General features: G+C 74.2%; 54 protein-coding genes (1 of these 54 running past the window's edge). 21 read left to right on the plus strand and 33 right to left on the minus strand.

What is annotated here, in order from left to right; translation table 11 throughout:
- From GA0070606_RS16715 to GA0070606_RS16725, 3 genes are all read right to left on the minus strand, one after another.
- On the minus strand, positions 1-441 hold the 5' end (the start) of the coding sequence (locus GA0070606_RS16715; RefSeq protein ID WP_091100811.1) for a solute symporter family protein. Its footprint begins 1,233 nt before the window's first position; 441 of the gene's 1,674 nt are visible here — the first part of the coding sequence; its start codon is at positions 439-441; its stop codon lies beyond the left edge, outside the window.
- Positions 419-790, minus strand: a complete 372-nt coding sequence (locus GA0070606_RS16720; protein WP_091100814.1) for a DUF485 domain-containing protein — start codon at positions 788-790, stop codon at positions 419-421. Before GA0070606_RS16720 ends, GA0070606_RS16715 begins: the two co-directional genes overlap by 23 nt.
- A 302-nt stretch (positions 791-1,092) precedes the next feature.
- Positions 1,093-1,917, minus strand: a complete 825-nt coding sequence (locus GA0070606_RS16725; protein ID WP_091100817.1) for a flavin reductase family protein — start codon at positions 1,915-1,917, stop codon at positions 1,093-1,095.
- A 481-nt stretch (positions 1,918-2,398) separates the two neighbouring features.
- On the opposite strand from GA0070606_RS16725, the gene GA0070606_RS16730 reads away from it, so the two are divergent.
- Both GA0070606_RS16730 and GA0070606_RS16735 read left to right on the plus strand, forming a co-directional pair.
- Positions 2,399-3,184, plus strand: coding sequence for a helix-turn-helix domain-containing protein (locus GA0070606_RS16730; protein WP_091100821.1), 786 nt, complete (start codon positions 2,399-2,401; stop codon positions 3,182-3,184).
- Positions 3,181-3,378 carry a DUF397 domain-containing protein gene (locus GA0070606_RS16735; protein ID WP_091100825.1) on the plus strand — a complete coding sequence of 66 codons (198 nt, stop codon included), beginning with the start codon at positions 3,181-3,183 and terminating at the stop codon, positions 3,376-3,378. Before GA0070606_RS16730 ends, GA0070606_RS16735 begins: the two co-directional genes overlap by 4 nt.
- A 214-nt stretch (positions 3,379-3,592) precedes the next feature.
- Here GA0070606_RS16735 and GA0070606_RS16740 read toward each other — a convergent pair whose 3' ends face one another.
- From GA0070606_RS16740 to GA0070606_RS16770, 7 genes are all read right to left on the minus strand, one after another.
- Positions 3,593-4,090, minus strand: a complete 498-nt coding sequence (locus GA0070606_RS16740) for an SRPBCC family protein (protein ID WP_091100828.1) — start codon at positions 4,088-4,090, stop codon at positions 3,593-3,595.
- Positions 4,091-4,156: 66 nt separating this feature from the next.
- A complete protein-coding gene (locus tag GA0070606_RS16745) occupies positions 4,157-5,392 on the minus strand; it encodes a hypothetical protein (protein ID WP_091100831.1) in 1,236 nt (411 codons plus the stop codon).
- Positions 5,385-5,939, minus strand: coding sequence for a SigE family RNA polymerase sigma factor (locus tag GA0070606_RS16750; protein ID WP_091100834.1), 555 nt, complete (start codon positions 5,937-5,939; stop codon positions 5,385-5,387). The genes GA0070606_RS16745 and GA0070606_RS16750 overlap by 8 nt, the downstream gene beginning before the upstream one ends.
- A 99-nt stretch (positions 5,940-6,038) precedes the next feature.
- Entirely contained in the window at positions 6,039-7,730 is a 1,692-nt protein-coding gene (locus tag GA0070606_RS16755; RefSeq protein WP_091100837.1) for an ABC transporter permease, read from the minus strand.
- Complete coding sequence (locus tag GA0070606_RS16760) at positions 7,715-8,479, minus strand: ABC transporter ATP-binding protein (protein ID WP_091100841.1); 765 nt, start codon at positions 8,477-8,479, stop codon at positions 7,715-7,717. Before GA0070606_RS16760 ends, GA0070606_RS16755 begins: the two co-directional genes overlap by 16 nt.
- Positions 8,480-8,639: 160 nt before the next feature.
- Positions 8,640-10,280, minus strand: a complete 1,641-nt coding sequence (locus GA0070606_RS16765) for a sodium/solute symporter (protein ID WP_091100844.1) — start codon at positions 10,278-10,280, stop codon at positions 8,640-8,642.
- Between the two features lies 1 nt (position 10,281).
- A complete protein-coding gene (locus GA0070606_RS16770; protein WP_091107826.1) occupies positions 10,282-10,632 on the minus strand; it encodes a DUF485 domain-containing protein in 351 nt (116 codons plus the stop codon).
- Positions 10,633-11,088: 456 nt separating this feature from the next.
- Here GA0070606_RS16770 and GA0070606_RS16775 point away from each other — a divergent pair, with 456 nt between their 5' ends.
- Positions 11,089-11,610: an RNA polymerase sigma factor gene (locus tag GA0070606_RS16775; RefSeq protein ID WP_245724715.1), complete on the plus strand. Its 522-nt coding sequence runs from the start codon at positions 11,089-11,091 to the stop codon at positions 11,608-11,610.
- Positions 11,597-12,829: a beta propeller repeat protein gene (locus GA0070606_RS16780; protein ID WP_091100851.1), complete on the plus strand. Its 1,233-nt coding sequence runs from the start codon at positions 11,597-11,599 to the stop codon at positions 12,827-12,829. Before GA0070606_RS16775 ends, GA0070606_RS16780 begins: the two co-directional genes overlap by 14 nt.
- Before the next feature lie 68 nt (positions 12,830-12,897).
- Here the strand turns inward: GA0070606_RS16780 and GA0070606_RS16785 are convergent, their stop codons facing one another.
- Positions 12,898-13,548 carry a DUF5701 family protein gene (locus tag GA0070606_RS16785; RefSeq protein ID WP_245724716.1) on the minus strand — a complete coding sequence of 217 codons (651 nt, stop codon included), beginning with the start codon at positions 13,546-13,548 and terminating at the stop codon, positions 12,898-12,900.
- 238 nt (positions 13,549-13,786) lie between these two features.
- Here GA0070606_RS16785 and GA0070606_RS16790 point away from each other — a divergent pair, with 238 nt between their 5' ends.
- From GA0070606_RS16790 to GA0070606_RS16800, 3 genes are all read left to right on the plus strand, one after another.
- Complete coding sequence (locus GA0070606_RS16790; RefSeq protein WP_091100856.1) at positions 13,787-14,509, plus strand: hypothetical protein; 723 nt, start codon at positions 13,787-13,789, stop codon at positions 14,507-14,509.
- Between the two features lie 113 nt (positions 14,510-14,622).
- Complete coding sequence (locus tag GA0070606_RS16795; protein WP_091100859.1) at positions 14,623-15,114, plus strand: SigE family RNA polymerase sigma factor; 492 nt, start codon at positions 14,623-14,625, stop codon at positions 15,112-15,114.
- Between the two features lie 14 nt (positions 15,115-15,128).
- Entirely contained in the window at positions 15,129-15,953 is an 825-nt protein-coding gene (locus tag GA0070606_RS16800; RefSeq protein WP_141721711.1) for a hypothetical protein, read from the plus strand.
- 30 nt (positions 15,954-15,983) lie between these two features.
- Here the strand turns inward: GA0070606_RS16800 and GA0070606_RS16805 are convergent, their stop codons facing one another.
- From GA0070606_RS16805 to GA0070606_RS16825, 5 genes are all read right to left on the minus strand, one after another.
- Positions 15,984-16,745 (minus strand): LytR/AlgR family response regulator transcription factor, encoded by a 762-nt coding sequence (locus GA0070606_RS16805; protein ID WP_091100862.1) that lies wholly within the window; start codon positions 16,743-16,745, stop codon positions 15,984-15,986.
- Positions 16,742-17,992: a sensor histidine kinase gene (locus GA0070606_RS16810; protein WP_091100864.1), complete on the minus strand. Its 1,251-nt coding sequence runs from the start codon at positions 17,990-17,992 to the stop codon at positions 16,742-16,744. The genes GA0070606_RS16805 and GA0070606_RS16810 overlap by 4 nt, the downstream gene beginning before the upstream one ends.
- A gap of 80 nt (positions 17,993-18,072) precedes the next feature.
- Complete coding sequence (locus tag GA0070606_RS16815; RefSeq protein WP_218106025.1) at positions 18,073-19,110, minus strand: zinc-binding dehydrogenase; 1,038 nt, start codon at positions 19,108-19,110, stop codon at positions 18,073-18,075.
- A gap of 72 nt (positions 19,111-19,182) precedes the next feature.
- A complete protein-coding gene (locus tag GA0070606_RS16820) occupies positions 19,183-20,754 on the minus strand; it encodes a sugar transferase (RefSeq protein WP_091100866.1) in 1,572 nt (523 codons plus the stop codon).
- Positions 20,755-21,019: 265 nt separating this feature from the next.
- A complete protein-coding gene (locus tag GA0070606_RS16825; RefSeq protein ID WP_091100868.1) occupies positions 21,020-21,880 on the minus strand; it encodes an Fpg/Nei family DNA glycosylase in 861 nt (286 codons plus the stop codon).
- 136 nt (positions 21,881-22,016) lie between these two features.
- Here GA0070606_RS16825 and GA0070606_RS16830 point away from each other — a divergent pair, with 136 nt between their 5' ends.
- Positions 22,017-23,285, plus strand: a complete 1,269-nt coding sequence (locus tag GA0070606_RS16830) for a glycosyltransferase (RefSeq protein WP_091100871.1) — start codon at positions 22,017-22,019, stop codon at positions 23,283-23,285.
- Between the two features lie 21 nt (positions 23,286-23,306).
- On the opposite strand, the gene GA0070606_RS16835 is transcribed toward GA0070606_RS16830, so the two are convergent.
- The 8 genes from GA0070606_RS16835 to GA0070606_RS16870 all read right to left on the minus strand — a co-directional run bounded on the left by GA0070606_RS16835 (position 23,307) and on the right by GA0070606_RS16870 (position 32,418).
- Entirely contained in the window at positions 23,307-26,639 is a 3,333-nt protein-coding gene (locus GA0070606_RS16835; protein ID WP_091100874.1) for a S8 family peptidase, read from the minus strand.
- Positions 26,640-26,646: 7 nt separating this feature from the next.
- The gene (locus GA0070606_RS16840) at positions 26,647-27,876 is read right to left on the minus strand and encodes a CU044_5270 family protein (RefSeq protein ID WP_141721712.1); all 1,230 of its coding nucleotides are present in this window, start codon (positions 27,874-27,876) and stop codon (positions 26,647-26,649) included.
- Positions 27,873-28,430 (minus strand): RNA polymerase sigma factor, encoded by a 558-nt coding sequence (locus GA0070606_RS16845; RefSeq protein ID WP_218106026.1) that lies wholly within the window; start codon positions 28,428-28,430, stop codon positions 27,873-27,875. The genes GA0070606_RS16840 and GA0070606_RS16845 overlap by 4 nt, the downstream gene beginning before the upstream one ends.
- 208 nt (positions 28,431-28,638) lie before the next feature.
- Positions 28,639-29,361: a CDP-alcohol phosphatidyltransferase family protein gene (locus tag GA0070606_RS16850; protein ID WP_091100882.1), complete on the minus strand. Its 723-nt coding sequence runs from the start codon at positions 29,359-29,361 to the stop codon at positions 28,639-28,641.
- Positions 29,336-30,403 carry an iron-containing alcohol dehydrogenase family protein gene (locus GA0070606_RS16855; protein WP_091100886.1) on the minus strand — a complete coding sequence of 356 codons (1,068 nt, stop codon included), beginning with the start codon at positions 30,401-30,403 and terminating at the stop codon, positions 29,336-29,338. Before GA0070606_RS16855 ends, GA0070606_RS16850 begins: the two co-directional genes overlap by 26 nt.
- A complete protein-coding gene (locus GA0070606_RS16860) occupies positions 30,391-31,122 on the minus strand; it encodes a phosphocholine cytidylyltransferase family protein (RefSeq protein WP_091100890.1) in 732 nt (243 codons plus the stop codon). The genes GA0070606_RS16855 and GA0070606_RS16860 overlap by 13 nt, the downstream gene beginning before the upstream one ends.
- 79 nt (positions 31,123-31,201) lie before the next feature.
- Positions 31,202-31,972 (minus strand): hypothetical protein, encoded by a 771-nt coding sequence (locus GA0070606_RS16865; RefSeq protein ID WP_091100894.1) that lies wholly within the window; start codon positions 31,970-31,972, stop codon positions 31,202-31,204.
- A complete protein-coding gene (locus GA0070606_RS16870; RefSeq protein WP_091100900.1) occupies positions 31,969-32,418 on the minus strand; it encodes an NUDIX domain-containing protein in 450 nt (149 codons plus the stop codon). The genes GA0070606_RS16865 and GA0070606_RS16870 overlap by 4 nt, the downstream gene beginning before the upstream one ends.
- A gap of 115 nt (positions 32,419-32,533) precedes the next feature.
- On the opposite strand from GA0070606_RS16870, the gene GA0070606_RS16875 reads away from it, so the two are divergent.
- The 4 genes from GA0070606_RS16875 to corA all read left to right on the plus strand — a co-directional run bounded on the left by GA0070606_RS16875 (position 32,534) and on the right by corA (position 36,183).
- On the plus strand, positions 32,534-32,926 hold the full coding sequence (locus GA0070606_RS16875) for a CBS domain-containing protein (protein ID WP_091100902.1): 393 nt from the start codon (positions 32,534-32,536) through the stop codon (positions 32,924-32,926).
- A gap of 93 nt (positions 32,927-33,019) precedes the next feature.
- Positions 33,020-33,478 (plus strand): ester cyclase, encoded by a 459-nt coding sequence (locus tag GA0070606_RS16880; protein WP_091100904.1) that lies wholly within the window; start codon positions 33,020-33,022, stop codon positions 33,476-33,478.
- 106 nt (positions 33,479-33,584) lie between these two features.
- Positions 33,585-34,679, plus strand: coding sequence for an aminotransferase-like domain-containing protein (locus GA0070606_RS16885; RefSeq protein ID WP_091100908.1), 1,095 nt, complete (start codon positions 33,585-33,587; stop codon positions 34,677-34,679).
- Between the two features lie 355 nt (positions 34,680-35,034).
- Entirely contained in the window at positions 35,035-36,183 is a 1,149-nt protein-coding gene (gene corA / locus GA0070606_RS16890) for a magnesium/cobalt transporter CorA (protein WP_091107829.1), read from the plus strand.
- A gap of 332 nt (positions 36,184-36,515) precedes the next feature.
- On the opposite strand, the gene GA0070606_RS16895 is transcribed toward corA, so the two are convergent.
- A complete protein-coding gene (locus tag GA0070606_RS16895; RefSeq protein WP_091100912.1) occupies positions 36,516-37,328 on the minus strand; it encodes a hypothetical protein in 813 nt (270 codons plus the stop codon).
- 84 nt (positions 37,329-37,412) lie between these two features.
- Here GA0070606_RS16895 and GA0070606_RS16900 point away from each other — a divergent pair, with 84 nt between their 5' ends.
- Positions 37,413-37,943 carry a peptidylprolyl isomerase gene (locus GA0070606_RS16900; RefSeq protein ID WP_091100916.1) on the plus strand — a complete coding sequence of 177 codons (531 nt, stop codon included), beginning with the start codon at positions 37,413-37,415 and terminating at the stop codon, positions 37,941-37,943.
- 95 nt (positions 37,944-38,038) lie between these two features.
- A complete protein-coding gene (locus GA0070606_RS16905; RefSeq protein WP_091100919.1) occupies positions 38,039-38,953 on the plus strand; it encodes a rhomboid family intramembrane serine protease in 915 nt (304 codons plus the stop codon).
- 66 nt (positions 38,954-39,019) lie between these two features.
- Here the strand turns inward: GA0070606_RS16905 and GA0070606_RS16910 are convergent, their stop codons facing one another.
- Positions 39,020-39,451, minus strand: coding sequence for a PH domain-containing protein (locus GA0070606_RS16910; protein WP_091100923.1), 432 nt, complete (start codon positions 39,449-39,451; stop codon positions 39,020-39,022).
- An 88-nt stretch (positions 39,452-39,539) separates the two neighbouring features.
- Here GA0070606_RS16910 and GA0070606_RS16915 point away from each other — a divergent pair, with 88 nt between their 5' ends.
- Positions 39,540-40,712: a thiolase family protein gene (locus GA0070606_RS16915; RefSeq protein ID WP_091100926.1), complete on the plus strand. Its 1,173-nt coding sequence runs from the start codon at positions 39,540-39,542 to the stop codon at positions 40,710-40,712.
- A gap of 25 nt (positions 40,713-40,737) precedes the next feature.
- Here the strand turns inward: GA0070606_RS16915 and GA0070606_RS16920 are convergent, their stop codons facing one another.
- Positions 40,738-41,391, minus strand: coding sequence for a class I SAM-dependent methyltransferase (locus GA0070606_RS16920; protein ID WP_091100930.1), 654 nt, complete (start codon positions 41,389-41,391; stop codon positions 40,738-40,740).
- Between the two features lie 143 nt (positions 41,392-41,534).
- Between GA0070606_RS16920 and GA0070606_RS16925 the strand changes: the two genes are divergently transcribed.
- From GA0070606_RS16925 to GA0070606_RS16940, 4 genes are all read left to right on the plus strand, one after another.
- A complete protein-coding gene (locus GA0070606_RS16925) occupies positions 41,535-42,536 on the plus strand; it encodes a phosphotransferase (RefSeq protein WP_091100934.1) in 1,002 nt (333 codons plus the stop codon).
- A gap of 210 nt (positions 42,537-42,746) precedes the next feature.
- Positions 42,747-44,345, plus strand: coding sequence for a glycoside hydrolase domain-containing protein (locus GA0070606_RS16930; RefSeq protein WP_091100937.1), 1,599 nt, complete (start codon positions 42,747-42,749; stop codon positions 44,343-44,345).
- Positions 44,346-44,484: 139 nt separating this feature from the next.
- The gene (locus GA0070606_RS16935; RefSeq protein WP_091100939.1) at positions 44,485-46,095 is read left to right on the plus strand and encodes a glycoside hydrolase domain-containing protein; all 1,611 of its coding nucleotides are present in this window, start codon (positions 44,485-44,487) and stop codon (positions 46,093-46,095) included.
- A 130-nt stretch (positions 46,096-46,225) separates the two neighbouring features.
- Complete coding sequence (locus GA0070606_RS16940; RefSeq protein WP_091100943.1) at positions 46,226-46,738, plus strand: hypothetical protein; 513 nt, start codon at positions 46,226-46,228, stop codon at positions 46,736-46,738.
- Positions 46,739-46,785: 47 nt separating this feature from the next.
- On the opposite strand, the gene GA0070606_RS16945 is transcribed toward GA0070606_RS16940, so the two are convergent.
- Both GA0070606_RS16945 and GA0070606_RS16950 read right to left on the minus strand, forming a co-directional pair.
- Positions 46,786-48,384 (minus strand): ricin-type beta-trefoil lectin domain protein, encoded by a 1,599-nt coding sequence (locus GA0070606_RS16945; protein WP_091100945.1) that lies wholly within the window; start codon positions 48,382-48,384, stop codon positions 46,786-46,788.
- A 186-nt stretch (positions 48,385-48,570) separates the two neighbouring features.
- Positions 48,571-50,880, minus strand: a complete 2,310-nt coding sequence (locus tag GA0070606_RS16950; RefSeq protein ID WP_091100949.1) for a hypothetical protein — start codon at positions 50,878-50,880, stop codon at positions 48,571-48,573.
- Positions 50,881-51,002: 122 nt separating this feature from the next.
- Here GA0070606_RS16950 and GA0070606_RS16955 point away from each other — a divergent pair, with 122 nt between their 5' ends.
- Positions 51,003-51,710 carry a glycosyltransferase family 2 protein gene (locus tag GA0070606_RS16955; protein ID WP_091100952.1) on the plus strand — a complete coding sequence of 236 codons (708 nt, stop codon included), beginning with the start codon at positions 51,003-51,005 and terminating at the stop codon, positions 51,708-51,710.
- A 68-nt stretch (positions 51,711-51,778) separates the two neighbouring features.
- Here the strand turns inward: GA0070606_RS16955 and GA0070606_RS16960 are convergent, their stop codons facing one another.
- Positions 51,779-52,681 (minus strand): transketolase family protein, encoded by a 903-nt coding sequence (locus GA0070606_RS16960; RefSeq protein ID WP_091100956.1) that lies wholly within the window; start codon positions 52,679-52,681, stop codon positions 51,779-51,781.
- A gap of 2 nt (positions 52,682-52,683) precedes the next feature.
- On the minus strand, positions 52,684-53,430 hold the full coding sequence (locus GA0070606_RS16965) for a transketolase (RefSeq protein ID WP_091100959.1): 747 nt from the start codon (positions 53,428-53,430) through the stop codon (positions 52,684-52,686).
- A 46-nt stretch (positions 53,431-53,476) separates the two neighbouring features.
- On the opposite strand from GA0070606_RS16965, the gene soxR reads away from it, so the two are divergent.
- Complete coding sequence (gene soxR, locus GA0070606_RS16970; protein ID WP_091100965.1) at positions 53,477-53,941, plus strand: redox-sensitive transcriptional activator SoxR; 465 nt, start codon at positions 53,477-53,479, stop codon at positions 53,939-53,941.
- 146 nt (positions 53,942-54,087) lie between these two features.
- Here the strand turns inward: soxR and GA0070606_RS16975 are convergent, their stop codons facing one another.
- Both GA0070606_RS16975 and GA0070606_RS16980 read right to left on the minus strand, forming a co-directional pair.
- Positions 54,088-55,065: an NAD(P)H-quinone oxidoreductase gene (locus tag GA0070606_RS16975; protein ID WP_091100969.1), complete on the minus strand. Its 978-nt coding sequence runs from the start codon at positions 55,063-55,065 to the stop codon at positions 54,088-54,090.
- Positions 55,066-55,074: 9 nt separating this feature from the next.
- A complete protein-coding gene (locus GA0070606_RS16980; protein WP_091100972.1) occupies positions 55,075-55,626 on the minus strand; it encodes an AAA family ATPase in 552 nt (183 codons plus the stop codon).
- Positions 55,627-55,706 lie beyond the last annotated feature (80 nt).

The raw sequence follows: 55,706 nt of genomic DNA on the forward strand, positions 1-55,706 counted from the left end.
GGCCAGCAGGTAGAAGACCGACACGGTGATGGTGGAGACCGCCGCGGCGGTCCGGACCGGGCGCTGGCGCATCCGGAAGGCCAGCACGTCGGCCATCGTGTAGCGGCCCGAGTTCCGCAGCAGCTCCGCGACCAGCAGCAGGGCCACCAGCCAGGCGACCAGGAAGCCGATGGAATAGAGGAAGCCGTCGTAGCCGTAGAGGGCGATGATGCCGGCGATGCCGAGGAACGAGGCGGCCGACATGTAGTCGCCGCCGATCGCCATGCCGTTCTGGAAGCCGGAGAAGGACCGGCCGCCGGCGTAGAAGTCGGTGGCGGTCTTGGTCTGCCGGCTGGCCCAGATGGTGATGGCCAGGGTCACCGCCACGAAGACCAGGAACAGCGTGATGGTGAGGTTGCGGGCGGTGGTGTCGCCCGCCTCAGCCGCGAGGACCGTGTTCATGCTTCACCTCCCCGATCTCGGCGCGGATCCGGTCGGCGACCGGGTCGATCTTCCGGTCGGCGTACCGGGCGTAGAGCCAGGCGATGACGAAGGTGGAGACGAACTGGAGCAGGCCGAAGACGAGGGCGACGTTGATGTTGCTGCCGAAGAGCTTCGTGCCCATGAAGTCCCGCGCGTACGCGGACAGGATCACGTAGAGCGCGTACCACAGGAAGAACGCGACGGTCATCGGGAAGACGAAGCCGCGTAGCGCGCGACGCAACCCGGCGAACTCGTCCGAGCGTTGTACGGCGAGGTACCGGTCCGCCGCCGAGGCGGAGGGCGCGGACGCGGGTGTGTCCGTGGACATTTGTGGATCACCACCTTCACAGGCGTGGGGAGTTTCGCGCACGGTAGAAAGCGCGCTCCCCGCCACGGAAGGGCGAGATCGACGGCGGTCGGCGGCTGCGCCGAACGGCACGATGGCTGCGCCGAGTGACGCAGCTCACTCCGTTTAACGGTCCGCCCGGCGCGACGGCTGGTCGCCCGGGCCGTGCGGGTCGGTCCAGCGGGCGTCCGGGCCGGTCGAGCGGTCGAGTGGCCGGGTGGGTGGGCCGGTCGAGCGGTCCGCCGGGCGCGACGGCTGGTCGCCCGGCCCGACCTGCCTCGCGGTCAGGTCAGCTCGCGGTAGCGGCCCCGGTAGTGCAGCAGCGGGTCCGTCTCCTCCGCCAGCTCGACGGCCTCGATGGTGGCCTCCACCAGCAGGCCCCAGCCGTACTCGCGGGCGGCGTCGAGCCGGCACCCCGCCCAGCCGCCCGCGTCGGCCGGCACCGGGCCGTAGGGCGTCTCGGTCCACGCGCCGGTGGCGAAGAGGCCGCCGGGTGACGGGAAGAGGCCGGCGAACCGGTCCGCGAGCTGCCGGTGCGACGGGTTCAGCGGGGCCACCGCGAAGCGGCCGGCCGACTCCACCGCCGCCCACAGGTCCGACTCCGGGTCGACCAGGCCGAGCAGCCGGTCCGGCTCGCCCTCCGCGACCAGCGTCGACGACACGGTGAGGCCCGCCGGCCCGGGCGCCGTCCAGAGCGTCACCGGCGACGCCAGCCGGCCCCGCAGCCGGCGTACGGGGGAGCGCTGCCCGGCGGGCACGGCGAACGGGTCGGTGTGGTGGATCTCGACGCCCGGCTCATGATTCACGTGAAACATTGTGCCGCCCACCCCACCCCGGCGGGCCTGGACCGCGTCGTGGCGGGTGCACTTCCCGGCCCGTCCGTCCCCGGGCACCCGGGCACGCGCCCAGCCGAGGAAGCGGTCGTGCAGGTCGGCCGGCGGGGTGTGCCCGTTGAGCTGGGCGAGCTGCCCGGCCGCCTCGGTCAGCAACGTGCCGAGGTAGATCATCAGCGCCGGGCGGTCCGACCGGTACCGCGCCAGCAGCGCGAGCCGGGCCGGCTGGCACGGCCAGGGTGCGCCGCAGGCTCGGCACCGCCAGAGCGGTCGCATCGGCACGTGCGGAACGAATCGGCTCACCGGCGCCTCCCCCCCGCCGAGCGGGACCGCCGCTTGAGATCTTGGACGTTTTCGGCTCTTCCAGGGGCCCTTTCCGTCCAAGATCTCGACCGTCGGCGGGGGTGGCGGCGGAAGCGGGAACTCCGATCACCAGCGACCACCGTTCACCCGCCAGGCCTGCGCCTGCTGTCCGCCTCCGGAACGGGTCGAACATGGCTGCCCTCCTCCACATCGGCAACCGTCCCGGCCAGGGGGCCGGCCGGGACGGGAACCGCCCCGGTCGTGGGGATCGACCGAGGCGAGGGCCGCCCCGGCCGGGGGACTGACCGGGGCGGCCCGACGCAGGACCGGCCGCCGGGTCGTGCCTCCACCAGCCGGGCCGCGTGTCCTCCACCCTGGACTCGCCGGCCCGGACAGGGGAGGATGCCAGCGGTTACTACGGAACGCGTTCGCATACTTACCGAGTGGGTGGGTGATGAACTTCGACATGTGGATCCGGGCGCTCAAGGCGGCCCGGGCCGGCGCCGACGTCTCCCAGGAGGGCCTGGCCGCGCTGGTCAGGTGGAGCCCGTCGCTGATCGCCGCCATCGAGACCGGCCGCCGTCGGCCCACGATGGAGTTCGCCGTCGCCGCCGACGAGGCGCTGCACACCGGCGGCCTCCTCGCCGAGCTGCTCAAGGCGGCCGACCGCGAGCGCGGCCCCTCCTGGTTCGCGCCCTGGCGGGGCTACGAGCAGGAGGCGACCCGGCTGCGGGCCTTCGAGCCCTGCCTGGTGCCGGGGCTGCTCCAGACCGAGGAGTACGCGCAGGCGGTCATCTCGGCCGGTGGCCTGCATCCGCCCGCGGCCGTGGACGAACTGGTCGCGATCCGGCTGGAACGCCAGGAGTTGCTGCGCCAGGCGACTCCACCGCAGACCGTCTTCCTGCTGGACGAGACGGCGGTGCGCCGCCCGGTCGGCGGCCCGGCCGTGCTCGACGCGCAGATCGGGCGGCTCCTGGAGGCCGCCGAGCTGCCGAACGTCCGGCTGCACGTCGTGCCGCTCAGCGTCGGCGAGCACGTCGGCCTCACCGGCGGCTTCGTGCTGGCCGAGTTGGCGGACGGCGAGCGAGCGGTCTACCTGGAGAACGCCGCCCGGGGACACGTCGTGAACGACCCCGAGACGGTCGGCCTCATCGACCGGAAGTGGGATAGCGTGCTCGGCGAAGCGCTGTCCACGACCGCCTCGCTGGATCTGATCCGAAAGCTGAAGGTGACGTCATGACCGCTGCCGAGCCCCACTGGCGAACGTCGACCCGCTCCGGCGACACCGGCGGCAACTGCGTGGAGGTGGCCGACAACCTTCCCGGTGCGGTGCTGGTGCGCGACAGCAAGGACCGCTCCGGCCCGACCCTCGCGTTCCGCCCCGACGCCTGGCGGTCGTTCGTGGGGGTGCTCCGGTCGACCCGGGCCGGCTGAGCGCCGGGGAGCGATCACCGCCCACCCACGCCGGCTGAGCGACCCGGGGCGCTCACCGCCACCCACACCGGCCGAGCGGCCCCGGTGCGACCACCGCCACCCACACCGGCCGAGCGGCCCCGGGGCGCTCACCGCCACCCGCACCGGCGACCGATCCCCCGCCCGCTCCCGGTCCGCCACGTGTCGCGACACCACCTGCGGGGCGTACCCGCGCTCAGTCGTCGTCGGCGGCCAGTGACCGGCGGGCGGCGGCCAGCACCTCCGGGTCCGCGCAGCCGGCGGCGTAGCCGGCGATGCGGCGGCGGATGTCGCGGCGCAGCAGCCACCCGCCGATCCGCTCCGCCACCGGGCGGAGGAACGCCGGCCGGCAGCGGAAGCTGTATCGCCAGGTGGCGACGGTGGAGCCGGGCTCCGGGGCGGGCGCGAACCGCCAGCCGCCCGCGAACATCTCGAAGAACCACGGCCCGCGCACCATCTTCATGCCGACGTGGCTCGGCGGCGCCCACGACACGTACTCGCTGACCATGACCAGCCCGTGCCGCGACCGGGTGAAGGTGCGCACCCCCTTGCCGGGCCGGGTCGCCCCGTCGGTGAAGTGCTGCTTCCGCACGAACGGATCCCAGCGGTAGCGCACCGGCGCGGTGGTCTGGGAGACGGCGAAGGCCAGCTCGGGTGGCACCGGCACGGTCGCCACCGCCTCGACGACGGGCATCAGGCCATTGTGCCGCCGCCCGGCAACCCGTACGGCACGGGTCGCCGGGCGGTCGGTCGCGGCGGGCTACTCGCTCACCGCCACCTCGCGAGTGATCGAGTTGTCCTTGTGCCCGCCCGGCGGCTCCGGATAGGCCGCCCCGTCGCGGTCGGTCCAGGCCACCGTCGCCGAGTACTCGCCGACCCTGCCCACGCCCACCTCGGACCGGCGAACCGAGACGGGTAGATCGATGTTCACGAATTCGCCTACCGCCAGCGCCTTCAGCCGGCAGGTGTGCGTGGTGCCCGAGCTCGTGCAGCCCGGGGGCAGCGAGGTGACGGTGGACCCCGCCGGCAGGACCACCCTGAGCTGCGGGTCGGCCGCCCGCTGCGGTCCCCGGTTACCGGCCGACAGTCGTAGGACGAACGTCGCCCGGTCCGCGTCCGCCGGCGTCAGCAGCAGGTCCTCGCCGCGGACCCACAGATCGGTGATCCGGGGGTTGGCGGGAAAGACGGTGGGCCCTCCCGACTGGACGAAGCCGCGACCCGACCAGGAGTACGCCCGCCACTGGTGCTGGGCGAGGCTCGCGGGAAGGCCCTCCTGCCCCAGGTCGGTCACCTCCGCCTCGATCGCCGAGCCGGCCACGCGGATCCGCCGGATTCCGGCGATGGTGTCCGGCGCCGGCGGCCAGGGTTCGCCGGTCTGCGCGACGACCAGGCCCATCGTCTCGATCGTCCCCGACCTGTCCCGGTCGAAGGCCAGCACCCGGGACTCACTCATCTCCTGGCCGCTGCAGTTGAGCAGCGCCGCCGTCTCCCGCGCGCCGTCGCGGTCGAGGTCGGCGTGGACGACCTGGAGGATGCGGACGTCGAGTTCGGCGTCCGGCGACCGCCGCGCGCTGCCGTCTCTGAACCTGACGCGACCCGACGGGCACTTGTCCGCCAGGTACGCGGGCCAGGCCGGCAGGTCGAGGGTGGCGTTCCCGAGTTCCTTCGCGCCGATCCGGCCGTCCGGCGGCGCGGCGGAGGCCGACGTCGCCGACGGTGACGGCACGGAGGGGGTGGTCGTCGGGGGTGAGGTGGGCGCCGGAGCGCCGGTCTGCGCCGGCTGCGTCGGCGTGTCCGGGGCGGCCCACGCGTTGGCCAGCACCGGCGTGGCCGCCAGCGCGGCGGCGATCAAGCCGGTCGCCACCACCCGGTTCGTGCGGCGGCGCCGGGCGACCGCGCGGGCGGCTCCGGCGCCGGGCGGCACCACCAGCGGCCCGCCGGCCCGGAAGGCGGTGAAGACGCCGTCCAGTTCGGGCGTGCTCTCGTGCTCAGACATGGGGATCCTCCGTCCTCGGCTCGGAGAGTTCGGCGGCGAGCGCGGCCCGGCCCCGGTGCAGCCAGGACTTCACCGTCCCCGGGGCGACGCCCTCCTGCTCGGCGATGTCGGCGATGCTGAGGTCCGCCACGTGGAACAGCACGACCGCCCGGCGCTGGGTCTCGGGCAGTCCGGCCAGGGCGTGGGCCAGCGCGACGCGGTCCGGTCCCGGCCCCTCGACCGTCTGCTCCTGGCGGTACCGCGCATGGGCGCGGGCGGCGCGGAGCCGACGCCAGCGGTTGCGCACCACGTTCATGGCGACGGCGCGCACCCACGCCGCCGGCCGCTCGTAACGGACCAGCCGGTCCCAGCGGGCCCAGGCCCGGCTGAACGCCTCCTGCACCGCGTCCTGCGCCTGGCCCACGTCGGCCGTGTACGCGTACAACTGGAGCGTCAGCGCCTGGAAGTTGGCCGCGTAGAACTCCTCGAAGCTGTCTCCCACGGCCCCCGTGGCCGTGGGAGACAGCCCTTCCCGGATGTCGCCGGGGTCGTGCTGTCGCACCATCACGATGGCGCCTCCCCTGCTGGTCCACCGTGCCGGACGCGCGGTGTCTGACCAGCACACCCCGTGGGGGCGCCGGGGGTTGCGGCCCGACGGAGTCGGGTGTCAGCGGCGCGGAGTCACCGTGGCGAGCAGCTCTGGCATGCGGCGGTCCAGCACGTCGCCGGCCAGGTACGCGCCGAGCAGCGCCGCGCCCAGCCCGTACGCCGCGCCGAGCGGCAGGGCCAGCCACAGCCAGACGTCGCCGAGCAGCGCGGCGGCCACCACCATCGGCACCGCCGCCACCGCCGTGGCGAGCATCGCCAGCAGGGTGAGGAAGCTCTTCGCGATCCCGGCGCCGCTGTTCAGGGCGAACGGGTTGCTCGTCTCCGGCAGCGAGTACGCCCCGAGCACCGACACGAAGCAGTTCACCGCCAGCCCCGCGCCGTAGGTGGCGGTCAGCGTGCCCGCCATCAGCCCGATCCGACCTGGCTCGCCGATTACCACCGCGACGACCACGGAGATCACCGCCAGCATCGGCAGCACGTAGATCGAGAACGCGGCCATCCGGGCGCGCAGCTCCTGCTGGCCGGGGACACCCGCCACCACGTTCGCCGCGTACGCGCTGCCGTCGAAGCCGAACTGGTTGGCGAGGGTGACGGCGGCGAGCAGCCCGACGAAGAGCATCGACAGGCTCGACAGCAGCGGCGACGAGTCGGGACTGGCCGTGAAGCCCTCCGCGCTGTCGACGGTGAAGCCCGAGCCACCCAGGTTGACCATGACCGGCACGAAGAGGCCGACGACGGCGACGGTGATCAGGTTGGCCCGGCGGCGGGCGTCCCGCCACCAGTAGCGGGCCTCGCGGGCGACGAGGGCGCCGAACCGGTCGCGCGGGGCCCAACCGACCGCCCTCGGGAAGAGCTGGGCGACCGCCCCGCCGGTCACGCCGCGCTGGGCGCTGGCCGGGCCGGCGCTGGCCGCGCCCACCATCGCCGACTCCAGCGAGCGGGACCACCAGGCCAGCAACGCGACGATCGTCGCCGCCGTGATCAGCAGCTTCACCGGCGCCGCCCAGGGGCGGCCCTCGGCCACGTCGATGCCGGCGGTCCAGGGCGCGCCGAACGGGGTCCAGCCGACCACCTCGGCCACGCCGTCGAGCCGGTCCCAGTCGGTGTCGGCGAGCGCGGCGACGCCCAGCAGCTGCAACGGCCCGATCAACGCGGCGAGCACGGCGAGCAGCACGGCGGCGAGATCGCGGACCCGGCGCGAGCGCAGCGCGGTGGCGAACGCGCTGGTGACCGCCCGGGCCGCGGCGACGCAGAGCAACAGCCCGGCGGCCACGCCGAGCGCGGCGACCACGGCGGCGAGCCAGCCGCCGAGCGCCCCGGCGGTGACCACCAGCCCGCACAGGGCCAGCAGCACCGCGATCGTGGGGACGCTGACGAGGGCGGCGGCGAAGAGCCCGGTGACGAGCGTGCGGCGGGACAGCGGCAGCAGCGCGAACCGGGCCGGGTCCAGCGTCTCGTCCACCCCGAAGAAGACCAGCGGCAGCAGCAGCCAACCGAGCACCGTCAGGCCCCCGCCGAACGCGGCGACCATCAGCGCGTAGCGCCCCTCGTCGGCCAGGCCGGGCGCGGCGAAGAGGAAGAAGCCGGTGCCGGCGAACCAGAGCCCGCCCACCACGCCGGCCACGAAGAGCGCGACCCGCCAGCCCTGGCCCCGGAAGTTGTTGCCCATCACCCGCAGCTTGAGGCGGACGAAGTGCCAGGGGGAGACCCGCCGGACGGCCCCGGCCGGGTCGCTCACCGAGACAGCCACGCCAACTCCTCGCCGGTCGCCGTACGGCCGCCGACCACCTCGACGAAGACCTGCTCCAGCGAGCGGCCGCCGCGTACCTCCTCGATCGGGCCGACGCGCTTGATCGTGCCCGCCGCCAGGATCGCCACGTGCGAGCAGAGCCGCTCGACGACCTCCATCACGTGGCTGGAGAAGACGACCGTGCCGCCGCCGGTGACGTACCGCTGCAGGATGTCCCGGATCAGCGCGGCCGAGACCGGGTCGACCGCCTCGAAGGGCTCGTCCAGCACCAGCAGCCGGGGCCCGTGCAGCAGCGCGCAGGCCAGGCCGATCTTCTTCTTCATGCCCGCCGAGTAGTCGACCACCAGCGTCCGGCCGGCGTCGCCGAGCGCGAGCACGTCCAGCAGCTCCGCCGCCCGCTGGTCGACCACCGCCGGGTCCATCCCCCGCAGCAGACCGTGGTACGCGAGCAGTTCCGCGCCGCTGAGCCGGTCGAAGAGCCGTACGCCGTCCGGCATCACGCCGAGCAGCCGCTTCGCCCGCACCGGGTCGGCCCAGACGTCGTGCCCGAGCACCCGCGCCCCGCCGGCGTCGGGCCGGAGCAGCCCCACCGCCATCGACAGGGTGGTCGTCTTCCCCGCCCCGTTCGGGCCGAGCAGGCCGTAGAACGAGCCGGCGGGGACGTCGAGGTCGACACCGGCCACCGCGACCTTGCCGTCGAACTGTTTGGCCAGGCCACGAAGGGAGAGCGCGGGGTGCTCGGCAGTCATGTCACCGACCGTATCCGGCGTCCGCCGGCAAGCGGTCCGGCCGCAGGATGATCCCCTGGTCATCCCGCAGGCGGACATCGTGGGAGCGGTGCCGGGCGGCGGATCGGCCCCGTCCCGGCACCGTCGCCTGCCGACGACCGTCTTACGCCCGGGCGCCGCCCTACAGCCGCAGGGCCTCCGGGGCGTGCAGGCGCAGCATGGTGGCCCCGATGTCGGCCGGCGCCCGGCGGCGGGTCGCCACCGAGACCGCCACCATCACGGTGAAGGCCAGCGGCACCGTCCAGGCGGCCGGCTGCGCGGTGAGCGTGGCCGGCCAGCCGGACAGCGGCGGGCCGAGCACCGTGACCAGCACCGCGCCGACCGCCGCGCCGCCGCCGACCAGGATCCCGGCGGCGGCGCCCAGGTCGGTCAGGCCGCGCCACCAGATGCCGAGCACCAGCAGCGGGCAGAAGCTGGACGCGGCGACCGCGAAGGCCAGCCCGACGACCTGCGACACGTCCAGCCCGGCGAGGTTGAGCGCGAGCACCGCCGGGACGCCGCCGGCGATCACCGTGGCGAGGCGGAAGCCGCGTACGGAGCCGCGCCCCAGCACGTCCGTCGAGATCACCCCGGCGACGCTGGTGAGCAGCCCCGACGAGGTGGAGAGGAAGGCCGCGAACGCACCGGCGGCGACCAGCGCGGCGAGCAGCCGGCCGGTGGTGCCGTCGCCGAGCGCCGCGCCGGGCAGCAGCACCACCACCGCGTCGGTCTGGCCGGTGACCAGCAGTTGCGGGGTGTAGATCCGGCCGAGCACGCCGTAGATGGTGGGCAGCAGATAGAACGCGCCGACCAGGGCGAGCACCACCAGCGTGGTGCGCCGGGCGGCCGCGCCGTCGGGATTGGTGTAGAAGCGCACCAGCACGTGCGGCAGCCCCATGGTGCCGAGGAAGGTGGCCAGGATCAGCGAGTAGGTGGCGAACAGGCCCCGGTCGTCGTCCCCGGCGGCGCTGGGCAGCAGCCAGTCGGCGGCGTCCGTGGCCACCCCGGACACCTCCGGCACCGGATCACCGGCGGCGAAGGAGAGTTCGTCGCCGGGGCGTACCTGGAGGATCCGACCGTCGGGGAGGGTGAGGGTCGCGCGGTGCTCGACCACGACGGTGGTCGCGGTCCGGAACGCCGGCCCGTCGGGCGGGGTCACCGCCGGGCGGGCGTCGGCCTGCCACTGCAACGCCAGGAAGATCGCGGGTACGGCGAGCGCGGTCAGCTTCAGCCAGTACTGGAAGGCCTGCACGAAGGTGATCGCGCGCATGCCGCCGAGCGCCACGTTCGCGGTGACCACCACGGCCACCAGCAGGGCCCCCAGGGGGTACGGCGAGCCGGTCACCGTGGCCAGCGTCAGCCCCGCCCCCTGGAGCTGCGGCACGAGGTAGAGCCACCCGATGAAGATCACGAAGACGGTGGCGAGGGTGCGCAGCCGGCGCGAGCCGAGCCGCAGCTCGCAGAAGTCCGGCAGGGTGAACGCGCCGGAGCGGCGCAGCGGCGCGGCCACGAAGAGCAGCAGCGCGAGGTAGCCGGCGGCGAAGCCCACCGGGTACCAGAGCACGTCGACGCCGTACTTGAGGATCAGCCCGGCGACGCCGAGGAAGCTCGCCGCCGACAGGTACTCCCCGCCGATGGCGGCCGCGTTCCAGGTCGGGCTGATCGCCCGCGAGGCGACCAGGAAGTCGGAGGTGGTGCGCGCCAGCCGCAGCCCGTAGAAGCCGATGCCGACGGTGACCAGGGTGACCGCCACGATCGCGGGCACGACGAGATCGTTGCCCACCTCAGCGCTCCGGCCGCTGGACGAGGTCGGTGAAGTCCTGCTCGTTGCGCTCGGCCAGCCGCACGTACGCCCAGCCGATCGCGATCAGGAACGGGAACGAGGCCACGCCGAGCAGCAGCCAGGGCAGGTTGACGCCGAGCACGGTGATCCGGCCGACGTCCGGCGCGATGGCGAACAGCCACGGCAGCCCGCCCAGCCCGATCGCCACCACCAGGGACAGCCGCAGGGCCAGCGCGAGCTGGGCCCGGACCAGGCCCCGGACGAGCGCGTCGCCGACCCGGGTCTGCTGGGCCAGTTCGGCGCGGGTGCGTTCCGCCCGGTCCTCCCGGCGGGACACCTCCGCCAGCACGATCCGCGCCCGGGGCTGGGGGGCGGGGGTCGGTCCCGGTACGCCCGGCCGCGGCTGACCGGGTGGCCCGGGCCGCGACTCCGGCTGCCCGGACCGCGACTGCGGCTGACCGGGTGGCCCGGGCCGCGACTCCGGCTGCGGCTGACCGGGTGGCCCGGACCGAGGATCAGGCCGTGGCTGTCCCGGCGGCCCGGGCCGGCCTGCGGTCCGGGCCGCCGGAGCGCGATCGTCGGCGGCGGCCACCCCGGAAGTCTCGCCTGATCAGTGGGAATGTCAAGGGCGGGGGTCGGCGTCGCGCCGCCGCGTCGGGTCTGCCGTGGCCGGCGACGGGGGCGGTCCACACCGGGTTGTGCACAACCTGTGGAAAACGTGGCACCCCTGTGGATAACCCGGTGGATCGCCGGGACCGGAACCTTCTCCCCCGGCGAGGAGTGGGACAGGTGTGGAAGGGAGGTGACGGTGCCAGAAGCTGATCTCATCTCGGAGGTCTACGCCGGCTGTTTCCGCCGGCTCGTGGTCCAGCTCTACGCGGTGACCGGCGACCTGTACGAGGCCCAGGAGGCGGTTCAGGAGGCGTTCACCCGTGCGCTGGCCGGGCCTCGACGCTTCGCCCGGCTGGAGAACCCGGAGGCGTGGTTGCGCCGGGTCGCGGTGAACGTGGCCCGCAGCCGGTACCGGCGACGGCGGATCCTCGACGGGCTGCTGCGCCGGATCGGCCCGCCGCCCGTCGTCGCCGACCGTGCGCCGGAGCACCTCGCGCTCCTGGCGGCGCTGCGCGGGCTGCCCGACGGCCAGCGGCACGCGCTCGCCCTGCACTACCTCGTCGACCTGCCGGTGGACGAGGTGGCGGCGACGCTCGGCGTCTCCGCCGGCACGGTGAAGTCCCGCCTGTCGCGCGGCCGGCAGGCTCTGGCGGCACTGCTCACCGACCACGACGCCACCGACAGCACGCAGACCGGGAGGGCCGATGTCCGATCGTGAGTTCGCCGGATTCGACGCCGAGATCGTCGCCGACGTGGTCCGCCAACCCCCGTTGAGCCAGCTACGGCGCGCGGCGTGGGTGCGCCGCCGGCGCAGGGTGACCGGCGTCGGCCTGGCGGTCGTGCTCGCACTCGGCGGCACGGTGTCCGTCCCGCTCGTCGGCGACGGGGGCGTGGTGGACCGAACGGGCGTAAGCCCCACCGGCCTGCCAGGCGGACCTCGCGTCGCGAGGGAACTGGTGGTGCTCTCCGCGCGGTCGGCGGTGGTCGTGGAGGATCCCGGCGACGGGTGCCGGCTCAGCTTCACGGCCACCAGCGACGCCGGGCAGACCTGGTCGGAACGGCGCACCAACCATCTCGACGGCCCGTGCAGGGCGGACGCGCAGGGGTTCCGCACCTCGGCGGTCCGGTTCAACGTGCTCGACGAGCAGCGATATCTGGTCAGCGTCGACGGCAGTCAGTTCGTCTCGTCGGACGCCGGCCGCACCTGGCGGAGCCTCGCGTCGGTGGTGACCGAGGTCCGCGCCTTTCCCGAGAATGCCCGTCTGGTGCGGTGCCAGGAGACCTGCGGGGCGACGTCGCAGGCCCTGGCGGTCGACCCGAGCACGTGGCGGGTGTACCGGCTCGTCGACGCCCCCCAGGTGGGCGGGCCGGACACCGTGGACCAGGCCGGTGACGGCGCCCTCTGGCACATGTCGCCCGGGCCCGAGCCCGGCGCGCCCGCCTCGGCCGCCCGCAGCGTCGACCGGGGAGCGACCTGGCACACCTCGACGCTGCCCGGGGGTGTGTGGGCGAAGTCGTTGGTCGCCGTCAGTGCGCAGGAGGCGTACGTGCTGTGCCAGCCCATGCCGTCCGGCCCGAACGGCGAACCCGCCGGCCCGGCCCGGCTGCTGCACACCACGGACGGCGGCCGGTCCTGGACGGACCTCGATGCCAGCCTGCCGTCGAGCGACTCGGTCCGGGGGATCACCATCGGTGCCGGCGGGGCACTGCTCGTCGGCCACTCGACCTCGACCTCCGTCACGTCGTCGGTCTGGATCAGCCGGGACGGCGGCCGGCGCTTCACCCGGAGTGCGCGGACCGGGAACGAGGGCTGGCTCGGGATGTCCCGGGGACTGGTCTGGATGGCCGATCGGGAGGATCCCCCGGACGCCAGCTCCACCGTCGTGCAGGTCAGTGTGGACGGCGTGAACTGGAGCCGGCTGACCCTGCCCCGGTGACGGGTGACGGGTGACGGGTGACGGGTGACGGGTGACCGGGACCGGAGTCCCGGTCACCCCCGCCACACTCAGTCCAGCCCCACCCGCTCCGGGCGGGCGGAGGCGGAGCCGAGCCAGGTGTGCGGGTTGCCCCACCAGCACCAGCCGAGCTTCGGCGCGTTCTGGCTGATCCAGATGGCCGGCACCCGCTTGTCCCCGCAGCGGGAGCCGACCAGCGAGAAGCACTTGTTCTTGGCCAGGGCCTGCGGGTGCAGGGTGACGAAGGCGATCCCCTCGTCGATGGTGAGCGGCAGCCGGCCCTGGCCGGTGATCACCTCCATCGCGGCGGCCGGCGGCTGGTTCAGCGTCTCCTCGCCCCGGTCGACGTCGAAGAGCAGGTACGCCGGCCCGGCGGGCACCTCCAGCTCCTTGATCGGGTGGAACTTCGGCAGGTCGTCCTCGGCGTAGTGCCGGTCGACCACGCCCGGTTTCCGCTTCCCGGCCAGGGTGGTCAGGGCCACCCGCTCCTCCACCGGCACCAGGTCGCGGGTGGTCACCAGCAGGAACGGCACCCGGCCCTCGGTGGGCTCGGACAGGCCCACGGCGCCGGTGACGGCCGCCGCGCGAAGCGGCGCGACGAGGCGCCGGAAGTCGTCCTCGGTCAGGTCGGCGAGCGCCGGATAGCCCAGTTCCACCAAGCGGTCGACCTGGCGGTCGAATTCGGTCGCGGCGTCGAACAAGAGCGGCCTCCATTTCTCGTACCGAGTACCGTACAGCGTACGGGAGGCGCGGTTCATTCCCGTTTCTCCGCGACCGGCGAACGAAAATCGGATGCAGCGATGTGCGCCCGCCCCACGTGACAGTGGCGAACATCCGCCGACGCCAAGGATCGCCATGGAAATCGCCCGCCGCCAACCCGACCCGTCCTCCGCCTCGCAGCCGTGCAACCTTTTCGCGCGTACTTTCGTCATGAGGGGCGTGAGGATCGAGAGGGTCGTCTACAGGCGGTTCGCCGTCGCGCTGGTGTTGCTGGGGCTCGTCGGGCTCGGCGCGGCCGCCGCGACCGGCCGGGGAGAGGGTGGCGACCGCGTCGTCCCGATGGCCGTCTCCACGCCGCCCGCCGAAACCCGGCCGGCCGCCGCGTCGCCCGCCGGCGACCTCCGCGTCGAACCGGCCCGCATCCGGACGGAGCCGGCGAAGGCCACGGCGGTGCGGCTGGCCGCGGCGGTGGACCAGGCGCTGGCCGAGAGCGCCCCCGGCGCGACCTGGACCGGGCCACGGGAACCGGCCCACCTTGACCGGAAGGTGCGAAACGGCGGCCAGGCCTCCACCACTGTCGGTGCGCGCCTGGTGCACCAGGGGCGCGACGGCGTGCTCCACGTGACGATCAGCCTCGACCCGGCCGGGACGCCCGCCCCGTTCGACTGGTCCTGCCGGGACGCGGACCGGCGCCGGGGCGCGCTGTGCGAGGCGTCGCGGGAGCCGGACGGCGTACGGGCGAAGATCCAGACGAGCGTCGACCCGGACGGGATCGTCCGTCACCGGGTCGACGTCGAGTTGCCCGAGGTCGGTCGGCTCCGCCTCGACGTCTCGAACGATTCCGGCACCGACCCGGGGCGGCCCGCCCAGCCCGACGCCCCGCTGGTGATGGAGGAGGCCAGGGCGGTGGCGCTGAACGTCTCCGGCAGGATCGCCGGCTGACGCCGGCCCGGGTCGAGCCGGGCGGACCGGTGACGCGGCCGGTCCCGAGGCAACCTCCGCGGCCAAGCGCCCCGTCGTACAGCCGTGATGGTGCGTAGAGGGGAAAGAGCACGGTGAGGCGGGACGAGGAAGAGGACTTCCACGCCTTCGTCACCGGGCGGATGGAACGCTGGCGGCGCAGCGCTTACCTGCTCTGCCAGGACTGGCACACGGCCGACGACCTCGTGTCGGTCGCCGTCGCGAAGCTCTACCGGGGCTGGCGACGGGCGAGCCGGGCGGAGAACCGCGACGCGTACGCCCAGCGGGTGCTGACCCGCTGCTGGCTCGACGAGCGACGCCGCCCCTGGCGCAACCGGGAGCGGTCCACGGCGGCGATGCCGGACGTGGCCGGCGTGGTGCCGGAGACGGTGACCGACCGGGACGGGCTCGCCGCGCTGCTGCGGTCGCTGCCCCCGAGGCAGCGGGCGGTGCTCGTCCTGCGCTTCTACCTCGACCACTCGGTGGAGGAGACGGCCCAGATGCTCGGCATCTCCGCCGGCACGGTCAAGAGCCAGTCGGCACGCGGCCTGGCGAACCTGCGTACCGCCGTCAACGGTCAGTTCTGAACGGGAGGCACCCGATGAGTCATCAGTTGTTCGACGAGTTGATCGGCAACCCGCCGCCGGCCCGGGTCGACGTGCCGGGCATCGTCCGGCGGGAGCGGCGTGTCCGGGCGGCCCGGCGACTGGCCGGCTCGCTGGCCGCCGTACTGGCCCTGGCGGTCACCGGCGCCGTCGGGCTGGCCGGCGGCGGCCAGCAGCCGGGCGGTGCCTCCGCCCCGCCGCAGGCGGCGGCCCCGACGGACACCCGGTTCCGACTGGTCTTCGACAGCCCGGAGAGCGCCGACGCCACCGCCGAGCGGCTGAGCCGGGCGTTCGGGACGGCGCTGCGCGACGTGGCACCCGGCGCCCGGTGGATCTGGATACCGGACAGCGTCGAGGAGCCCCGGAAGCCGGACGGGCAGCCGCCCACCTTCCGCCACAACGGCCGCGACGACCTGGTGTTCGGCGGGTCCGGCGTGTCCTACCAGGGGCGCGAGGGACCGCTCGGCGTCTCGATCAGCCCCGACGTGTTCGGGACGGCCGGACCCGGCCAGCCCGCCGGGTACCACTGGCCGTGCGAACTCCCGCCGGGTCACGGGGACAGCCGGTACGACCGGGTGTGCGAGGAGGGCAAGTCCCCGGGTGGGCTCCGGATGAAGGTCGAGACCCTCACCGGCAAGCGGAACGGCAGCGTCCAGCACATCGTCGCGATCCAGTTGCCCGGAAACCGGGCCTTCAGCGCGAGCATCAGCAACATGGTGGGGGTCGACGAGCAGGCCGTCGCGGCCCAGCCGGAGGCACCGCTCTCCGCCAAGGAGCTGACGGCCCTGGCGGTGCGGATCGCCGAGCAGATCAAGGCCTGACGCCCGCGCGGCGGGCGGGACCGGCGCCGGTCAGCGGTTCCAGTCCTGCTTCGCCGCGCGCACCAGCTTGTCCTTCAGCTCCCGGGTGTGCCGGCGGCTCACCGGCAGCTCCGCCGAGTCGATCACCACGACGTAGCCGGAGTTGACCAGCCGCAGCTCGGCGATCAGCCTGAGCTGCACCAGGTACGACCGGTGGATCCGGACGAACCCGGCGTCCGCCCAGCGCTCGGCCAGGGTCGCCAGCGACACCCGGACGAGGTGCGAGCCGTCGGCGGTGTGCAGGCGGGCGTAGTCGCCCTGCGCCTCCACCCAACGCACCGCCGAGCGGGGCAGCATCCGGGTGGTGCCGGCCAGCTCGATCGGGATGGTCGGGTCCTCCTCCGCGCGGGCCAGCGCCGCCGGGTGCGACGGCACCACCCGGGAGCCGATCACCCGGCGCAGCGACTCGGCGAGCCGCTCGGCGCGTACGGGCTTGCGGACGTAGTCGGTGGCACCCAGGTCGAACGCGTCCACCGCCCCGTCGTCGTACGCGGTGACGAAGACGATCGCCGGCGGCCGGGCGAACCGGCGCAGCACCCGGGCCAGCTCCATGCCGTCCAGCCCCGGCATCCGGATGTCGAGGAAGACCACGTCCACGTCGCCGTCGCGCAGCACCCGCAGCGCCTCGGTGGCGTCCCCCGCCGTGTGCAGCCGCGCCACCCGGGGATCGGCCCGCAGGTGGTACGCCAGCTCGTCCAGCGCCGGCGGCTCGTCGTCGACCGCCAGCACCCGCAGGAACCCGGTCGCGTTCACGCGCTCGCCCGCACGCCCGGGTGGAACTTCGGCACCCGCATGCTCACCTTCGTACCGGAGCCGAGGCCCGTCTCGACGACGAGGCCGAAGCCGTCCCCGAAGACCGACCGCAGCCGCTCGTCGACGTTGGAGAGGCCGACGTGCTGGCCCGAGTCGTCTCCGACGGCGGCCCGCACAGCGTCGCCCGGGTCCCCGGTGGCGCCGGCCAGCTCGGCGATGCCGGCGGTCAGCGCGGTCGGATCCATCCCCACTCCGTCGTCCTCCACCGTGATGTGGCACTCGGTGCCCGCGTCCCGGGCCTCGATGCTCACCATGCCCGTGCCCGGCTTGCGGGACAACCCGTGCCGGACGGCGTTCTCGACCAGCGGTTGCAGGCAGAGGAAGGGCAGCGTCACGGGCAGCACCTCCGGGGCGATCTGGAGGCGCACCTGGAGCCGGTCGCCGAACCGGGCCCGCTCGATGGTCAGGTAGCGGTCGATCGAGCGCAGCTCCTCGGCCAGCGTGGTGAACTCGCCGTGCGCCCGGAACGAGTAGCGGGTGAACTCGGCGAACTCCAGGATCAACTCCCGGGCCCGGTCCGGGTCGGTGCGGACGAACGAGCCGATCGCGGTCAGCGCGTTGTAGATGAAGTGCGGGCTGATCTGGGCGCGCAGGGCGCGCACCTCGGCGCGGGCCAGCCGCTCGCGGGAGGAGTCCAGCTCGGCCAGGGCGAGCTGGTTGCCGGCCCAGTGCGCCGTCTCCAGGGTGGCCTGCACCAGGCCCGGCGCCGGCTGGCCGTCGGCCACCGCCACCAGCGCGCCCACGGTGCGCCCGTCGGGGCCGGTCAGCGGGGCGACGACCGCGCCCCGCACCGGGCAGTCCACCCGGTCGCACTGCAACTCCGAGTCGCCGAGGACGGTCGAGCGGCCCGTCGCCACGGCCCGCCCGGCCGCCGCGACAAGTTGGGCGTCGTGGTGCCCGCCCCGCCCGTCGAGGGCGAGCAGCGTGTCCCGGTCCGTCAGCGCCAGCCCGGCCGCCCCCACCAGGGCCCGCAGGTGGCGTACGGCCTTCGCCGCGTTGGCCGCGCCCAGGCCGGCGCGCAGCGGTTCGGCGGCCAGCCCGGCGGTGTGCAGCACCTCGTAGGTGGCCCGCTGGGTGGCCGTGGCGATGCCGCGCCGCCCGCGCAGCCGCAGCACCGCGAACAGGGCTGCGGCCAGCGCGGTGACCAGCGAGACGACGCCGAAGACGGCCGAGAGGTTGCCACCCACGCGAGGAATCCTGACCGCTGCGACCCGGTTAGCCAAGCCCCAAGCTGGCCGCTCCCGCCCGGCTCGCGCCGGCACGCGCCTCAGGGCACGAGCACGAGCTTGCCGTGCGTGCCGCCGGCCGCGAGACGTTCGTGGGCCTGCCGGGCCCCGTCGAGCGGCAGTCGCGCGGCGACCAGGGGACGCAGCCGACCGGCGGCCAGCCATCGGAACAGCTCACCGAGGTCCCGTCGGTACCAGTCAGGGTGCCGGTCCCGGGTCCGCGCGCTGCGGTACGTGCGCACCCGGCGGCCGGGCAGCAGGTTGCCGGCGAAGGCCAGCGCGCCGGCCGCGTAGAACAGCGTGAGCCGGCGCAGGTTCCGTCGCCCGCCCGCGAGCGTCGAGTAGTGCCCGTACATGACGAGCCTGCCGCCGGGCCGCAGCACCCGCACCGAGCGCGCCGCCACCACGCCGCCGACGCCGTCGAGCACCACGTCGATCCCGTCGCCGGTCAGCTCCCGGATCCGGCGGACGAAGTCCTCGCGCCGGAAGTCGACAGGTGTGGCGCCGAGCCCCAGGACCACGTCGCAGCCGGAACCGGTTGCCGTGGCGTACGCGCTCAGTCCCATGGTCGCCGCGATCTCCAGGGCGGCGCTGCCGACGCCGCCCGCCCCGCCGTGTACCAGGACCCGTTCCCCCGGCCCGGCGCGGGCGACCCGGTGCAATGCCTGGTACGCCGTGACGTAGTTGAGCGCCAGGCAGACCGCCTCCGCCGGATCGACCCCGTCGGGCATCCGGACCAGATGTTGTCGGGGCACGCTGACCGCATCGGCGTAGCTGCCGAAGACGGTGATCGCCGCGACGCGCTCGCCCGGCTCGACTCCCGTCACCCCGGGACCGAGCGCCTCGACGACGCCGACCAGGTCGTAGCCGGGCGTGAACGGGGGTTTCGGGCCGCCCGGGTAGGTGCCCTCCCGCATCAGCACATCGGGAAAGCCGACTCCGACCGCGAGGGTGCGGACCCGGACCTCACCCGGTCCGGGCTCGGGCAGGACGTCCCGCACCAGGGTCAGCCGCTCCGGCCCGCCGTGTCCGGACACCACGACGCGCCGGATCGTCCGGTGCGCGCCTGCCTCCGTCACGGCACCTCCTGGAATGTCCACCCCAGGCAGATGCTATGTCGAAGAAAGGGCGTATCGGGCGAAAGATCCGGATCAGTACGCGCCCTTGCGGGCGAGCACCACCCCGACGGTGCGCCACAGGATGCTCAGGTCGTACGCCAGCGACCAGTTGTCGACGTAGTAGAGGTCGAGCCGGACCGCCTCGTCCCAGGACAGGTCGGAGCGGCCGGAGACCTGCCACAGCCCGGTCATGCCGGGGCGGACCAGCAGCCGCCGGCGCACGTCGCCGAGGAAGTCGCCGTCGTCGGCGGGCAGCGGGCGCGGCCCGACCAGCGACATCTCGCCCTTCAGCACGTTGATCAACTGCGGCAGCTCGTCCAGGGACGAGGCGCGCAGGAAGCGGCCCACCGGGAAGACCCGGGGATCCTGCTTCATCTTGAACAGCATGCCGTCGGTCTCGTTCTGGTCGACCAGACTGGCCAGCCGGTCCTCCGCGTCCACGTACATGGTGCGGAACTTCCAGACCCGGAAGGTGCGGCCCTCGTGGCCGACCCGCGGCTGGCGGAAGAAGACCGGGCCGGGGTCGGAGACGCGGATCGCGATCCCGATGACCAGGAAGACGGGGATCAGCAGCAGCAGGCCGAGCCCGGCGGCCACCCGGTCCATCAGGTTCTTGGCCAGCAGCGCCGGCCCGGACAGGGTCGGCTCCTCGACGTGCAGCAGCGGCAGGCCCTCGATCGGCCGGATGTGCACCCGGGGCCCGGCGATGTCGGTGAGCTGCGGGGCGACGACCAGGTCGACGCCGGAGCCCTCCAGCTGCCAGGCCAGCCGGCGCAGCTCGCCCGGCTCGGCGCTGGCCGAGCCGCAGACGGCGATGGTGTCGCCGCCGACCTCCCGGACGAGGGCGAGGACGTCGCGGCCCGCGTACACCGGGACCGGGGTCTCCATGCCCCTGGCGGCCGCGTAGCCGTCGGTGACGTGGATGGCGACGGGCACCAGCCCGGCGGCCGGGTTGCGGGTGACCGCCGTGTAGACCTCCAGGCACTCCGGCAGGGTGCCGACCAGCACCATCCGGTGCCCGGCCTGGCCGATGTTGCGCCGGACCACGTGCAGCACGAAGCGGCAGAGGATCCGGTTCAGCAGGATCAGCAGCAGCGCCGCGAGCAGGGCGGTGCCGACCGTGTAACGGGACAGGTCGGTCTTGGTGGCGAAGGCGAGGAAGGAGACCGTCGCGGCGACGGCGACGCCGGCCCGGATCACCCGCTTGAACTCGTCGGGCCCGAGGCCCAGGTAGCGCCGGTCGTAGGCCCGGTTGCCCCAGAGGATCACCAGCCAGCCGAGCGGCAGCAGCACGAACGCCACCGTGTGGAACCAGGTCGGGTCCTCTTCGGCGTTGTAGAAGCCCGCCCGCGACTGGTCGAACGTCTCGATGGCCATCAGGCTGGCGACCGCGGCGGCCGCGAAGTCGAGCAGCAGCAGAAGCGTGATGTAGGGGCGGTGCCAGCGGGACACCCGGCGGCGGGCCCGGGCCCACGCGGACCGGGGCACGCCGTTGTGGGACGGCGACGCCGGCGGCTGGATCTCGAAGCTGTCGACGTGCCGCACGAGTTTGCTCCGGCCTGTGTTGGTTACCGGGCGCTGGAGGCTTGTCGTCACCTCACCCATGTCCTCCCGCATGACACGGGCCGCTCACTCGCCGTGAGGGCCCGGGTCGCCCACCGTCCCAGTCTCCCACGCGGCGTCGACCCGTACGCGGACCCGAAGGACATTGCGCGGGTGTGGTGCCGCCTGGCGTCTGGCCGGCTCCGCGCCATTTCAGAAGCCGGGGACCGAGCCACTATACCGATGGATGACGGCCCCGGTAGAGCTGCGACTCAGACCTTCGGCGCGGGATGGTCGATTCCTCTCCGTAGTCGGGGAGTGTCGTCACTCACCGTACGAGCCGCGACAACCGTCGGTCAGCGAGCGGCTTGCCGCCGGTCTGGCAGGTGGCGCAGTACTGGAGGCTGGAGTCGGCGAACGAGACCTCGCGGACCGCGTCGCCGCAGACCGGGCAGGGCTGCCCCGTGCGGGCGTGCACCTTCAGCCCCGAGCGCTTCTCGCCCTTCAGCTCGGCCGCCTTCTGCCCGACCGAGCGGCGCACCGCGTCGCCGAGCACCTCCCGCGTCGCCGCGTGCAGGGTCGCCAGCTGCTCGTCGGTCAGCCGGTTGGTCAGCGCGAACGGCGACAGCCTCGCCGCGTGCAGGATCTCGTCGGAGTACGCGTTGCCGACACCGGCCAGCACCGTCTGGTCGGTGAGCACGCCCTTGACCTGGCCCTTGCGGCTGCGCATCCGCTCGGCGAAGGTGGCCGCGTCGGCGGCGAGGGCGTCGGGGCCGAGCCGGGCCACCCCGGGCACCGCCGCCGGGTCCGTGACCAGATGGACGGCGAGGCTCTTCTGGGTGCCGGCCTCGGTCAGGTCGAAGCCCGAGCCGTCGTCGAGGCGTACCCGCAGCGCGACAGGCCCCTTGCCGGGGCGCAGCGGGGCGGCGGACGGAAACGCCTCCCGGTAGTGCAGCCAGCCCGCCCGGGCCAGGTGGACCACCAGGTGCAGATCGCCGTCGAGCACCACGTCGAGGAACTTGCCGTGCCGGCGGGCGTCCGTCACGGCCCGCCCGGCGGCGGCGGTCGGCGCCGGGTCGTACGTCTTCAGGGCGCTGATGGCGGCGACCTCCAGCCGGTCGACGCGCCGCCCCACCGCGCGCTCGCGCAGGTAGCCGGCGAGCGCCTCGACCTCCGGTAGTTCGGGCACCAGCCAACGGTAGCCTTCTTTCCCGTGAGCGCGAGGAATGAGCTTGCGAGTCCCTGCCGCGAGTGCGAGGAGTGAGCTTGCGAGCCCCGCAGTCGCGAGCAGAGACCGGCACGGTCGCGATCGAAAGGCGAGCTCCGTGAGAATCGTGGTGGCGCACAACCGGTACCGGGAGGCTCAGCCCTCCGGCGAGAACACGATCGTCGACGCGGAGATCGCCCAGCTCACCGCGGCCGGGGTGGAGGTGCTGCCGTTCATCCGCAGCTCGGACGAGATCCCGTCGATGTCGAAGCCGGCCAAGGCGCTGCTGCCGATCTCGCCGATCTGGGCGCCCCGCGCGCAGGAGGACCTGAGCCGGCTCATCACCGAGCACCGGCCGGACGTGCTGCACCTGCACAACCCGTACCCGTTGATCTCGCCGTGGATCGTGCGGACCGCGCACCGGCACGGCGTGCCGGTGGTGCAGACGGTGCACAACTACCGCCAGGTCTGCTCCTCCGGGCTCTACTTCCGCGACGGGATGATCTGCCAGGACTGCCGGGGCCGGGCCCTGGGCGTGCCGGCGATCGTGCACCGCTGCTACCGGGGCTCGCGGGCGCAGAGCGCCCTGATGGCGACCACGCTGGCCGTGCACCGGGGCACGTGGCGCTCGGTGGACCGGTTCGTCGCGCTCACCTCGGCGGTCGCCGACCACCTGCGCGACTACGGCATCCCGGCGGAGCGGATCGTGGTCAAGCCCAACGGCATTCCCGACCCGGGGACGCCCGCGCCGCTCGGCGACGGCTTCCTCTACATGGCCCGGCTCTCCCCGGAGAAAGGGCTGGGCCTGCTGCTGGACGCCTGGCGGCGGCACCCGGACGGAGCGCTGGGCCCGCTGCGCATCGCCGGCGACGGCGAGCTGCGCCCGCTGGCCGAGGCCGCCGCCGCCGAGCGCGCCGACGTGACCTACCTCGGGCCGCTGGACCGCGCCGGCGTCCGCGCCGCCATCGAGGCCAGCGCGGTGATCATCGCCGCCTCCACCTGGCACGACGTGCTCCCCACGGTGATCATCGAGGCGCTGGCGGCCGGCCGGCCGGTGCTCGGCACCGCCCTCGGCGGCATCCCGTACCTGCTCGGCGCGGACGCCCCCCGCGAACCCGCCGGCACCGGCCCGGCCGCCGTCGCCACGGCCGCGCCGGGGCAGGGCCACGTCGCGCTGCCCACCGGCGTGGCGGCGGGCGAGGCGGGCTGGGTGGTACCCCCGGAGCCGGCCGCCATGGCCGCCGCCCTGCCGGTGGCCCGGGCCGGCGCGGCGCGGCTGGCCCCGGCGGCGCGGGCCCGCTACGAGCGCACCTTCCACCCGGACGTGGTGACCCGCCATTTGATCGACGTGTACGCCGGCGTCTCGGCCGCCGCCGCGCCCCGCTAGGGCGCGGCGGCGGCCACCGCGTCAGGACGCCGCGCCGTACCGGTAGGCGCGCAGGATGGTCTGCTTCACGGTGTTGCCGCTGCCGTCGCCGGCCGCGGCGCGCAGCGAGACGAATCCGCTGCCCGCGGGGTGTCGCACCAGGGCCGCCCCGTTCACGATCTTCGCGTCGGCCCAGGTGGCGCCGTCGTCGTAGGAGACCTCGACGGTCAGCGTGCGGATCCGGCCGACCTGCGCCCCGGGCTGGGCGGCGACGGTCACCGGCACGCCGAAGGGCTGCCCCGCCGGCGCGGTGTGCCGGTCGTCCAGCTTCGGCGCGTACCGGACGCTCCACAGCGGAAGGGCGGACCAGCCGTCGACGTGCGCCGACCGGAACGTCCAGGTCGCGTCGATCCGGGTGGAGAGGGTGTACGGCGCGCCGCGCTCGGCGCGGGTCTCCAGGCGGTACGCCGCCTCCCCGGCCGGGACGGTGAAGGCGCCCTTCCCACCCCGGTCGGACTCGCCGACCTTGACTCCGTTCCGATGGAGGACCGTGCCGCCGGAGTCCCCGCCGAACCGCACGTTGCCGGCGGCGTCACTGTGCATCGGCAGGTCCACCGAGATCGTGTCGCCGTCCCGGACCACGCCGAACCACGTGTTCAGCCCGCCGTGCACGGGCTTCACCAGGGCCGGCCCGAACACCGCCTGGTTCCAGGTCCGTCGGTGGGTTCCCGGCGCGTGGTGAACGTAGGGCTGGCTGAGGGTGCCCATCGGCTCGTCCGCGCTGGTGTGTTCGGCGATCGCCGAGCGCCACTGGACCCCACCCTCGGTGGTGTAGTAGTGGGTGACGCCGGCCGGCAGGGCGTAGCGGATGCCCGTCGCGCCGGAGACCCGCTCCTGCCCGGGCCGGCGGCTGGTGGCGTACCAGTAGCCGTAGGTCCCCTCCTCGGCGGAGAGGTGCCGGGTCGACACGGCCGCCAGGTCGCCCGGGCTGACGGTCCGCCGCACCCCGGAGAGCATCCGGCCCTCGACGTAGTGGGCCGTCGAGTAGGTGTACGGGCTGTTCGCCGTGCTGCCGTCCGGTCCGACCTCGGCCCAGGTGCCCTCGAGCTCGGAGACGAAACCGTCGGCCGGTGCGGTGTCGCCGACCTGGGCGGTGTGGAGCCGGGAGAAGTCGCCGCCGAAGATGGCGACCCCGCCCTGCAGCAGGCCCTGCGACGTCTCCTGGGTGTATTCGATCTCGGCGTGCACCTGGGTGGCGTCGGGCCGTGGCACGGTGACCGCGCTGGCCTTGCCGAGTCGTGCGTCCAGGGTGATCGTCTTCGGGCCGGTCACCGCCAGCATCGGCTGCGTCAGCAACGTCAGCTCGGCCTCGCCGTCGCCGTCCTGACCGAAGAAGAAGCTGTCCATCAGGTACCGGCCGGCCGGAATCCGCACGGTCGCGGTGCCGTCGGAGCCGCGCCCGAAGGCTTCGCGCGAACTGCCGTCGTTCAAGCCGCGGAAGCTGGTCTGGTGGTCGCCGGACGGCGCGCCGTCGCGGCCGATGTGCCGCAGCGTCACGTCGTAGCTCTCGACCTCCCTGTCCACCGCGAGCGGGACTCGTACGCCCTGCCCCTCGCCGGTCGCGATGAGCGCGCCGGTGAGCACACCGTCCGGGCCGGCCACCCTGGTGTCGACGGTGACGGTGACCGTGGCGTCACCGCCGGCCGGCACGGTGACGGTGGCCGGGTCGACGGCGAAGGTGCCCGCCGCGGCCGAGCCCCTGTCGACGGTCAGCGCCAGGGTGACCGGCGTGGCCCCGGAGTTGCGGTACGCGACCTTCCGGGTCAGCACCTCGTCGTCCTGGTGCGGCCAGAGCTGGGTGCCGAAGCTGAGGCTCGACGGTGTGGCGGCGACCGTCCGGGTGAGCGCCTCGGCCACGTCGAGGCGGCCGGTGCCCTGCTCGAACGGGGTCGTATCCGTGGCCGGTCTCGCCGAGGCCATCAGCGTCGCCTTGAGCTGCCCGGCGGTCCAGTCCGGATGCCGCTGGGCGAGGATCGCCGCCGCCCCCGCCACGTGCGGCGTGGCCATCGAGGTGCCCGACAGCGGCACGTACGCGTCCCCGGGCGCGCCGAGATCCGTGGCGTCCCTGCTCCGGGCAGCCGTGATCGCCACGCCGGGGGCGGTGATGTCCGGCTTGAGGCCGGCGTCACCCAGCCGAGGGCCGCGGCTGGAGAAGCCTGCCAGCTTGTCGGACTTGTCGACCGCGCCCACCGCCAGTGCGGCGTCCGCGCTCGCCGGTGAGTTGACCGTCCGGCTGCCCGGACCGTCGTTTCCGGCGGCGATGACGAACAGCGTGCCGTACCGGTCGGTCAACGTGTTGACCGCCTGCTCCAGCGGGTCGATCCCGGGGCTGTCCCAGCCGCCGAGGCTCATGTTGACCACCTTGGCGTGCTGCTCGGCGGCGGCCCACTGCATGCCGGCGAGGATCCACGACTCGGGACAGCCGAAGGAGGCGCACACCTTGCCGTCGATGAGCTTGGTGCCCGGGGCGACGCCCCGGTACCTGCCGCCGGAGGCCGATCCGCTGCCGGCGATGGCGGAGGCGACGTGGGTGCCGTGCCCCACGAGGTCGCGGCCGTCCTCCTCACCCTCGGTGAAGTTGGCCCGGGCGGTCACGGTCGCGGCCAGGTCGGGGTGGGTGTCGTCGATGCCGCTGTCCAGCACCGCGACGGTCACCCCCGAGCCGGTGTACCCGGCCTGCCAGGCGGCCGGCGCGCCGACCTGGGGCACGGAGACGTCGAGGGTGGGCTGACGTACCCCGTCGAGCCACACCTTGCGCACGGACGCGGCCAGGGTGCGGGGTGCCTTCGACCCACCGGTCAGGCCCCGCCAGAACGCGCTGCCCTGGCGCCGGTCCTGTCGCAGCGCTGTCGCGTTGAGCTTCGGCAGTTCGCGGTCGACCCGGGCCCCGGCGGTGGGCACCGCTCCCTTCGCCCGGTCGCTGGTGACGATCAGCGGCAGGTCCGTCCTGCGGTCGTCGTAGCCGTACCTGAGCAGGGTGGTCACGTCGAACAGACGTGGGTCGAGCTGTCCGGCGCCGAGCAGCGCGACCGCGTCGGCCGGAATGACGCTCAGGCGGCCGTCGACCCGCCGGGTCTGGAACGCCATCCCGGCACGCCCCGCACCGGGTTGGATCGTGTACGCGTCGTCGTGCACCAGGGTCACCCGGTCGCCGGTCACCAGGGTCACCGTTCGGGGCGCGACCCTGGCCGTCGGCGCGCCGTCGACAGTGGCGGCGCCGACCGGCGCGGGTGCCGCCAGCAGTCCGGCGACGACCGCCGCGGTGGCCGTGCCACCGGCCGTTCGTCGCAGTCGCCGCATGGAGTTCCTCGTCATCGACGCGTCACCGCCGCTTCTGCTCAGGGGTGACGGCCGGCGGGGCGTCGTCGGTGTGGGTCACGCTCACCACGACCATGTAGCTCATGAACGTCCCGGGCCCCTTGGGCGCGGAGCCCGTGCCGAGGTCCCAGGACTCCTCGGCGAGCGCCTGGCCGGTCCGGTGGTCGATGATCAGCCGGGTCTGGGCCCAGTTGCCGCCGTCACCCTTGCGGGCGAAGGCGACCGCCATGCCGGCCCGCCCTCGCTGGTCGGTGACCGCGCCGAGCGAGGTCACCCCACGGACGTCGGCGAGCATCCGGTACGCGGCAGCCCGCACCTCGGACGACACCGGCAGGTCGAAGACCAGGTTCTTGGCGCTCAGGAAGAGGTTGAAGTCGGTGGCCGACTCGATATCGCTGGCGTTGAGGCGCTTGAACAGCCATGCCTTCAGCTTGGCCGGGTCGGTGGGCACGTCGGCCAGGCCGGCCGCCGTGATCGGGCCGCCGGCAAGGTAGTACGTCTCCCTGCCGTCCGCGCCGGTGGAGCCGCGTCCCTTTGCCGTGCGCGCGGCCGGCTCCGGCCTGACGGCCCTGCGGACGAGTTCCGGCCCTGGCGTGCCGCTGATGACCGTCGGCTCGCTCTGGGGCGGGTCCGACGGCTCGACCCACCGCGTCGGCGAACCGTCCGCCTGCCAGGCCGCCCGGTCGTCGGCGCTGAACGGCGCGGCGCCGAGCTCACGACTGGCGGAGACCGCGACCTCGCTCGGCGACGTCGGGTGCCAGTCGCGGAGGATGGTCCGGCTCACGACGCGGTAGCGCCGATCCTTCGGGCCGACCTCGAACAGGCTGCCGTGTTCCCGTTCGACGACCCGGTAGCGGCCGTCGGTCGTGGCGTCGGCGGTGCCGCTCCGCTCGGCGGCGACCAGCAGCACCTCGCGGGCGGTACGCGGGGCGGGGCCGTCGGTGGCCGAGGTGGGGGCGGCCGCCGGTGCGCTGACGGCGAGCCCGCCCTCCGGCCCGGCCCCGCCATCGGTGCCACCGACGGTCAGGAAGACCGCGCCCGCGGCCACCGCCGCCACGGTCGGTGCGACGCCGGCCAGGACCAGGCGGCGGGTCGGTCGGCGTGCCGCCCGGCCGGCCGCCGGCTGCGGGTGGGCGGTGAACCGGGCGGGGTCCGGCCGGGAGCCGGGTTCGGGGTCCAGCCGGCGCGGACGTGCGCCGGCCAGCGTGGTCATCTCGTTCCGTGGTGTGGTCATCGGCTGTACTCCTCGGTGTGAAGGGCGATCGGGCTACGACTGGCGACCTGGGGTGTTCCGCCGAGGGCCTCGCGTAGCCGTTTCCTGGCTCGGTGCAGCCGGACGAAGAAGGTGGCGCTGGAGCAGCCGACGACCCGGGCGGCCTCCCGGCTCGACAGCCCGTGCCAGGCCACCAGGGTGAGCAGCTCCCGGTCGTCCTCGCTGAGCCGGGCGAGGGCGGCGAGCACCCCGGCCCGTTCCGCCACCCCGGTCGCCACGTCGTCGCTCGCCTCGTCGACCCAGGCCCGCAGCTCGGCGGCGAGGCTGGCCTGCCGGTCCTCGTCGCGGTAGCGCTCGCGTACCGCGTTGCGGGCCACGCCGAGCAGCCAGGGCAGGGGCGCCGCCGGCATCGTGGCCAGCTTGCGCCACGCGACGAGGAAGGTCTCGCTGGTGATGTCGTCGGCGAGCTGGCGTCCGACCCGGCTCACCGCGTACGCGTACACCTGTGCGTGGTGTGCGGTGTACATCGCGGTGAACCGGCTGCTCGCTTCAGCATCGGCTTCGGCTGCTGTCAATGGCTCCCACTCCTTCGTGATTGCGCGGGAAGGTGCGCCGTCACCGAGAAGCGAGCGGAGGAACCGAATTCTTACCGACGAGACACGAGAGGCACGAGGCTCACGGGTGGGACCGCCGCCGTGGGCCGCGCGCCACCGGGCCGCCCGTCCTCGGAGACCGGTGCGGCGGGCCCTCACCTACGAGGCGTCGACAACGCCTTCCGGCACCTCAGCGCAGCGAGGCGCGGGCGGAGAAGGCGATGCTGGCGAGGAGGAAGCCGCCGTTGACGATCGTGAACGCGACCATCACCCAGAGCGCGAGGGCGGGGGCGAAGATCAACACCAGGCCGGCGGCGAAGATCACCGCGCCGTAGTCGCGGACCAGCTTCACCAGGCGTACGGGCAGCGACGTCGACGTGACCATGCTGGCCGCGTTCGGACCGGCCTGCATCACCGAGGTGACCAGGTTGACCATCCAGGTGCCGGCGAAGACCGCGACCAGCCAGCTCGGCGTCGACGGCTCCTGCGCCACCGCCGTGGCGGCCAGCGCGGCGACCAGGGCGATCTGGGCGGCCACGTCGCAGAGCACGTCGACCCGGGCACCGGCCGCGCTGCCCTGCCCGGTCACCCGGGCGAGCTGACCGTCGGCGCAGTCCAGGGCGTACGCGACCTGCCAGCCGACCAGGGCCAGCAGACCGACCGCCCATGCGGGCACGTCGCCCGCCGCGACCCGGCCGGCGAGCGCGACCACGGTGACCGAGGTGGCGAGGCCGAGCACCAGGTTGGTGACGGTGAGCGCGGTCGGGCGCAGCCCGAGGCGCTGGGCGACGAGCGCGAAGACCGCGCCGAGCCACTGGCTGACCGATTCGCTGAACAGGCCGCCACCCCGGTTCACCCGGTGGAAGTCGGCGACGGTGGGGCGGGGCTCAGCCAAGGTGGTCGCGGATTGCACCGGCGTAGTCTGCCAGCCGCTCCCGGATCTCGGTAGGCGACATCGCCAGGTGTTCGAGGACGGTGTAGCGGTCCGGCCGGGTTCGTGGCGCGAACTCGACCGCCTCGGCGAACTGCTCGTCGGTGAGCCCGAGGCCCGCCGGGCCGGTGGGCAGGCCGTGCCGGTGCAGGCAGCGGGCCAACTGGCCGAACCGCTCCAGGTCTCCCCGCAGGAAGGTGCAGAACAGCGCGCCGACGCCCGCCTGCTCGCCGTGCGAGCCGGTGCCGGGGAAGAGCCGGTCGATGGCGTGCGAGATCTCGTGGTCGCCGCCGCTCGCGGGGCGGCTCGACCCGCAGATCGACATCGAGATGCCGCCCAGGATTAGCGCCTCGGCCAGCGTGGTGAGGAAGCCGTCGTCGGTGATCTTTCCGGGGTGGTTGATCAGCGCCTCGGCGCCCGTGCGGGCGAGCGTCACCGCCAGGCCGTCGATGGGCTCGCCCCGCACCTGGTGGGCCAGCTCCCAGTCGGCGCAGGCGCTCAGGTTGCTCACCGCGTCGCCGATGCCGGCCTGGGTCTGGCGGTCCGGGCCGTTCTCCACGAAGTCGAGGTCGACCATGACGGCGATCGGGATGTGCACGCCGTAGGAGCCCTTGCCGCCCTCGTGGGTCAGCGAGGCCACCGGCGAGGCGATGCCGTCGTTGGCGAGGCTGGTCGCCACGGTCACCATCGGGATGCCGTACCGGGTCGCGGCGTACTTGGCGGTGTCGATGGTCTTGCCGCCGCCGATGCCGACCACCGCGTCGTAGTTGCGGCGGCGCAGCTGGTCGCCCAGCTCGTTGGCCGAGTCGAGGCTGCCCCCGACCACCGTGAAGACGTCGGCCGAGCCCAGGCTCGGCCGGCACAGCTCGACGATCCGCTCGCCCTGCCCGGGCCCCACCACCACGGCCACGTCCCCGCCGGCGGAGATTCGCCGGTCGGCCAGGAGCGGCCCCAGGTCGGCCACCGCGCCCCGCCGCACCTCGATCGCGAGCGGGGTGTTGACGGTACGGGCTAGTAGTGGCACGCGATCTCCCGCGCCCGGGCCAGGTCGGCGTGGTTGTCCACCTCGACCCAGGAGACGTCGCCGATCGGCGCCGCCCGCACCTCGCCGCCCCGATCGGCGAACTCCTGGTAGCCGTCCTCGTAGTAGAGGTTCGGGTCGCGCCGCCAGGTCGCCTCCAGCGCGTCGGCGAGCGCGTCGGCCACCTGCGGCTCGATCAGCGTCGCGCCGATGTACTCCCCGTACGCCTCGGCCGGGTCCATCAGCTTGGTGATCCGGGTGAGCTGGCCCGCCGCGTCGAAGGTGGTCTTCATCTCCTCCTCGGCCAGCGCCTTGATCGTGTCGACGGCGAGCAGGATGCCCGGGCCGCGCTCGGCCAGCAGGGTCTTCTCCACGCTCACCGGGTGCACGGTGTCGCCGTTGACCAGCAGCACGCCCCGCGCGAAGTGCTCGCGGGCCAGCCAGAGCGAGTACGCGTTGTTCCACTCCTCGGCTTTGTCGTTGTGCACCAGGGTGAGCGCGACGCCGTACCGCTTCTCCAGGTCGGCCTGCCGCTCGCGCACGGCGTCGGCCGCGTAGCCGACCACGACCACGATCTCGGTGAGCCCCACCTCGGCCAGGTTGCGCAGCGCGATGTCCAGGATGGTGGTGTCACCGTCCACCGGCACCAGCGCCTTCGGCAGGGTGTCGGTGTACGGGCGCAGCCGGCGCCCCGCCCCGGCAGCGAGCACCATCCCGATCATTGAGGCGTCCTCCCTCGTACGACTCCCGGTCACCGCTGGAGGATAGCCCCGCGTGGCGGTGCCGCTGTGGGCAACCGGGTCAGCCGGGCAGCGCCGCCAGGTCCGCCAGCACCGCCAGCCGCTCCTCGGCGGCCAGCACGGCGTACGGGCCGGCGGCCCGCCGGTCGGTCTCCAGTTCGATGGCGAGCCGCTCCGGCCCGGATGGCAGGGCGGCGACGCTGGCCGCGGTGTGCCCGGCGGCGGTCCAGGCGGCGGCGTGCGCGTCGGCGCGGTGGTAACGCAGCGTGCCCAGCCGGTTGAGCAGCAGCACCCCGGGCGGGGTGCCGTCCGGCTCGTGCGGCGGGGCCATCGCGGCGAACGCGGCCCCGGTGCCGGGCTCCTCCTCCTCGGCCAGCACCAGCGCGTACGCGAGCACCCGGCCGAGCGCCTCCACGAGCCGGAGCACCCGGTCGTCGTGCCCGGCCCACAGCTCCTCGGTCACCTCGGCGTGCACCTGCCAGATCTCGGCGAGGAACGCCAGGCCGCGCTCGGTGGCGGAGAGCTCCCCGTCGGGACTGCGGTGGATCATCCCGTACGCCACCTGCTTGTCCAGGGCCCGCCGGCACTCCACCGGGTCGCGGTAGCGGGTGACCGCCGTGAAGCCGGCCTCGTCGACCGTCCCGCCCGGCGCGGCGAGCCGGGTGCGGAACTCCAGCAGGAAGCCGGTGGCCGCCGGCCCGCCGTACCGCTGGCTCAGCTCGGCGCCGCCGCCGTCGCGGCCGGCGAGCATGCCGGCGACGAAGGCCCGGTCGATCGCCGGTGCGACGAGGCCGGCGAACCGGTGCGGCGCCAGCTCGACGGTGTCGTTCACAGACCGATCGAACGCAGGGCGGCGAAGGCTTCCTCCGCGATCCGCCGGATCAGGCCGTCGTTGACGTCGCGGTGCTCGTCGAGCAGGTCCAGCTCGTCGGCCGCCAGCCACCGGAACTCGGTGTGCCTGCCCGCCTCCAGCGTCGGCCGGGCCAGGTCGCCGTCGACCCGGACGAGCCAGTCGCTCTCCAGGCGCTCCAGACCGTCGTCGGCGACGTAGCGGTAGTCGCCGACGTGACCCAGCACGTGCGACACGGTCCAGCCGGTCTCCTCGGTCACCTCGCGGCGCAGCGCGTCCCCCACGTCCTCGCCCGGTTCGAGGTGGCCGCCGACGATGTCCCAACAATTGGGAAAAATGCGTCGGTCGGCGGACCGCCGCTGGACGAAGAGGCGGCCCTCGTCGTCGACGATCAGCGCGCCGGCGCAGCGCAGAGGCTCGGTGGACACGCCACGACAGTAGCGAGCGTCGGGGGGTCGCGGCGATGCCCGGTCTTGTCCCGGAAACATCCTGGGCGGACCATGTCTCCTACCGGGTGCCGCCGTCCCACAGGGGTGATGCGTGATGCAGGTTCGGGAAGCGATGTCCAGCGAGGTTCTCGTGGTCGGCCCGGAGCACACGCTCCGCCAGGCGGCCCGGATGATGTCGGCCCGCGGTGTCGGGTCGGCGGTCGTGATCGACCCCGACTCCGAGGGGGTCGGCATCATGACCGAGCGTGACGTGCTCAACGCCATCGGCGCGGGCCTGGACTGCGACGTCGAGCGCACGGGCGCCCACCTGACCTGGGACGTGGTCTACGCCGGGCCGGAGTGGACGGTGGAGGAGGCGGCCTCGGCGATGGCCCGGGGCGGCTTCCGGCACCTGGTGGTGCTCGACGGGCGCGAGGTCGCCGGCGTGATCTCCGTACGCGACATCATGCGGGTCTGGGCGGGGAGCCGGATGGCCGAGGCGAGCTGAGTCGCCGGCCCGTCGCGGGTGTGGCGGGCCGATCGACGGGTAAGGATCCCGGTGCGGGCGCGGACGGGCCGCGAAACCGCTGGGGAGGTCCTCATGCGCGGCGCGGATCGGCTGGTCGAGCAGCAGTACGCGATGCTCCTGCGGCGGGACGTGGCCCGGCTGCCGGACCTCTACGCGACCGACGCCTTCTACTCCATGCCCGGCGTCACGGTGCGGCCGATCGAGCTGCCCGCCCTGCTGCGCACCTGGACCGGCGCGTTCCCCGACCTGTCCGTCGACCGGCTCGGCTCGGTGCAGACCGCCGGGGGCGCGGCGGTGGAGCAGCGGCTGACCGGCACCCACACCGGGGTGCTGCACACCCCCTTCGGCACGGTCGCGCCGACCGGCCAGGTGGTGAGCTGGGACGTGGTCGACCTCGTGCGGGTGCGGCGCGGCCGCATCTCGGCCTGGCGGTCCTACTTCGACTGGGGGCAGCTCATCGCGGCGCTCGGTCTGCACGTGGACGGGCTCTCCCGCGAGGCGCAGCACGACCCGCTCGGCCTTCCGGTCTGATCTGCCGCCGACCGGTCGACGCGGGTCACCCGACCCGGTGGCTCAGGATGCGGACATCGCCGTGCCGTCCGCGCGCACCCCGTCGCCTTCCGTACGCTGAACAGCCATGACCGCCGAGCAGCTGATCTCCTTCGCCCGTGGCGCTCCCTCGCTGGACATCGTCGATGTCGAGGGGCTCAAGGCCGCCGCCGTCCGCGCGTTCGACGCCGACCCCGCCGGGGTGACCGCGTACGGCACCTCCGTCGGCTACCTTCCGCTGCGGAAGTGGATCGCCGAGAAGCACGGGGTCTCCGCCGACCAGGTGCTGATCACCAACGGTTCGTTGCAGGCGGACGCGTTCCTCTTCGACCACCTGGTCCGCCCCGGCGACGCGGTGGTGGTGGAGCGCCCGACGTACGACCGGACCCTGCTCAACCTCCAGCGGATGGGCAGCGAGCTGCACGGCGTCTCGATCCAGCCGGACGGGCTCGACACCGCCGAGCTGCGCAAGCTGCTGGAGTCGGGGGTGCGGCCCCGGCTGGCGCACGTGATCCCGAACTACCAGAACCCGGCCGGCGTGACGCTGAGCCTGGAGAAGCGCCGGGAGCTGCTCGACCTCGCCGCCGAGTACGAGTTCACGATCTTCGAGGACGACCCGTACGCCGACATCCGGTTCCGGGGCGAGGCGCTGCCGTCGATGCTCTCGCTCGACACCCGCGGCGTGGTGGTGCACGCCTCCAGCTTCACCAAGACGGTCTGCCCGGGCGTGCGGGTCGGCTACCTGGTCGGCCCGGCGGACCTGATCGGCGACATCGCCAAGAAGGCGACCAGCCTCTACATCTCGCCCGGCATGGTCTCCGAGGCGATCGTGCACCAGTTCTGCGTCTCCGGCGACATCGAGCGCTCGATCGAGACCGTGCGCGCCGCCCTCGGCGAGCGGGCCCGGGTGCTGGCCGAGTCGCTGCGCCGGCACATCCCGGAGGCCCGGTTCGTGGAGCCGGACGGCGGCTACTTCCTCTGGGTCGAGCTGCCCGAGGACGTCGAGGTCGACCGGCTCGCCCCGGCGGCCGCCGAGCGCGGCGTCGCCGTGGTGAAGGGCAGCGACTTCGTCGTCGACGGCGGGCGGCACGCGCTGCGGCTGGCGTACTCGGCGGTGACCGCCGACCGGATCGACGAGGGCGTCCGGCGGCTGGCGGAGGCCATGACGGCCGTACGCGGCTGAATTTCTGTCAGATTTCTGACAGTTGCACGATCGTGGCCGCCCCGGGTCTCCCGCCGGGGCGGCCGGCGGCCCACAATGCTGCGAGCGTCACTCACCACGTGTAGCGGAACTCACCGCCCGCGCCGGCCCGCGCCGCGCCCGGCGACGATCTCCGCCCCCGGCCTCGCCGGCGGCACGCGGAGCGACGCGACCAGCACAACCCCGCCCCCAAAGGGCGTCGGGCGGGCCGTGTCGTCCCCTCACCCCCCGAAGCGACCCGGCCCGCCCGGCGCCACCCTCCCCGGCCGATCGTCACCGGCGGTGACGGCCGCGGCGGCGTAACCTGCTAGCCGCAGCGCGTGGGAAGGGGGGCGTGATGACGGACCGGGAGCAGCGGGGGCGGACGGCCTCGCCGAACGGCGGACGGGTGCTCAGACCCCGCGACTGGGTGGCACCCGTGCGGGCGATGACCCGCCGACTCAACCCCGACGGTCTCCAGCGGGTTCCCGCGCAGGCCGGCCCGCAGCGCGACGCGGTGGTCGACTGCGCCCTCTACGTCGACGGCCGGCGGCAGCCCGGCGACTGGCGGTACGCCGAGGCGCTCGACGCCGCCCGCCGCGAGGAGAACGCCTTCGTCTGGCTCGGCCTGCACGAGCCGGAGCTGGACGAGATGACCGCCATCGCCGCCACGTACGGCCTGCACGAGCTCGCCGTCGAGGACGCGGTCAAGGCGCAGCAGCGGCCGAAGCTGGAGCAGTTCGGCGACGTCAGCTTCCTGGTGCTGCGGACGGCGCGCTACTGCGAGCACGCCGAGCTGACCGAGAACTCCGAGGTCGTCGAGACCGGCCAGGTGATGCTCTTCATCGGCCCGAACTTCCTGATCAGCGTGCGGCACGGGGACGCGTGCCGGCTGGCCCCCGTCCGGGCCGACCTGGAGACGAAGGAGGACCTGCTGCTCCACGGCCCGTGGGCGGTGGCGTACGCGGTCACCGACCGGGTGGTGGACCTCTACCTGGAGGTGTCCGACCGGCTGGAGGACGACCTGGACACGCTGGAGACGGAGGTCTTCGACCGCCAGTCCACCGGCCGGATCCAGCGGATCTACCAGATGAAGCGGGAGCTGGTGGAGTTCAAGCGGGCCGTGGCGCCGTTGCAGCGCCCGCTGATGACGCTCACCGCGCAGATGAACCGCGACGTGCCCAAGGAGATCCGCCGCTACTTCCGCGACGTGCAGGACCACCTCAGCCGCACCGTCGAGCAGGTCAACTCCTACGACGACCTGCTCAACTCCATCCTCCAGGCGCGGCTGGCCCAGGTCACGGTCGACCAGAACAACGACATGCGCAAGATCGCCGCGTGGGCCGCCATCGCCGCCGTCTGGACCGCCATCGCCGGCATCTACGGGATGAACTTCGACGTCATGCCGGAGCTGCGGATGACGTACGGCTATCCGGTCGTGCTCGCCCTCATGCTGGCGATCTCGCTGGCCCTCTACCGCTGGTTCCGCCGCAACGGCTGGCTCTGACCCTGCCGCCGGGGCGGCTGCTCCGGCTCTCCGCCGCCCGTGCCGCCTTCCGCCGCCCGCGCCGGCTGGCTCCGACCCGCCCCGTGCCGGCTGGCTCCGACCCGCCCCGCGCCGGCTGGCTCCGACCCGCCCCGCGCCGGCTGGCTCCGACCCGCCCCGTGCCGGCTGGCTCCGACCCGCCCCGCGCCGGCTGGCTCCGACCCGCCCCGCGCCGGCTGGCTCCGACCCGCCCCGTGCCGGCTGGCGCCGACCCCTGCCGCCCGGCGGGGACGCGGAAGCGCCGGCGGCGCGGGCGGACCCGCTTCGCCGGCGCTTTCCGGGGACCCCGCGCGTCAGCGACGCCCGTTGGTCTTCGCGCCCTTGCCGAGCGCCTCGGTCAGGTCGTCCGCCGGGCGGCCCGAGGTGTCCTTGGCGCCCTCGGCCACCGACGGGACCTTGTCGGTCGCGTGGACGGTCGGCTGCTTGCCGGGGGTGGTGGTGGAGGCGCTGTCGCCGCCGGCCACCGCCGAGCTGCCGGCACCGGTCGGGCCGCCGGCCACACCCGAGCCGCCGGACATCGTCGAGGCGTCGGTCACCGGGGTGCGGATCTCCATGGTCTCCACCTCGTCACGCATCGGCTCCAGCGTGCGGGTCGGGTCGTACTCGGCCCACTCCTGCTGCTCGCGGCGGCGACGCATCGCCATCGCGGCGACGCCGGCCACCGCGCCGGCCGCGAGGAGACCGGTCATCATGGACCCGCCGCGACGGGCGTTCTTCTTCCGGGACGCCTTCATGTTCTTCGCCTTGACCTTCCTGGTGTTCGCGGCCAGCTTGGCTGCGGCGGCCTTCCGGTTGGTGACCGCCTTGCCCGCCGCCTCGGCCTGCGCCTTGCGAACGGCCAGGGCCAGCGGCGCGAGCGCGGCGACCGTGGACGCGAAGCCGTTGGACGCGCGGTCGCGCACCACGACGGCCGCAGGCGCGACGGCGCCCCGGGCCGCCTGGACGCGCGGGCCGACGGTGGCGCCGGCGCCCTTCGCGGCGTACGTCGCGGCCTGCCTCAGGTGACCGAGGCCCTGGTTCAGCTCCGCCTTGGCCAGCTGCCCCTGGGTCTTACGCCGCCCGATTCCAAACACGGTCCCACCTCCTGGGAGTTGTTCCTTCGTCATCCTCCACCTTCGGATGCCTCCGCACTGCCAGATCGGGCACATGGGAGGATCCGCATGGAACTGACCAACGAGTGAGGAGTACCCGTGGCCGAGGCTGTCTACGCCACCTTGCACACCAACGCTGGCCCGATCCGGCTGGAGCTCTTCGGCAACCACGCCCCGAAGACCGTCAAGAACTTCGTCGACCTGGCCGAGGGCAACCGCGAATACATCGACCCGCGTACGGGTCAGCCGGGCAGCGGGCCGTACTACGACGGCACCATCTCGCACCGGGTGATCAGCGGCTTCATGATCCAGATGGGTGACCCGACCGGCACCGGCCGCGGTGGCCCGGGTTACAAGTTCGCCGACGAGTTCCACCCGGAGCTGCGCTTCGACCGGCCCTACCTGCTGGCGATGGCGAACGCCGGGCCGGGCACCAACGGCTCGCAGTTCTTCATCACCGTCTCGCCGACGCCGCACCTGAACAACCGGCACACCATCTTCGGCCAGGTGGCCGACGAGCAGTCCGCCAAGGTGGTCGACTCGATCGCCAACACCCCGACCGGCCCCAACGACCGGCCGCTGCAGGACGTCGTCATCGAGCGGGTCGAGATCGAGCGCACGTCTGCCTGAGGGCGTCCGCGAGGTACCTTTGCCGACATGACTGAGCGCTCCGAAGGTCGGGACGGGTTGGTGGGCGGCACGGCCCACGTCGGCGGGCGGGCGCGGTGAGCGAGTCGCCGCCGGTCACCCCGGTCTGTTACCGGCACCCCGGCCGGGAGACGTACGTCCGGTGCACCCGCTGCGACCGGTCGATCTGCCCGGACTGCATGCGGGAGGCCTCGGTCGGGTTCCAGTGCCCGGAGTGCGTGGCGGAGGGACGCCGTAGCGTGCGGCCGGCGCGCACCGCCTTCGGTGGCGGTGCCGCCGGCCGGCACGGCTACGTCACCAAGGCGTTCATCGCGCTCAACGTGCTGCTGATGGTGCTCTCCATCGCCTCCGACCGGGGCGGGGACGCGGCGGTCGGCGGCTCCGGCTTCGGCGGCCTGATGGGCGGCAGCACGCCGCTGACCGACTGGGGCGCGGTGCTCGGCGGCGCGCTCTTCCCCGACGGCACGGTCGGCGGCATCGCCGAGGGCGAGTGGTACCGCCTGGTCACGGCGATGTTCCTGCACTACGGCGTGGTCCACCTGCTGCTCAACATGTGGGCGCTGTGGGTGCTGGGCCGCTCGCTGGAGGCGAGCCTCGGGCCGCTGCGCTTCGCGGCGCTCTATCTCGTCTCCGGGCTGGGCGGCAACGTCGCCGCCTACCTGTTCAGCGAGCAGAACCAGCTCACCGCCGGCGCCTCCACGTCGATCTTCGGCCTCTTCGCCGCCCTGGTCGTCATCGAACGCAAGATGGGGCGGGACATCTCCCAGGTGCTCCCCGTCCTGGTGATCAACCTGGTCTTCACGTTCACCGTGCCCGGCATCTCGATCCCCGGGCACCTGGGCGGCCTGGTGGTCGGCGGGCTGACGGCCCTCGTGTTCGCGTACGCCCCGCGGTCCCGGCGGACGCTGGTGCAACTCGCCGGCGGCGCGGTCATCGTGGCGGCGCTGCTCGGCCTGGCCCTGATCCGCACCGCGGCCATCGTCGGCGGCTGACTCCGCCGCAAGCCGGCGGCCCGGCCTGCGGCCCGGGCCACCCCGCCATCCGCGAGAGCCGGCGGCTCAGCGGGGGCGGGCCTCCCGCAGGGCCTCGGCCACCTCCGCCGGATCCGCGTCGAGGTCGAGGCGGCCGAACAGGTGCAGGGACTCGCCCGCGTCGATCTCCAGCACCTCGCTGGTCAGGCCCAGCCGGGCGCGGCGGTCCACGGTGATGCGTTCGACCGCCGTCCAGGGCAGCCGCCGGCGGCCCGCGAAGCCCCGGGCGACGGTCACCCCCTCCGGGTCGACCGCCAGCCGGACCGGCGCGACCAGGTCGCGCGCCGCCCAGCCCGCCAGCGCGGCGGCCGCGACCGCGGCCAGCCCCAACTGGACCGGGTCGCCCTCGTCGAGGAGCAGCGCGAGCGCGAGCAGCGCGACCGCGCCGGCCAGCTTGAGCGCCGGCAGGCGCGCCGGCACCCGCCACTGCCGGGCGGTCGGGGACGGGTGTGGCCGCATCCGTCCAGCATGCCAGCGCACCCGGGGGAGGACGGCGGCCCGTCGAGGACGTAGGATCGGTGGAAGCCGAAGTTACCGGGGAGTAGTCATGAGTGACGCAGTCATCGTCGGCGCGGTACGCACCCCGGTCGGGCGGCGCAAGGGCAGCCTGGCCGCCGTGCACCCGGTCGACCTCTCCGCGCACGTGCTGCGCGCCCTCGCCGAGCGCACGGGCATCGACCCGGCGCAGGTCGACGACGTGGTCTGGGGCTGCGTCTCCCAGGTCGGCGACCAGTCGTGGAACGTCGCCCGCAACGGCGTGCTCGCCGCCGGCTGGCCCGAGTCGGTGCCCGGCACCACGCTCGACCGGCAGTGCGGCTCCAGCCAGCAGGCCCTGCACTTCGCCGCCGCCACCGTGCTCTCCGGCCAGGCCGACCTGGTCGTCGCCGGCGGTGTCGAGTCGATGACCCGGGTGGCGATGGGCTCCAGCGTGGCCGGCGGGTCGCCGTTCAGCGACCAGCTGCGCGAGCGCTACCGGGGCGTCGAGGGCTTCGCCGACGACGCGCCGCTGCCGTTCAACCAGGGCGTCGGGGCCGAGCTGATCGCCGCGCGCTGGCGCTTCTCCCGCGCCCAGCTCGACGAGTTCGCCCTCGCCAGCCACGAGAAGGCCGCCGCCGCCCAGGACGCCGGTGCCTTCGACGCCGAGATCGCGCCGGTCGCCCTCGCCGACGGCGGCAAGTTCGCCGCCGACGAGGGCATCCGTCGGGACACCTCGCTGGAGAAGCTCGGCGAGCTGGCCACCCCGTTCCGCCCCGACGGCGTCGTCACCGCCGGTTCCGCCTCGCAGATCTCCGACGGCGCGGCGGCGCTCGCCGTCACCACCAGCGAGTGGGCCAGCCGGCACGGGCTGCGCCCGCTGGCCCGCGTCCACACCGCCGTGGTCGCCGCCGACGACCCGGTCACCATGCTCACCGCCCCCATCCCGGCCACCGCCAAGGCGCTGCGCCGCGCGGGGCTGGGCATCGAGGAGATCGGGGTTTACGAGGTGAACGAGGCGTTCGCCCCGGTGCCGCTGGCCTGGCTGGCGGAGACCGAGGCGGACGCGGAGCGGCTCAACCCGCGCGGCGGGGCGATCGCCCTCGGCCACCCGCTCGGCGCCTCCGGCGCCCGGATCATGACGACGATGCTCGCCCACATGCGGGACAACGACATCCGCTACGGCCTCCAGACCATGTGCGAGGGCGGCGGCATGGCCAACGCCACCATCGTCGAGCTGCTCTGACGCCCCCGGCCCGCCGGGGCGGGAGCTACGCCCCGGCGGGCCTGCGCGCCACGATGTGGCCCTGCGGGGTCTTCTCGGTGCCCTCGGGCTCCTTCACGACCTTGGCCCACAGGTCGAACCCGGCCTCGCGCAGCAGCGCGGCCACCTCGTCCGGCTGCTGCCGGTACCAGTCGGCGCAGATCGGCTTGCCGAAGGCCTCGTCGAGGTGCAGGCGTTCGTCGCCGACCTGGAAGGCGAGCATGAGCTGCCCGCCCGGCGCGAGCACCCGGTGGAACTCGGCGAAGACCTCGGGCCGCCGCTCCCAGGGGACGTGGATGACCGAGTAGTAGGCGAGCAGCCCGCCGAGGGATGCGTCCGGCAGGTCCAGCGCGAGCATCGAGCCCACCTCGAACCGCAGCTCCGGGTACGTCTCCCGGGCCAGCGCGACCATCCCGGGCGACAGGTCGATGCCGAATGCGTCCAGTCCCAGGCGGTGCAGCAGGATCGTGATCCGGCCGGGCCCGCAGCCGACGTCGGCGACGGGACCGTTGTCGCCGGCCTTCACCAGCTCGGCGAAGGCGGTCAGCAACGCGCGGTCGAGGGGCCTGCCGTCCATGTCCGTACGGAGCCACTCCGTGTAGTCGGCGGCCATGGTGTCGTAGGAGTCGCGGGTGTCGGCGAGGAACGAGGCGTCCGGCATGGCGGTGAAGGCTAGTCTTGTCCCCCCAACGGCGGCGACGACGTCGCGTGGGCCGGCCCGGGCGCGTCGCTCGCCGCCGGCCACGAGGGTGCGCCGGAATAAGGTGTCGCACCGGTGCCGGTGGCGGGGCTAGATTCCGCGACGTGACCGCTGTCCCCACGCCGTACGCCGACTGGACCGACCCGTACTGGCGGGACACCGCCCTGGGCTGGGTCGGCGACCGGCTCGGTCGGCACGGCCGGCGGATCGTCGGGCCGGTCGAGCCACGGGTCCGGCCCTGGTCCCTGGTCTGGCGGGTGCCCACCGACGCCGGGGACGCGTGGTTCAAGGCGAACAACCCGGGCACCCGGCACGAGGCGGCGCTGCTGGACGCGCTGGCCCGGCTCGCCCCGGGGAGGGTGCTCGACCCGATCGCGGTCGACGCCGAGCGCGGCTGGTCGCTGCTGCCGGACGGTGGGCGCTCGCTGCGCGACGCGCTGGCCGGCGACCGCGACGTGCTGACCCGCTGGGAGCGGGTCCTGCCGGAGTACGCCGACCTCCAGCGCACGGTCGCGCCCCGGGCCGGCGAGCTGCTCGCGCTCGGGGTGCCCGACCACCGGCCGGAGGCGCTGCCCGAGCTGTTCGAGGCGCTGCTCGACGACCAGGAGTCGCTGCTGCTGGGGGCGGCGGACGGGCTCGACGTCGAGGCGTACGGGCGGCTGCGCGCCCATCGGGACACCTTCGCCGAGCAGTGCCGGCGGCTGGCCGACTCCGGCGTCGCGCCCAGCGTCCAGCACGACGACCTGCACGACGGCAACGTCTTCGTCGGGGACGACGGGCACCGCTTCTTCGACTGGGGCGACGCCTCGGTCGCCCACCCGTTCGGCACCCTGCTGGTCACGCTGAACTCGGTCGCGCACGCCCTCGACCTGCCCGCCGGCGATCCGACGCTGGCGCGGCTGCGCGACGCGTACCTGGAGCCGTGGTCGGACCGGCACGACCGGGCGGCGCTGCGGGAGGCCTCCCGGCTGGCCGTCCGCGTCACCCGGGTCAGCCGCGCGCTGTCCTGGCGTCGGGCCCTCGTCACCCGCGACCCGGCCCGGGCGCAGTACGCGTCCGCGGTGCCCGGCTGGCTGACGGAGCTGTTCGAGCCCGACCCGGTCTGAGCCCACGTCCGGCGCCCGCCCGCGCGACACTCCGGCCCGCCTCATACCCACGTCCGGCGCCCGCCCCGCGCGACACTCCGGCCCGTCCCGCACCGGCCACGACCTCGACAGGAGGGGTCGACTGTGGTCAGAATCAGCGGGCCGGCGCAGCGCGAGGGACGTGCCGCGTCCGACCGCCGGCGTCCGACCCAAGGGACAGATCGGGGAATCGTGAAATCCACACTCTCGCCGGCCGGGCTGCGCCGGGCCACCCGTCGGACCCTGGCCGGCGCCGCCGCCACCGTCCTCGGCGCCGGCCTCGCGCTGACGGCCGTGCCCGGTCCCGCCCTCGCCGCCGTCGGGCCGCAGCCCGGCACCTACACCGGCCTCGGCTTCGACGCCTGCACCGCGCCGACCGGCGCACAGATGCAGGCGTGGCGCGAGCACTCGCCGTACCGGGCCGTCGTCATCTACTTCGGCGGCGTCAGCCGCGGCTGCGCCCAGCCCGCCCTCACCGCCGAGTGGGTGGCCGCCCAGACGGCGGCGGGCTGGCACCTCGTCCCGATGTACGTCGGCCTCCAGGCTCCCTGCCTGGCCACCAGCCGGCCGCGCATCGATCCGGCGCAGGCGGCGGCGCAGGGCCGCGCCGAGGCCGACGACGCCGTGGCGCGCGCGGTGGAGCTCGGCCTGCCCCGGGAGAGCGTCCTCTTCTACGACATGGAGGACTACGACGGCGGCGACGCGACCTGCACCAGCGCGGTCCTCACGTTCATGAGCGCGTGGACCGCCCGGCTGCACGACCAGGGCTACCTCTCCGGCTTCTACAGCAGCATGGCCCGCGGCGTCGCCGACCAGGTCGCCGCCTACGACACCCCCGGCTACGTGCGGCCGGACTACCTCGACTTCGCCCGCTGGGACGACGTGGCGACCGTCTCCGACCCGGGCATCCCCGCCGGCTACTGGGCACCGAAGCGGCGGATCAAGCAGCACGTGGGCCCGCACGACGAGACGTGGGGCGGGGTCACCATCAACATCGACGGCGACTACCTCGACGTCGCCCCGCTGCCGGCCACCCGGTTCGGCGACTTCACCGGCAACGGCTGGTCGGATCTCGGCTACCGCGACCCGGCGACCGGCCAGGTGCACGTCTACGGCGGCAACGGCACCACGCTGAGCGGCCGGATCACGCTGGGCGCCGGCTGGAACGGCATGGACGTGATCATCCGGGCCGGCAACTTCGACCGGGCCGGCGGCGAGGACGTCATCGCCCGCGAGAAGGCGACCGGCTACCTGTGGCTCTACCCGGGCACGGGGTTGGGGATCAGCGGCCGGATCAAGCTGGGCGCGGGCTGGAACAGCGTCCGGGAGATCACCCCGATCGGCGACTACGACCGCGACGGCTACCAGGACCTGCTGGCGGTGCAGAGCTCCACCGGCGCGCTCTACCTCTACCCGGGCACGGGTGGCGGCGCGTTCCCCACCCGCGTGCTGCTCGGCTCCGGCTGGAACTCCGTGGACGAGCTGAACGCCGGCGGCGACTTCAACAACGACGGCTACCCCGACGTGGTCGCGCGGGAGAAGAGCACCGGCTACCTCTTCCTCTACCCGGGCCGGGCCGGCGCGCCCAACACCCGCACCCAGATCGGGTCCGGCTGGAACACGATGCGCGACCTCGTCCAGCTCGGCGACTTCGACCGGGACGGCCGGCCGGACATGGTCGCCGTGCAGAAGTCGAGCGGCTACGTCTACCAGTACCGCTGGCTCGGCGCCGGCTGGGCGTCGCCGATCCGGCTCGGCACCGGATTCGGCGCGATGACGCCGCTGCTCTGACCGACCCCGGCGGTCTCGACAACCGGCCCCGGCGGTCTCGACAAGGGGCGGTGACCCCGGCAGAATCGGCGTGCCGGTGTCGAGCGAGAGACGCGTTCGCGTCCGCCCCCGGCCATCCACGACCGAGGATCGGGGACTCGTGACGCTCCACTCCAATGCGCCCGCCGGGCTGCGCCGTGCCGCCCGCCGGGCCCTCGCCGCCACGGCGGCCGCCGTGCTCACCGCCGGCGCCGCCCTGGCCGGCGTCACCGGCCCCGCCCGGGCCGCCGGCTACACCGGGCCGCATCCCGGCACGTTCACCGGCCTGGGCTTCGACACCTGCACCGCGCCGTCGAGCGCCTCGATGACGGCGTGGCTGGCCTCGCCGTACCGGGCGGTGGGCATCTACATCGGGGGCAACGGCCGGGCCTGCGCACAGCCGAACCTGACGCGGGACTGGGTGACCACCCAGGCGGCGGCGGGCTGGCGGTTCTTCCCGCTCTACGTGGGGCCGCAGGCGCCCTGCCGCAGCACCAGCAAGCCGCGCATCGACCCGGCGCAGGCCGCCGCGCAGGGGCGCGCCGCCGCGGACGACGCCGCCGCGCGCGCCCGCGACCTGGGACTCGTCCGGGAGAGCACCGTCTTCTACAACATGGAGAAGTACCCGGCCGGCGACGCGGCCTGCTCGGCGGCGGTGCAGACCTTCACCCACGCGTGGACCACGCGCCTGCACGACCACGGCTACTTCTCCGGGTTCTACACCGACGTGGCCTCCGGCGGCCTGGCGGACCAGGTCTCCGCGTACGGGCGGGCGGGCCACGGCAAGCCGGACTACCTGGACTTCGCCCGGTGGGACGGCGTACAGACGGTGACGGACGAGGCGCTGCCCGAGTCGTACTGGATGCCGAAGCAGCGGATGAAGCAGTACCGGGGCGACCACCACGAGACGTGGGGCGGCGTGACGATCAACATCGACAGCAATCACCTCGACGTCGCCCCGCTGCCGGCCGCCGGGTTCGGCGACTTCACCGGCAACGGCTGGGCGGACCTGGGCTACCGCGACCCGGCCACCGGCCGGCTGTACGTCTACGGCGGCAACGGCGTCGGCCTGAGCGGCCGGGTCTCGCTCGGCGCGGGCTGGAACGGCATGGACGCGATCGTCCGGGCCGGCAACTTCAACCGGTCCGGCGGCGAGGACCTGCTGGCCCGGGAGAAGTCGACCGGCTACCTGTGGTTCTATCCGGGCAGTGGCTCCGGCGTGACCACCCGGGTCAAGGTCGGCAGCGGCTGGAACGGCATGCGCGAGATCACCCCGGTCGGGGACTGGAACCGCGACGGCTACCAGGACCTCGCCGCGGTGCAGAGTTCCACCGGCGTGCTCTGGCTCTATCCCGGCAGGGGCACCGGCTTCGGCAGCCGGGTCGCGCTGGGCGGCGCGGGTTGGAACGCGTTCGACGAGCTGACCGGCGGCGGCGACTTCACCGGCGACGGGCGCCCCGACGTGCTCGCCCGGGAGAAGGGCACCGGTCGCCTCCACGTCTACCCGGGCGGCCCTGACGGCCTGCTCGGCGCCCGGATCGACGCGGGCGCCGGCTGGGGCGGGATGCGCGACCTCGTCCAGCTCGGCGACTTCGACCGCAACGGCCGGCCGGACCTGGTGGCGGTGCAGCAGTCGACCGGCAACGTGCTGGGCTACCGCTGGAACGGCGGCGCCTGGCTCAGCCCGACCCGGCTCGGCAGCGGATTCGGCGCGATGCAGCCGCTGCTCTGAGGCGTACGACCGGGCCCGCCGCGCCGGGGCGGGCCCGCAGGTCGGACAGGCGGTGCGACGCGCGGGCGTGGAAGTTCTGCAATTTGCACGTGACCCGCGTCACTCCGGGACGGCCCTCGTTGGGCAGGGCATGGACGTCTTCTCCCGAACGTTCCTCCCGGCCGCCGCCGAGGCCGGTGTGGCGGTGCAGACCGCCAGCCGGCACATGCCCGTCTTCCGCCGCTGCGTCGGCTCCGGCGACGCCACCATCCTGGTCACCCGGTGCAGCCGGCCCGACCGCCCGATGGCCGGCGAATACCTCCTGCTGCTGACCCACCGGCGGCTGGTCGTCACCCAGCAGACCCGGGTCCTGCACCGGCTGCGCCTGCACCTCAACACCGAGCTGCGCGAACTCAGCAACGTGACGTGGAGCCCCGACCCGCGCCTGCGCTCGGTCGAGCTGGCCGCCACGGCGATCGACGGGATCCGCGAGCGGTTCCTCATCCACACCCGGCACCCGAAGCAGGTGTGGCAGCTCGACGCGCTGCTCAACCACGCCTTCCGCACCCGGCTGCGGACGCCCCGGGAGCGGCTCGTCGCCACCATCGGCGAGGCGCCGGCGGTGGCGCGACCCAGCGCGTTCCGCCCCGCCGTCGTGCGCTGAGGGCGGGCGGCCGGCCCCCGTCGGAGCCGGCCGCCCGCCCTGCGCGCTCAGTAGACCCGGGAGCCGATGAAGTCGTCGTGACCGTAGCCGACCGGGTTGGCGAAGTTGCGCGACTCGAACGACCACTGCTGGCGGGTGCTGGTCGAGCAGGTGGCCAGCCGCAGCCGCGGGCTGCCGCTCGTCGGGCTGTCGAACGCCAGGCAGAGGTTGGTGTTGCCGGCCGCCTTGAGCTGGCTGCCGGCCAGCACGAACTTCTGGTTCGCGCCGCCGTGGCAGTTGTAGATGTTGACCGCCGTGCCGGCGCTCAGCGTGCCGCCGGAGACGTCGAGGCAGCGGTCGTGGGACAGCTCGGAGTGCAGCGACTGCCGGGCTGGGTCGTACCAGAAGCCCTGGTTGCGCCCGCCGTGGCAGCCGTACGACTGCTGTGGTGTGCCGTTGCGTGAGTCGTAGCCCTTGCCGTCCACGCAGGTGCCGGTGGCGGCGTTGCGCAGCTGCCTGAACTCGAACAGCCCCGGGTAGAGCACGCCGTTGCCGGTGCTGGCCGGGTCGACGCAGGTGGCGCGCTGCTGGCCGGAGTTCCAGAACTGGGTGACGCACTGGGCGAACATCCCGTGCCCCCGGTAGTTCGGGTGGAACGACTGCCGTGCCGCGTTCTCGTCCCAGATGCCGAGCTCGATGTACAGGCCGCGCACCGAGGTGCTGTCGGTGCACACCTCGTGGCCGTGGAACAGCCGGCTGGCGTCGAGGTAGCGGGTGCCGGTGTTGACGGCCGCCGCCCGCAGCGCCGACTCGAACATCGGCACCGCCTTGTTCCGGGCGAACGCCGCGTCGGCCAGGTAGAGCAGGCAGCCGCCGGCGTACCAGCCGGGGAAGTTCGGGTTGTCCTCCACGTCCGGGCTGCCCGGGCTCGGGTACGACATGAACACCAGCTCGTAGTCCGACCGCAGGTAGCCGGCGTCGGTCATGGTCCGCCGGATGTCGTTGAGCGCGTCCTCGACCGCGCGCCGGCTGCCGTCGGTGCGGACCGTCCACTGGTCGGTGTAGGTGGGATAGCAGGGGCCCTGGAGGAAGACCCGGCGGACGGCGCAGTCGGTGGCGACCGGCCCGAACTGGATCGTGCCGTCGCCGTTGGCGCCGACCACCACCCAGATCAGCCTGATGTGCGTGTTGCGCGCCTTGATCGCGAGGTGGTCACCCTGGTTCAGTTCGTTGTGCTGGGTGGGCCCGCCCCGGATCAGGTTCCACGGGGTCGCTCCGGAGCAGGCGATGTTGTACTTCTCGTCGGCGGGGATCCCGGTGCGGAAGACCGCCTGGTCGTACGAGCGGTCGCACCAGTTGCCGGGTTCGTGGGTGCCGGGGACGTAGTTGCCCACCCCCTCGCCCGAGATCTCGCTGTCGCCCATGGTGACGAGGGCGGTGCGGCGCTGTTCGATGGGGCGGACGGCGGGCGTGCCGTAGAGCGCGGTGGCCTCGGCGGCGCGGATCGCCTCCAGGTCGGCCGGGAGCGGCTGGATGGCGGGTCGGTCGGCCGCGGTGGCGGGGGCGGCCGTTCCGGCGAGCATCGGCAGGACGAGAGCGGCGGCGGCGACGACGCTGAGGAGCCGTCGTCGGGTCGCGCGTTCGCGCCTGGCAGGGGAACCAAGCATCGACGCACTCCTTTCGGCTCGATCGCGGGACGTCGATCGAGTTACCAGAAGGTAGCCCCGGCTTCGAAAGATGTGAATGCGTCTCGTAATTGTTGCGCGCGGAATGCAGAACCGGACGATCCGGGCAAGCCGGGCGGTGGGGGCGGCTGGCGCGTCAGCAGCCGGGCGGCGTCGAGGGTCGGCGCGTCAGCGCGCGGGTGGCAGGGCGTACCCCACGTGGCCCCGGAACTCGACGCGCCAACCGGTCGGCACCAGCCGCTGGCACGCCGGCCGGTCGCCGGTGCAGACGATCGCGTCAACGGTGGCCGGGTCGGCCGGCGGGCGGTCGGGCAGCACGGACTGGAGCGCCACCAGCTCCGGCGGGCGGCCGTCCGGGTCGCGCAGCAGCAGCCACCAGGGGTACTCCCAGTTGTCGTTCTGCTGCACCAGGCCGATCCGGCGGGCGTCCGCCGCGCGGACCGCGTCCGCCGCCCAGCGGAACTCCTCCGCCCACTGCGGACGCCGCAGGAAGCGGGTCTCCCAGTCCGAGGTGGTGAAGACCGAGCCCGCGCCGACCAGCCGGCGCGGGAAGCCGTACGACACCGCGAGCACCCCGGCCAGCGCGCAGGTGGCCAGCACGGTCACCGCGAGCCCGGCCGCCACCGACCGGCGGCCCGCCGCCTGACCGTCGCGCGCGGCCGCCCGGCGGCGGAACAGCGCGTCGAGCCAGAGCCCCGCCAGCGGTACGGCCAGCGTCAGCGCGTAGAGCAGCAGGCGGTTGCCCCACGGCTGCCACTTGACCATGGCGGTGTGCAGCAGCACGGCCACCACCACGACCGCCGCGTACGCGCGCAGCGGCCCCGCCTGCGCCGGGCTGACCCGGCCGGGGCGGGTCAGGGCGAACCCCGCCCCGATCAGCGCGAGCGCCCCCGCCAGCGGGAAGGCCACCCGGTCCTCGTCCGGATACCAGGACGGCACCGGGAACCGCTCCCGCCCGAAGGTGATGGCCCGGTCCTGGGCGTCCACCCCGATCAGGTCGGCGCCGGCGACGATCGCCGCGGCGCCCGCCCGGCGCACCGGCGCGAGCGGGGTGTCGAACGCCGTGTGCGCGATCCGCAGCGCGTTGACCAGCACCGAGGGCGGGTCGTGCCGCTCCATCGGAACGGACTCGCGCAGCCGGGGAGGGCCGAGCGGGTGGCCGAACTCGGCGGTCACCCGGGCCAGGAACGGCCCGACCACCACCGCCGCGACCAGCAGGATCAGCACCGACCCGGTCACCGTCCGAGCCACCTGGACCCGCGCCCGTGGGCCGCCCGACCCCTTCGGCGGTGAGGCCGGCGCGTCGGGCGGCCCGGCCGCCCCACCGGCGCGCCCCGCACCCGGGCCGCCCGGCTCGCGGGACCCGACCGGCGCCGACCCGCCCACCCCTGGCACCGATCCGTCGGCCGTCGATCCGTCAGTTCCCGGCGCGGCCCCGGCCCGCGCGAGCCGGAGCTGGGCGAGCCCCCAGAGCACCAGCAGCGGCCCGACGGCCATCAGCCCGTTGGTCTTGGTCACCGCGGTCAGCCCGGTGGCCGCACCCAGGCCGAGCATCGTCCCGATCCCGGTGCGCCGGCGCAGCCCGTCCAGCGCCAGCGTGGCCGCGCAGGCCACCCAGGCGGCGCAGACCAGGTCGGTCTGGGTGCTGGTCGCCTGGAGCGCCACCATCGGCGTGGTGGCGAGCACGAAGGCGGTGAGCAACTGGGCCCGGCGGCTCCCGCCGAGCTGGGCGGCGATCCGGGTCGCCGCCAGCAGCACGCCTACCCCGGCGGCCCACTGCACCAGGTGGTGCAGCGCGTCGCCGCCGGTGAAGAGGCGCAGGTGCAGCAGCAGGTACTCGGCACCGGGCGGGATGGTCACCTGCCGGTGGATGGCGGTGGGCCAGAAGTCGAGGTGCCCCTGGGCGACCCAGTGCTCCACCTTCGGCAGGTGGTAGGTCTGCGAGTCGAAGTTGTTCGGCTCGGCCAGCACGGCGATCAGCAGCTCGACCAGGAGCAGCCCGCCGACCGTGCCGGCGAGCAGCCGCTCGCTTCGCCCCGCCGTACGCCAGGCGTCGGCCAGGCGGGCCGACCAGCGGGGGCGGCGGGCGGCGCCCGCGCCCGGCGGGTCGGCATCCGGCGCAGGTGCCGGCGTGCCGGTGGCCCGGCCGGCGGCCGCACCCACCAGGGCGCGCCGCGGCGCCGCGACGGCCCCCGCCGCCCTCCGGGCGGCGTCCCGGCGTCGGCGCCGGGACGCGACCGCAGCCGAGGCGGCGAGGAAGAGCAGCCAGGCGACGGCGAACGCCGGCAGCGTGAGCAGCCGCAGCGCGCCCAGCACCTCCACGGTGAGCACCGCGAACGCGCCCGTGACCAGGGCCGCCCGGACCAGCGCGAGACGCAGCGGTGCCACCGTCCCGGTGGTGACCGGCCGGAGGGCGACGGTGAGCAGTCCGATCGCGGCGACGGGGGCCAGAACGAGCGGGTAGCCGGCAGCCGACATGGCGGAAGTAAACACCATCTTCCTGGGGCCGCCACGGCCGATGCCCACGGTGCTGGACGGCGCGCCGCTGACCAGCCAGGCTAGGCTAGGGCCGACTCATCGTCGCCACCGTGGAGATTCCCGTGAAGCTCTCGATCCTCATGCCGGTCTACAACGAGGAAGAACGCATCGCGGATGCTCTCAAGCAGGCATTGGCGGTCGACTACCCCTGCGAGATCGAGCTGGTCGTGGTCGACGACGGCAGCCGGGACGGCACCGGTGAGATCCTCGGCCGGGCCGACGACGCGCGCCTGCGGGTCATCACCCACCAGCGCAACGCCGGCAAGGGCGCGGCCATCAAGACGGCGGTCGACAACGCCGAGGGCGACTACATGGTCATCCTCGACGCCGACCTGGAGTACGACCCGCAGGACATTCCCAAGCTGCTCGACCCGGTGCTCGACGGCCGGGCCACGGTCGTCTACGGCAACCGCACCTTCGGCAGCCACAGCGCCTACAGCTTCTGGTACGTGATGGGCAACAAGGGCGTCACGATGGCCGCGAACGTGCTGTTCAACTCCTACATCGGCGACCTGGAGACCTGCTTCAAGCTGATGCCGGTGGAGCTCTACCGCTCGCTCGACGTCCGCTCGCGCGGCTTCGGCATGGAGGCGGAGGTGACCGGCAAGCTGCTGCGCCGCCGGATCCGCCCCTACGAGGTGCCGATCAGCTACCGCGCGCGGGGCCGCGAGGAGGGCAAGAAGATCACGTGGAAGGACGGCGTCGAGGCGCTCTGGATCCTCGGCCGCGAGCGCACCCGCCGCCGCCCCCTCGGCGCCCCGACCCGCTGACCGTCGCCACCCCGCCCTGACCGCCCGCCCGCCCGGCTCGGTGCCGGTTCCCCGCGCGAGCCGGCCGCTCAGCGGCCCGCCGATGCCGGCGCCGAGGCCAGGAATTCGTCCACCGAACGGCGCAGCCCGACGGCGTCCAGGCCGTGCCAGCGGGTGTGGTCCTCGGCCGAGCCGTAGCGGCGCAGCTCCTCGCGGCCCACGCCGAGGGCCAGCAGCCGGTGCGGCCGGTCGGCCAGCGCCGCCGACACCACCCGTGCCGACGTGCCCGCCAGGTAGGGCTCGACCAGGATGACCTCGGTGTCGGCCAGCGCCCGCAGGCCCGCGGTGTCGAACGGCCGGGGCCGGTGGGTGTACGCCACCGTGACGCCGAGGTCGGCCACCGCGGCCAGCGCCGCGTCCAGCACCGGGCCGACCGCGACCAGCAGCGGCGCGCCCGGACCCGCGTCGCGGAGCACCCGCAGCGTGCCGTCGCCGCCGTACGGCCGGGCGTTGTGCTGCGTCGAGAGCCGCAGGTACGCCGAAGCGTCGGCGGCCACCGCGCCGCGCAGCAGGGTGGGGACCTCGTCGGGGTGGCCCGGCACGTGCACGGTCCAGCCGTGCAGGCTGTCGACGAGCGAGACGTCGGCCGGCGACAGGTGGGTGCGCCCGGCCGCCGCCCGGTCGTACGACGCGCCGACGCTGACCAGCACCGCGGTCACGCCCTGGTGGTCCAGGTCCAGCTTGAGCTGCTCGTACGCGCGCTCGACCAGGAACGGGGCGTAGGTGTGCACGATCGGCCGGAGGCCGGTCAGGGCGAGCCCGCCCGCCACGCCCACCATCAACTGCTCCCGGATGCCGACGTTGAGCACCCGGTCCGGGTGCCGCCGCGCGGCGGGCTCGAACGCGGCGGCGGAGATGTCGGCCAGCACCAGCGCCGTACGCGGGTCGTCCCCCAGCAGCGCGGTGGTGGTGTCGACGAAACGCTCCCGCATCATCACTGCGCCCCCTGGTCGACGACCGCGACGACGACGTGCGGCCGGTGGTTGTCCTGCCCGGTCAGGGCGGTGTGCAGGGCGTCGTGGTCGTGCCCGTCGACCGTGGTGGCGGTCCAGCCGTTGACGGTGAACCGCGCCCCCGCGCCGCCCGGCCAGCCGTGCGTGGCGGAGCCGTTGTCGATCACGATCGCGGTGAGGTTGGCCAGCCCGGCCGCGCCCGCGTACGCGATCGCCTCGTGGTTGGAGCCCTCGTCCAGTTCCGCGTCGCCGAGCAGCACGAAGACCCGCGGCGTGAGCAGGCCCTGGGCGCGCAGCCCGAGCGCGGTGCCCACGCCGAGCCCGAGCCCGTGGCCGAGCGAGCCGGAGCCGATCTCCACCCCGGGCACCAGCAGCCGGTCGGGGTGGTCGCCGAGCCGGCTGTCGGGCCCGCCCTGGTCGTCCAGCCAGTCGGCGGGGACGAAGCCCCTGGCGGCGAGCACCGCGTAGTAGCCGGCGACGGCGTGGCCCTTGGAGAGCAGGAAGCGGTCCCGTCCCGGGTCGTCGACGGTCTCCGGGGTGACCCGCAGGATGCGGTCGTAGAGCACCCAGAGCACGTCGACCGTGGAGCGGACGTTCGGGCCGAACTCCCGGCCCGCGCGGACCCGCTCGTACAGGGGCGCGACGGGTCCCGGGAGGGGCGGCGTGGTCGGTTCGCCGGGTGGCGAGGTCCCGGCCGACCGAACCGCGTTGGCGGTGATCGTGGTCATACCGATAGCCTGCAAGTTGAAGCCGGCTTCAAATCAAGGCGACGTGATGCACGATTCACTGACCATCGGCCAGCTCTCCGCCCGCAGCGGGGTGGCCCCCTCGGCACTGCGCTACTACGAGCGGCTCGGGCTGCTCCGGGCCGAGCGGACGGGCGGCAACCAGCGCCGGTACGCCCGCACCGAACTGCGCCGGGTCGCGTTCGTCCGGATCTCCCAGCAGGTCGGCATCTCGCTGGACGAGATCCGGGAGGCGCTGGACTCGCTGCCGTCCTCCCGTACGCCCACCTCGGAGGACTGGGCGCGGCTCTCCGCCGTCTGGCGGGAGCGCCTGACCGAGAAGATCCGGCTGTTGACCAAGCTGCGCGACGACCTGGACGGCTGCATCGGCTGCGGCTGCCTGTCGCTGCGGCGCTGCAACCTCTACAACCCGGACGACTCGCTCGCCGGCGAGGGCCCCGGGGCCCGCCTGTTCCTCCCGCGTCCGGCTGCGGACCCGGCACCGACCGCCTGAGCCGCCGCCCGGCCTGGGCCGCGGTGCCGCACGGGCGGATCCCCGCCTGGGGGCCGTCCGCCCGAGCCGGCCGGCTTCCGCCCGGGTGCCGCCCGCCCGAGCCGCGCCCGCGCCCCGGGCGGTGGTGCCGCGCGGGCGGCTCGGCGTCAGCCGAGGGTGAGCAGCACCTTGCCGAGGTGGTCGCTGGACTCGACCAGCCGGTGCGCCTGCGCCGCCTCGGTGATCGGCAGCCGGCGGTCCACGACCGGCCGGACCCGGCCCGCCTCCACCAGCGGCCACACCTGCTCCTGGACGCCCCGGACGATCTCCGCCTTCTGCCCGGTCGGCCGGGACCGCAGCGCCGTGGCCGCGAGCGTGCCCCGCTTGGCCAGCAGCTCGCCCAGGTCCAGCTCGCCCTTGCGGCCGCCCTGCATGCCGATCACCACCAGACGCCCGTCGGCGGCCAGCGCCGCCACGTTCCGGGACAGGTAGGAGGCGCCCATGATGTCGAGGACGACGTCGGCGCCCCGCCCGTCGGTGACCCGCCGGACCTCCTCGAGGAAATCCTGCTCACGGTAGTCGATCGTGTGCGCCGCGCCCAGCTCGCGCAGCCGCTCGTGCTTGGCCGCCCGGGCGGTCACCACCACGGTGGCGCCGAGCGCGACCCCGAGCTGCACCGCGAACGTGCCGATCCCGCTGCCGCCGCCGTGCACCAGCAGCGTCTCGCCCTCCGCCAGCCGGGCCAACCGCACCACGTTCGACCAGACGGTGCACGCCACCTCCGGCAGCGCCGCCGCGTCGACCAGGTCGACCCCCGCCGGCACCGGCAGCAACTGCCCCGCCGGCACGGCCACGCGCTCCGCGTAGCCGCCGCCGGCCAGCAGGGCGCAGACCTCCTGGCCGACCTCCCAGCCGGCCACGCCCGGACCGATCGCGCCGATCATCCCGGAGCACTCCAGACCGGGGTACGCCGGCGCGCCCGGCGGCGGCGGGTAGTGCCCCTGCCGTTGCAGCAGGTCGGCGCGGTTGACCGCGGTGGCCCGCACGTCGACGACCACCTCGCCCGGGCCGGGCACGGGATCGGGCACCTCGCTCCAGAGCAGTGCGTCGGGTCCGCCGGGCTCCGGGATCGTCATCGCGCGCATGACCTGTGTCTACCCCACCCGCCCGTCGGTCCACGCCCGGGCCAGGATCTCGTCCACCGTCTGCGCCGGGGTCTGCGCGGAGGTGTCCAGCCAGAGCCCCACCCGGGGCGTCTCGGCGCGGAACGTCGCGTCGAGGTCGGCAACCGGCCAGCCGCCGTAGCCGGTCTTGTCCCGGGCGTCCTCGCGGACGGCGACGGCCTCGGCGCTCGGGGCGAGCACGACCACCGCCAGCGGCCGGTGCCGGATCCGGTCGACCATGGCAGGCAGTTCGGCGCCGAGGACGACGTCCTGGAGCACCACGGTGAAGCCGGCGGCCGCATAGCCGTCCGCCGCCGACGCGGCGAGGTCGTAGCGCAGTCGCAGCTGCCGCCACGCCTCCTCGGACGGCTCGGCGCTCATCTCCGCCCGGCCGTTCACCACCATCCGCCGGAAGACGTCCCCGCGCAAATGTACGGACCGGGGCAGCCGCCCGGCCAACGCCTCGGCCACAGTGGACTTGCCGGCGGCCATGATGCCGGTGATCAGCACGACGGACGGGGCCTCCCACATGCTGTCGATCATTGCAGCTCGGGTGCCGTGCCCGCTCGCCCGATCCGCCGCCGTGGCAGACTAGGGACGGCCGCGTACCCCTGCGGGGGCGC

The organism is Micromonospora citrea, assembly GCF_900090315.1.
Lineage (GTDB): Bacteria > Actinomycetota > Actinomycetes > Mycobacteriales > Micromonosporaceae > Micromonospora > Micromonospora citrea.

Bases quoted from the DNA above. Each gene is read 5' to 3' on its own strand.
- GA0070606_RS16720 (WP_091100814.1), bottom strand. From the start codon at position 790: ATGTCCACGGACACACCCGCGTCCGCGCCCTCCGCCTCGGCGGCGGAC.
- GA0070606_RS16725 (WP_091100817.1), bottom strand. From the start codon at position 1,917: ATGCGACCGCTCTGGCGGTGCCGAGCCTGCGGCGCACCCTGGCCGTGC.
- GA0070606_RS16730 (WP_091100821.1), top strand. From the start codon at position 2,399: ATGAACTTCGACATGTGGATCCGGGCGCTCAAGGCGGCCCGGGCCGGC.
- GA0070606_RS16735 (WP_091100825.1), top strand. From the start codon at position 3,181: ATGACCGCTGCCGAGCCCCACTGGCGAACGTCGACCCGCTCCGGCGAC.
- GA0070606_RS16740 (WP_091100828.1), bottom strand. From the start codon at position 4,090: ATGCCCGTCGTCGAGGCGGTGGCGACCGTGCCGGTGCCACCCGAGCTG.
- GA0070606_RS16745 (WP_091100831.1), bottom strand. From the start codon at position 5,392: ATGTCTGAGCACGAGAGCACGCCCGAACTGGACGGCGTCTTCACCGCC.
- GA0070606_RS16760 (WP_091100841.1), bottom strand. From the start codon at position 8,479: ATGACTGCCGAGCACCCCGCGCTCTCCCTTCGTGGCCTGGCCAAACAG.
- GA0070606_RS16780 (WP_091100851.1), top strand. From the start codon at position 11,597: ATGTCCGATCGTGAGTTCGCCGGATTCGACGCCGAGATCGTCGCCGAC.
- GA0070606_RS16800 (WP_141721711.1), top strand. From the start codon at position 15,129: ATGAGTCATCAGTTGTTCGACGAGTTGATCGGCAACCCGCCGCCGGCC.
- GA0070606_RS16820 (WP_091100866.1), bottom strand. From the start codon at position 20,754: ATGGGTGAGGTGACGACAAGCCTCCAGCGCCCGGTAACCAACACAGGC.
- GA0070606_RS16835 (WP_091100874.1), bottom strand. From the start codon at position 26,639: ATGACGAGGAACTCCATGCGGCGACTGCGACGAACGGCCGGTGGCACG.
- GA0070606_RS16840 (WP_141721712.1), bottom strand. From the start codon at position 27,876: ATGACCACACCACGGAACGAGATGACCACGCTGGCCGGCGCACGTCCG.
- GA0070606_RS16860 (WP_091100890.1), bottom strand. From the start codon at position 31,122: ATGATCGGGATGGTGCTCGCTGCCGGGGCGGGGCGCCGGCTGCGCCCG.
- GA0070606_RS16875 (WP_091100902.1), top strand. From the start codon at position 32,534: ATGCAGGTTCGGGAAGCGATGTCCAGCGAGGTTCTCGTGGTCGGCCCG.
- GA0070606_RS16880 (WP_091100904.1), top strand. From the start codon at position 33,020: ATGCGCGGCGCGGATCGGCTGGTCGAGCAGCAGTACGCGATGCTCCTG.
- GA0070606_RS16885 (WP_091100908.1), top strand. From the start codon at position 33,585: ATGACCGCCGAGCAGCTGATCTCCTTCGCCCGTGGCGCTCCCTCGCTG.
- corA (WP_091107829.1), top strand. From the start codon at position 35,035: ATGACGGACCGGGAGCAGCGGGGGCGGACGGCCTCGCCGAACGGCGGA.
- GA0070606_RS16895 (WP_091100912.1), bottom strand. From the start codon at position 37,328: ATGACGAAGGAACAACTCCCAGGAGGTGGGACCGTGTTTGGAATCGGG.
- GA0070606_RS16910 (WP_091100923.1), bottom strand. From the start codon at position 39,451: ATGCGGCCACACCCGTCCCCGACCGCCCGGCAGTGGCGGGTGCCGGCG.
- GA0070606_RS16915 (WP_091100926.1), top strand. From the start codon at position 39,540: ATGAGTGACGCAGTCATCGTCGGCGCGGTACGCACCCCGGTCGGGCGG.
- GA0070606_RS16920 (WP_091100930.1), bottom strand. From the start codon at position 41,391: ATGCCGGACGCCTCGTTCCTCGCCGACACCCGCGACTCCTACGACACC.
- GA0070606_RS16940 (WP_091100943.1), top strand. From the start codon at position 46,226: ATGGACGTCTTCTCCCGAACGTTCCTCCCGGCCGCCGCCGAGGCCGGT.
- GA0070606_RS16945 (WP_091100945.1), bottom strand. From the start codon at position 48,384: ATGCTTGGTTCCCCTGCCAGGCGCGAACGCGCGACCCGACGACGGCTC.
- GA0070606_RS16950 (WP_091100949.1), bottom strand. From the start codon at position 50,880: ATGTCGGCTGCCGGCTACCCGCTCGTTCTGGCCCCCGTCGCCGCGATC.
- GA0070606_RS16960 (WP_091100956.1), bottom strand. From the start codon at position 52,681: ATGCGGGAGCGTTTCGTCGACACCACCACCGCGCTGCTGGGGGACGAC.
- GA0070606_RS16965 (WP_091100959.1), bottom strand. From the start codon at position 53,430: ATGACCACGATCACCGCCAACGCGGTTCGGTCGGCCGGGACCTCGCCA.
- soxR (WP_091100965.1), top strand. From the start codon at position 53,477: ATGCACGATTCACTGACCATCGGCCAGCTCTCCGCCCGCAGCGGGGTG.
- GA0070606_RS16975 (WP_091100969.1), bottom strand. From the start codon at position 55,065: ATGCGCGCGATGACGATCCCGGAGCCCGGCGGACCCGACGCACTGCTC.
- GA0070606_RS16980 (WP_091100972.1), bottom strand. From the start codon at position 55,626: ATGATCGACAGCATGTGGGAGGCCCCGTCCGTCGTGCTGATCACCGGC.